The sequence below is a fragment of the Methanocellales archaeon genome, assembly GCA_028715985.1.
GTDB lineage: Archaea > Halobacteriota > UBA148 > UBA148 > UBA148 > UBA148.
Map to the genome: position 1 here is coordinate 1 of JAQUQR010000006.1, position 57,671 is coordinate 57,671.

At 44.8% G+C, this 57,671-nt stretch carries 48 protein-coding genes (1 of these 48 running past the window's edge); 15 read left to right on the plus strand and 33 right to left on the minus strand.

All coding sequences use genetic code 11. The annotated features are described in order from the left end of the window. Nucleotides 1–142: 142 nt before the first annotated feature. The 12 genes from guaB to PHI74_06050 all read right to left on the minus strand — a co-directional run bounded on the left by guaB (nucleotide 143) and on the right by PHI74_06050 (nucleotide 11,456). Nucleotides 143–1,600 (minus strand): IMP dehydrogenase, encoded by a 1,458-nt coding sequence (gene guaB, locus PHI74_05995; GenBank protein ID MDD5485557.1) that lies wholly within the window; start codon nucleotides 1,598–1,600, stop codon nucleotides 143–145. Between the two features lie 178 nt (nucleotides 1,601–1,778). Continuing rightward, nucleotides 1,779–2,798: a hypothetical protein gene (locus tag PHI74_06000; protein MDD5485558.1), complete on the minus strand. Its 1,020-nt coding sequence runs from the start codon at nucleotides 2,796–2,798 to the stop codon at nucleotides 1,779–1,781. A 201-nt stretch (nucleotides 2,799–2,999) separates the two neighbouring features. After that, entirely contained in the window at nucleotides 3,000–4,139 is a 1,140-nt protein-coding gene (gene pscS, locus PHI74_06005; GenBank protein MDD5485559.1) for an O-phospho-L-seryl-tRNA:Cys-tRNA synthase, read from the minus strand. 6 nt (nucleotides 4,140–4,145) lie between these two features. Continuing rightward, a complete protein-coding gene (locus PHI74_06010) occupies nucleotides 4,146–4,718 on the minus strand; it encodes a DUF99 family protein (protein ID MDD5485560.1) in 573 nt (190 codons plus the stop codon). Beyond that, entirely contained in the window at nucleotides 4,669–4,983 is a 315-nt protein-coding gene (locus PHI74_06015) for a DNA-directed RNA polymerase subunit L (protein MDD5485561.1), read from the minus strand. The genes PHI74_06010 and PHI74_06015 overlap by 50 nt, the downstream gene beginning before the upstream one ends. A 13-nt stretch (nucleotides 4,984–4,996) precedes the next feature. Further along, nucleotides 4,997–5,566, minus strand: a complete 570-nt coding sequence (locus PHI74_06020) for an exosome complex RNA-binding protein Csl4 (GenBank protein ID MDD5485562.1) — start codon at nucleotides 5,564–5,566, stop codon at nucleotides 4,997–4,999. Next, a complete protein-coding gene (locus PHI74_06025) occupies nucleotides 5,554–6,183 on the minus strand; it encodes an METTL5 family protein (GenBank protein MDD5485563.1) in 630 nt (209 codons plus the stop codon). The genes PHI74_06020 and PHI74_06025 overlap by 13 nt, the downstream gene beginning before the upstream one ends. Nucleotide 6,184: 1 nt before the next feature. Continuing rightward, on the minus strand, nucleotides 6,185–7,150 hold the full coding sequence (dph2, locus tag PHI74_06030) for a diphthamide biosynthesis enzyme Dph2 (protein ID MDD5485564.1): 966 nt from the start codon (nucleotides 7,148–7,150) through the stop codon (nucleotides 6,185–6,187). Between the two features lie 4 nt (nucleotides 7,151–7,154). After that, nucleotides 7,155–7,706, minus strand: a complete 552-nt coding sequence (gene hpt / locus PHI74_06035) for a hypoxanthine/guanine phosphoribosyltransferase (GenBank protein MDD5485565.1) — start codon at nucleotides 7,704–7,706, stop codon at nucleotides 7,155–7,157. Next, nucleotides 7,696–8,823: a tyrosine decarboxylase MfnA gene (gene mfnA, locus PHI74_06040; protein ID MDD5485566.1), complete on the minus strand. Its 1,128-nt coding sequence runs from the start codon at nucleotides 8,821–8,823 to the stop codon at nucleotides 7,696–7,698. The genes hpt and mfnA overlap by 11 nt, the downstream gene beginning before the upstream one ends. Then, on the minus strand, nucleotides 8,824–11,085 hold the full coding sequence (gene ppsA, locus PHI74_06045; GenBank protein ID MDD5485567.1) for a phosphoenolpyruvate synthase: 2,262 nt from the start codon (nucleotides 11,083–11,085) through the stop codon (nucleotides 8,824–8,826). A gap of 2 nt (nucleotides 11,086–11,087) precedes the next feature. Further along, nucleotides 11,088–11,456 (minus strand): helix-turn-helix transcriptional regulator, encoded by a 369-nt coding sequence (locus PHI74_06050; protein MDD5485568.1) that lies wholly within the window; start codon nucleotides 11,454–11,456, stop codon nucleotides 11,088–11,090. Nucleotides 11,457–11,647: 191 nt separating this feature from the next. On the opposite strand from PHI74_06050, the gene serA reads away from it, so the two are divergent. Further along, nucleotides 11,648–13,210, plus strand: a complete 1,563-nt coding sequence (serA, locus tag PHI74_06055) for a phosphoglycerate dehydrogenase (GenBank protein ID MDD5485569.1) — start codon at nucleotides 11,648–11,650, stop codon at nucleotides 13,208–13,210. On the opposite strand, the gene PHI74_06060 is transcribed toward serA, so the two are convergent. The 3 genes from PHI74_06060 to PHI74_06070 are packed head-to-tail and all read right to left on the minus strand — an operon-like array spanning nucleotide 13,207 to nucleotide 15,332. Then, nucleotides 13,207–13,821, minus strand: coding sequence for a translation initiation factor IF-2 subunit beta (locus PHI74_06060; GenBank protein ID MDD5485570.1), 615 nt, complete (start codon nucleotides 13,819–13,821; stop codon nucleotides 13,207–13,209). The genes serA and PHI74_06060 overlap by 4 nt on opposite strands. Before the next feature lie 8 nt (nucleotides 13,822–13,829). Further along, complete coding sequence (locus tag PHI74_06065; protein MDD5485571.1) at nucleotides 13,830–14,348, minus strand: 50S ribosomal protein L16; 519 nt, start codon at nucleotides 14,346–14,348, stop codon at nucleotides 13,830–13,832. Between the two features lie 51 nt (nucleotides 14,349–14,399). Next, a complete protein-coding gene (locus PHI74_06070; GenBank protein MDD5485572.1) occupies nucleotides 14,400–15,332 on the minus strand; it encodes a beta-ribofuranosylaminobenzene 5'-phosphate synthase in 933 nt (310 codons plus the stop codon). A gap of 177 nt (nucleotides 15,333–15,509) precedes the next feature. Here PHI74_06070 and PHI74_06075 point away from each other — a divergent pair, with 177 nt between their 5' ends. The 10 genes from PHI74_06075 (at nucleotide 15,510) to PHI74_06120 (ending at nucleotide 28,483) form a co-directional block, all read left to right on the plus strand. Further along, on the plus strand, nucleotides 15,510–19,442 hold the full coding sequence (locus tag PHI74_06075) for an N-6 DNA methylase (protein ID MDD5485573.1): 3,933 nt from the start codon (nucleotides 15,510–15,512) through the stop codon (nucleotides 19,440–19,442). Between the two features lie 32 nt (nucleotides 19,443–19,474). After that, nucleotides 19,475–19,882, plus strand: a complete 408-nt coding sequence (locus tag PHI74_06080; protein MDD5485574.1) for a DUF365 domain-containing protein — start codon at nucleotides 19,475–19,477, stop codon at nucleotides 19,880–19,882. 327 nt (nucleotides 19,883–20,209) lie between these two features. Then, entirely contained in the window at nucleotides 20,210–20,650 is a 441-nt protein-coding gene (locus PHI74_06085) for a hypothetical protein (GenBank protein ID MDD5485575.1), read from the plus strand. Nucleotides 20,651–20,892: 242 nt separating this feature from the next. Then, nucleotides 20,893–21,480 carry an NAD(P)H-dependent oxidoreductase gene (locus PHI74_06090; GenBank protein MDD5485576.1) on the plus strand — a complete coding sequence of 196 codons (588 nt, stop codon included), beginning with the start codon at nucleotides 20,893–20,895 and terminating at the stop codon, nucleotides 21,478–21,480. A 120-nt stretch (nucleotides 21,481–21,600) separates the two neighbouring features. Beyond that, on the plus strand, nucleotides 21,601–21,747 hold the full coding sequence (locus PHI74_06095; GenBank protein MDD5485577.1) for an AbrB/MazE/SpoVT family DNA-binding domain-containing protein: 147 nt from the start codon (nucleotides 21,601–21,603) through the stop codon (nucleotides 21,745–21,747). 17 nt (nucleotides 21,748–21,764) lie between these two features. Next, nucleotides 21,765–22,913, plus strand: a complete 1,149-nt coding sequence (locus PHI74_06100; protein MDD5485578.1) for a hypothetical protein — start codon at nucleotides 21,765–21,767, stop codon at nucleotides 22,911–22,913. 265 nt (nucleotides 22,914–23,178) lie between these two features. Continuing rightward, complete coding sequence (locus PHI74_06105) at nucleotides 23,179–24,072, plus strand: dihydroorotate dehydrogenase (protein ID MDD5485579.1); 894 nt, start codon at nucleotides 23,179–23,181, stop codon at nucleotides 24,070–24,072. Nucleotides 24,073–24,077: 5 nt separating this feature from the next. Next, nucleotides 24,078–24,839 (plus strand): dihydroorotate dehydrogenase electron transfer subunit, encoded by a 762-nt coding sequence (locus PHI74_06110; GenBank protein MDD5485580.1) that lies wholly within the window; start codon nucleotides 24,078–24,080, stop codon nucleotides 24,837–24,839. Then, nucleotides 24,836–27,442, plus strand: a complete 2,607-nt coding sequence (locus tag PHI74_06115; GenBank protein ID MDD5485581.1) for a valine--tRNA ligase — start codon at nucleotides 24,836–24,838, stop codon at nucleotides 27,440–27,442. Before PHI74_06110 ends, PHI74_06115 begins: the two co-directional genes overlap by 4 nt. A gap of 96 nt (nucleotides 27,443–27,538) precedes the next feature. After that, the gene (locus PHI74_06120) at nucleotides 27,539–28,483 is read left to right on the plus strand and encodes a hypothetical protein (GenBank protein ID MDD5485582.1); all 945 of its coding nucleotides are present in this window, start codon (nucleotides 27,539–27,541) and stop codon (nucleotides 28,481–28,483) included. 242 nt (nucleotides 28,484–28,725) lie between these two features. On the opposite strand, the gene PHI74_06125 is transcribed toward PHI74_06120, so the two are convergent. The 10 genes from PHI74_06125 to PHI74_06170 form a co-directional block, all read right to left on the minus strand. Beyond that, entirely contained in the window at nucleotides 28,726–29,184 is a 459-nt protein-coding gene (locus PHI74_06125; GenBank protein ID MDD5485583.1) for a hypothetical protein, read from the minus strand. A gap of 219 nt (nucleotides 29,185–29,403) precedes the next feature. Continuing rightward, a complete protein-coding gene (locus PHI74_06130) occupies nucleotides 29,404–31,725 on the minus strand; it encodes a hypothetical protein (protein MDD5485584.1) in 2,322 nt (773 codons plus the stop codon). Between the two features lie 228 nt (nucleotides 31,726–31,953). Continuing rightward, nucleotides 31,954–32,670, minus strand: coding sequence for a hypothetical protein (locus PHI74_06135; protein ID MDD5485585.1), 717 nt, complete (start codon nucleotides 32,668–32,670; stop codon nucleotides 31,954–31,956). Between the two features lie 388 nt (nucleotides 32,671–33,058). Beyond that, on the minus strand, nucleotides 33,059–34,483 hold the full coding sequence (locus tag PHI74_06140) for a glutamate synthase subunit beta (GenBank protein ID MDD5485586.1): 1,425 nt from the start codon (nucleotides 34,481–34,483) through the stop codon (nucleotides 33,059–33,061). Nucleotides 34,484–34,491: 8 nt separating this feature from the next. After that, nucleotides 34,492–39,024, minus strand: a complete 4,533-nt coding sequence (gltB, locus tag PHI74_06145; protein ID MDD5485587.1) for a glutamate synthase large subunit — start codon at nucleotides 39,022–39,024, stop codon at nucleotides 34,492–34,494. A 5-nt stretch (nucleotides 39,025–39,029) separates the two neighbouring features. Next, complete coding sequence (locus tag PHI74_06150; protein ID MDD5485588.1) at nucleotides 39,030–41,024, minus strand: (Fe-S)-binding protein; 1,995 nt, start codon at nucleotides 41,022–41,024, stop codon at nucleotides 39,030–39,032. 3 nt (nucleotides 41,025–41,027) lie between these two features. Beyond that, a complete protein-coding gene (locus PHI74_06155; GenBank protein MDD5485589.1) occupies nucleotides 41,028–42,395 on the minus strand; it encodes an electron transfer flavoprotein subunit alpha in 1,368 nt (455 codons plus the stop codon). Nucleotides 42,396–42,434: 39 nt separating this feature from the next. Then, the gene (locus PHI74_06160) at nucleotides 42,435–43,247 is read right to left on the minus strand and encodes an electron transfer flavoprotein subunit beta/FixA family protein (protein MDD5485590.1); all 813 of its coding nucleotides are present in this window, start codon (nucleotides 43,245–43,247) and stop codon (nucleotides 42,435–42,437) included. A gap of 48 nt (nucleotides 43,248–43,295) precedes the next feature. Then, on the minus strand, nucleotides 43,296–43,550 hold the full coding sequence (locus tag PHI74_06165) for a hypothetical protein (protein ID MDD5485591.1): 255 nt from the start codon (nucleotides 43,548–43,550) through the stop codon (nucleotides 43,296–43,298). After that, complete coding sequence (locus PHI74_06170) at nucleotides 43,517–44,857, minus strand: glutamine synthetase family protein (GenBank protein ID MDD5485592.1); 1,341 nt, start codon at nucleotides 44,855–44,857, stop codon at nucleotides 43,517–43,519. The genes PHI74_06165 and PHI74_06170 overlap by 34 nt, the downstream gene beginning before the upstream one ends. 185 nt (nucleotides 44,858–45,042) lie before the next feature. Here PHI74_06170 and PHI74_06175 point away from each other — a divergent pair, with 185 nt between their 5' ends. Then, on the plus strand, nucleotides 45,043–45,615 hold the full coding sequence (locus tag PHI74_06175) for a ribbon-helix-helix protein, CopG family (protein ID MDD5485593.1): 573 nt from the start codon (nucleotides 45,043–45,045) through the stop codon (nucleotides 45,613–45,615). Beyond that, nucleotides 45,608–47,212, plus strand: coding sequence for a glutamine-hydrolyzing GMP synthase (gene guaA / locus PHI74_06180; GenBank protein MDD5485594.1), 1,605 nt, complete (start codon nucleotides 45,608–45,610; stop codon nucleotides 47,210–47,212). The genes PHI74_06175 and guaA overlap by 8 nt, the downstream gene beginning before the upstream one ends. 78 nt (nucleotides 47,213–47,290) lie before the next feature. Here guaA and PHI74_06185 read toward each other — a convergent pair whose 3' ends face one another. The 8 genes from PHI74_06185 to PHI74_06220 form a co-directional block, all read right to left on the minus strand. Next, nucleotides 47,291–47,686, minus strand: coding sequence for a hypothetical protein (locus PHI74_06185; protein MDD5485595.1), 396 nt, complete (start codon nucleotides 47,684–47,686; stop codon nucleotides 47,291–47,293). Beyond that, nucleotides 47,664–49,163, minus strand: coding sequence for a PIN domain-containing protein (locus PHI74_06190; protein ID MDD5485596.1), 1,500 nt, complete (start codon nucleotides 49,161–49,163; stop codon nucleotides 47,664–47,666). Before PHI74_06190 ends, PHI74_06185 begins: the two co-directional genes overlap by 23 nt. A 50-nt stretch (nucleotides 49,164–49,213) precedes the next feature. Continuing rightward, nucleotides 49,214–50,038 carry an imidazole glycerol phosphate synthase subunit HisF gene (gene hisF / locus PHI74_06195; protein ID MDD5485597.1) on the minus strand — a complete coding sequence of 275 codons (825 nt, stop codon included), beginning with the start codon at nucleotides 50,036–50,038 and terminating at the stop codon, nucleotides 49,214–49,216. Between the two features lies 1 nt (nucleotide 50,039). Further along, entirely contained in the window at nucleotides 50,040–50,648 is a 609-nt protein-coding gene (gene hisH, locus PHI74_06200) for an imidazole glycerol phosphate synthase subunit HisH (GenBank protein MDD5485598.1), read from the minus strand. Between the two features lie 234 nt (nucleotides 50,649–50,882). Next, nucleotides 50,883–51,965: a glutamine-hydrolyzing carbamoyl-phosphate synthase small subunit gene (gene carA / locus PHI74_06205; protein ID MDD5485599.1), complete on the minus strand. Its 1,083-nt coding sequence runs from the start codon at nucleotides 51,963–51,965 to the stop codon at nucleotides 50,883–50,885. Between the two features lies 1 nt (nucleotide 51,966). Beyond that, complete coding sequence (gene carB, locus PHI74_06210) at nucleotides 51,967–55,161, minus strand: carbamoyl-phosphate synthase large subunit (protein ID MDD5485600.1); 3,195 nt, start codon at nucleotides 55,159–55,161, stop codon at nucleotides 51,967–51,969. Nucleotides 55,162–55,236: 75 nt separating this feature from the next. Continuing rightward, entirely contained in the window at nucleotides 55,237–55,575 is a 339-nt protein-coding gene (locus PHI74_06215; GenBank protein ID MDD5485601.1) for a P-II family nitrogen regulator, read from the minus strand. An 18-nt stretch (nucleotides 55,576–55,593) separates the two neighbouring features. Then, entirely contained in the window at nucleotides 55,594–56,796 is a 1,203-nt protein-coding gene (locus PHI74_06220) for an ammonium transporter (protein ID MDD5485602.1), read from the minus strand. Nucleotides 56,797–57,059: 263 nt separating this feature from the next. Between PHI74_06220 and PHI74_06225 the strand changes: the two genes are divergently transcribed. Then, the gene (locus tag PHI74_06225) at nucleotides 57,060–57,449 is read left to right on the plus strand and encodes a hypothetical protein (protein ID MDD5485603.1); all 390 of its coding nucleotides are present in this window, start codon (nucleotides 57,060–57,062) and stop codon (nucleotides 57,447–57,449) included. Nucleotides 57,450–57,591: 142 nt separating this feature from the next. After that, a protein-coding gene (locus PHI74_06230) for a hypothetical protein (GenBank protein ID MDD5485604.1) crosses the window boundary here: on the plus strand, nucleotides 57,592–57,671 show its 5' portion. Its footprint extends 178 nt past the window's final position; only the first 80 of its 258 coding nucleotides appear in the window; it begins with the start codon at nucleotides 57,592–57,594; its stop codon lies beyond the right edge, outside the window.

The window sequence follows — 57,671 nt, forward strand, 5'->3', positions numbered from 1 at the left end:
TGTCCTGGCTTGGGGCGGTAACAATGTTTCATGAACCCCCATTGCCCATCTGATAACTCTTCAAACCTCAATTTTCATCCCCTCAGGCAGAAGAGAGGCCTCAAACTATAACTACTTTTGAAATGAGCTCTAATGTAAAACCCTAATCGCCCAGCGGATAATTCGGCGTCTCGTCTGTAATCAGGACATCATGCGGATGACCCTCATAATATCCGGCTGGCGTGATCCTGACAAATCTCGACTTTTTGTGCATCTCCTCCACGTTCTGTGCGCCAATATAGCCCATGGCTGATCTAAGCCCACCTACCAATTGATAAAGCATCTCTCCGACGGTTCCAGAGTAGGGAATCGCGCCCTCAACACCCTCTGGCACGAACTTCGTCTTGCTGAGATATCTGTCCGTGCTCTCTCCGCTGGACATGGCACCAAGTGAGCCCATACCCCTGTATTGCTTGTACCTTCTTCCTTTGATGGTGACCATTCGCCCAGGAGCTTCATCAGTTCCTGCCAACAAATTACCTAGCATGAGAACATCAGCGCCTATTGCGATGGCTTTAGCTACATCGCCTGAATATCTGATCCCCCCATCGGCGATCAAGGGTATGTCATGCTTATGAGTGATATCTGCAACCTCTGCTATGGCGGTTAGTTGTGGAACTCCGACTCCAGCCACTAATCTTGTTATACAAATAGACCCCGGGCCAACTCCTACCTTCACTCCATCCACGAAGTCAACCAATTCTTCAGCAGCATCTGCGGTTGCAATGTTGCCCACTACCACATCTGCATTAACGTTCTTTTTGATTATTCTAGCAGAGTCTACGACGTTCATGTTGTGCGCATGCGCACAGTCTATCATCAGCACATTCGCACCTGCTTTATCCAGAGCAATAGCTCTCTCGACGTCGAAAGGACCTACTGCTGCTGCCACCATTAGGTGGTCACTTTCATCCCTGCTCGCCAGGGGGTATTGCCTTCGCTGAAGAATGTTCTGCATGGCAATTATGCCCTTGAGATTGCCCTTTTCGTCCACGACAGGAAGCCGCTCCACCTTGTGCTCATACATTTTGTCGAGTGCCCCCTCTAACGATACGCCCTCGTATGCGGTGATCAGGTCTTTTGTCATCACGTCTTTGACCTCTTTCGTGGGATCAGACTCAACGAGAGGAAGAATGTCCCTTCTGCTGACTATTCCCACCAATTTTTTATCGACTATGGGGACGGCACCAACCTCCTCCTCCGTCATTAGACGCCAAACCGCTTTGACAGAATAGTCTGGTGTGGCCGTTAAAACATCTCTCACCAGAAGCTCATCAGCTCTTTTTACCTCATGTACCTCATTTATCTGTTTTTCTTTGCTCATATTTCGGTGGATTACGCCCATGCCCCCTTCCCGTGCCATGGCGATTGCCATGTTTGCCTCCGTTACGGTATCCATCGCAGCGCTTACAAGAGGCAAGTTAATCAAGATGTTCCTCGATACTCGCGATTTAACATCCGCTTTGTCCGGCTCAACTCGTGACTCATTTGGGAGGAGCAAAACGTCATCAAAAGTAATTCCCATGGGGACATCTAATTTCTTCGTGAACACGTCCTTCACCCGCATCTCCTTTTGGGTTAATAAGAGTCTTTTCCCTAATGAACTTTTGGTTGATAAGCTCTTATGAATCTTTGGATGTTGCATCTCTCGTTTTAAGAAATTTTTTTTTAGAATGTGGGAAAGAAGAATAGTTCGTGGGCGTGAGAAGATCGGGTGAATGCTGCAGATTGGCATGCTGTTAGCTACTGGTTTCCATAATCGAGAAATACCTTGATGAAATCACGCTCTTTATGGAATCAAATAGCAATTCCTTGTATTTTGCAGCATTTATGTCCTCAGCTAGGACAGTCTCGAATACCCCTAGTGGGACTTCGACATAGGCATATTCAGGCATCCCGCTCACAGTCCCCCATATGCCAAAAGCTTTATCCAACATATTTCTCATATGGACCTCGATATCCTTGGATTTAGCATATATCCCGATCTTAGCCTTGTCGATCGCAAATACAAGAACAGTTGAAATGCTCTCCAGATCCAATAAATAGTCACAAACCTTTGGTAAAGTGCTCATATCCTTCGTGTAGCCTATGGTGGTCACAAGGTGGGTCTCTTTTATCAGCTTGTTATCGATGGCTTTTGCTAAATCTGAAAAAGTCTCTGATCGAATAGATGGATGTTCCAACTTCATAAGAAGATTCATATCTATCTTTGGAAGAATTTGATAATACGTATCCAAATCAAACTTATGCAAGCCTGTTCTGAGGCCCCTTGTCCTTTCCCGGATGGCATATAGTAATAGAGTTGCTAGCTGTTTGTCCATTGTAATATTCAGTCTTTTGAGATATTCTACCATGATACTGGATGTAGTTCCTGTATCTGCTCTAATGTCCTTTAATTGGGCCTTTATTTCCTTGACGTCACCTACATATTGAGATATGACCATTATGGGGGGACGATCTATGTATTTTAATTGACTTGGCACTGCGTCGATGAAAGCCAGCTCTCCAACAAGGTTGGCAGGACTTTGCAATAAGTTTAGATGGTTTTCCATAATGTTAAGGAGCCTCTTGTTCTGAACTTCGCCCCTGTAAAATATCTTGGCGTCTTTATGAAAATGCTCCGCTATCCGTTTAAGAGCTAAAGCGCTGGCCAATGAATCAGGTATTGGGTCCTCCTTTATTACTATGGATAACGTCTCACACGAGGATACCAGTTTCTTTAGTTGACGGCCAAACAACATTCTTATGTTAGGGTTCATTTCATCACTGCGGGGATATGTGTATTTGATGTAATGTAATAATTGAGACTATTTTAAATAAGCGGTGTTTTGGAAGGATAATATTAGTACTAATGCTATGTTTAGCGTTTGAAGGCTCATATGGTATAATGTAATGACCCAAGAAATTTTGTAAACCATCCCCTGAAAAGCTGTTGGGCAGGGGATTCAATTCATTCTTGCCTAAGCATATTTTTTGATGATATCCCCAAACGCTTCAATTACAACCTTCAAATCACTGCGGGATAAACTAAACGTGCTTAACTTGAACAGTTTGGTTAATCCGGGCTTGATTCCGTGAATATTGCGGTTTTTCAGCTCTTTATACAGGAAGTAGCGTCCGTCCTTTATTTTTTGAGATATCTCATACAGATTTGGTGCTTCAAAGAACATTAGGTCATGTTGGTGCGGTTTATCGCCAAGTTGTTTTAACCCCAGATTTTCCAATTGGGTCGAGAACCACTGAGCTTTTTGAACCTCATCATCCCAGCGATTCACACGCTCTACCACATGGGGAAAGGAGGCCATCAAGGTCATAATCGTAACCCCACGAGCAGTGCATCCGAGCATTTCCAACTCCTTGACCTTGAAAAATTCCGACTTTTCAAATATTTTTTCATGGAGCTCATCACTTACGCCGAGCACGCCTATGGGACCTGATGATGCCATCGACTTATGGCCGCTGCCTACGATGAAGTCTGCCCCTATTTTTTTCGCGCTAACGGGCATCCGTCCTACTGCATATGCCCCATTTAGCAAAAAGGGAATGCCATATTCATGGCAGATATTTGCGACGTGCTCCGCATCAACTATGTTGCCATAATTCCCATCGGGATATGTGAGCAATGCTAAGGCTGGCATCTTACCATCCTCCTTTTTTGTCTCCTCGAAGATTCGGGCATAGTCTTCCGGATCGACCTTATAGCAAGGATGGCCGGAATTTGAAGCGGTCTTGATTTTTAATCCAGCCCTCTCTGCAGCGACGAACGATGTATAATGGGCGTTCCCATCGAGCACGATTGAGTCGCCTTTTTCCGTAATCGCGTGCATGACAATGAACTTTGCTTCTCTAGCACCATTGGTCACGCGTGCATGATCTGTGCCTAAGAATTCGGGCAATGCCTCATGGATGAAGTCATGAATTGGTGGATTCTTGATTTCATCTAAGGAACCAGGGCAGAAGTCACAAACAGAGTAGCCGTCCCCCCACTGTAGGAGCACAGATCGTGCCTCTGGGGTGAGTATGCCTCCTGTTTGGAGAGGATCTATGTTAATCATGCCCACCGTTTTTCTGCTCATATTTTGGAATTTTTCAAGGTCCATCACACATCACCATCCAACGCCAGTTGCTCCAACGCCAGTTGCGATCAAATGGGCAACCCTCAAAGGCTCTGGAATGCGACTATGGATTGAGGTAAGTTGTATCAGGTCTCTTGAACTGGATAGGTCAATGCCGCAGATTTGTATGTAGACCTTATCCTTTCCAGCGACTTCAAAAACCTCTCCTGCACGCTGAATAAAGTTCCATCTCTCTTCCGGATGCTCAAGATTCTGCAACGCACTATGAATCTGCTCAAAGTCTGGCAAGGAATCCATCACCACAATCACTGGCAGATTGGTTTGCTCTTGCAATGTAGGGATGTCTACAACGTTAAAGCCTGCATATGTGATCCCATTAAGCATGATCACGCGTATCTGATCGTAGTGCTTGGTATTCTTGGCAAGCGCAATAATTTTTTCCGTCGCATCGTAGCCATCTCTGGTCATTTCGGTGCGAAGGACGCAGTCCAGCCAATCCGCACCCCTAAAAATCGTCCCTATAACCATTATTTTATCCGATACGAGCGGTCCATCATCGATGGCCAGTATCCTGATTTCTGGTTTTACGTGCATCTTCTGCATTCTTCTTAAATTTTCTCTTGAATTCAGCGCATTGTTTACCCAATCTGTTAGCTGCCTCTGACAACGCTATAATCGGATCCATATCCTTCGTTCGGATATACAGCACCGGATTACTGATATCTGGCTGCTTGATGTCATAGGAAGCGATTGTCACTTTTTCATCCTCCAAGAGGGTGGATTTCAGTGCATTTAAAAGCGTATGGGTTTCGCCGACTATCTCCAACTTCATTTCCAGAGGAGTTTTATTCAAGATCTTGATCTCCATTCTTTTCACTCACCTATATGCTGCCGGATCCATAATCATCAGCGATCTTTCGTGTTTCAATGCGCCCACATTTAGGACATTCCAATTTATCGTCTTTCCTCTTCAATCCTACCCTGCATCGGGAACAAATGGCTTTTATCACCCCTAAACTCTTGTTATCGGTACTCAGCCGCAATGTCTTGTCATCGATGACCTTTGCCCTTACTATGTCCTGAAAGCCAAATTCATAGCCCAATTCCTTGACATATGCATCTTTTATATTTGATATGTGAATCGCTCCCTGTTTTAGGGTGGCTATTTCTCTGTCCTCTTGGCCCTTTATCCGAGCGATATCCACTAGTACGACTGAACTCTTAATATCTGAAACCCGACCTATGACAATATCCCCAACTTTGGGAACAGGTGGCATGCATGTCTGAGGCACTATAGATATGCTTCTATCCTTTGTATCGATTTTTACGACTCCTGTGCAAGCCGCATATATATTGCCCTTGTCTTTATAAGTTCCGTTCATGGAAAGAAACTCTTCAGAAGTTCCCAGAAAGTCGCCGGGTATGGCAAAATTTTCCTTTATTTTTGACATTTCTCTTTCTCCTTCCTTTCAAATCTATATAACTCTACGTTCACCATCTTTATATCTTTCTTGTGAAACTTAAATGTCCATCTTATTGGGAAATCGATCGATTTCTGATGGGTTATGACGCCCTGTGGCTGGATGAATTTACTGATGAACTCCCTACTACCAACGTTATGGAGCGAGTAAACAACTTCTCCGATCTCCAGTGCCTTTCGCAAAAAAGGGCGGTCAAGTCCCTTTCTTTGAGCTCCGAAAGGAGGGTTCATTATCACAGCAGGGCTTAAATCTGCTCGACTGCGTACGGCAAAATCTTTCACGTCACAACATATGGGACAGATGTCAACTCCCAGCCTTTCAGCATTTGCTCTGGCGATGTGCAGTGCATCTAAATCCGAGTCTATGCCTATAACCTTTTCTGCTCCAAGCAGCTTCGCTCCAATGGCGAGGATGCCAGTGCCACAACCCAGGTCAAACACAATGCCGTTGAGGTCTCCTTGCATGTATGCGAAGTGGAGCAGCTCAGCTGCTATTGGCGCAGGAGTCTCATACTGCTCCTTGCGTACATCAGGTGCTGAGAAGCCCTTAACGCTCTCCAGAATCATCTCGAGTTGTTTTTTCTTCATCCTATCCCAACATCTCATCGAACTTGATCTGGCTCCAGTCCCGCTCGCCCAATACGATCTCAAATTCGATAGGCGTGATCATCGGCGTCTTGAATAATGCTGCATCATCTATTGCTATCCTCGGGCAGGCAGTGTTGACGAATGCATCTACTTTGAAAAAGAGCAGCAGCTCTGGAGTAATTTCATTCATTGAAATCAGGTGTGCTTCTAACCCCTTTTCCAAGGCCTTTTCTTGTAATTTCCTAGCTAGCTCTATCCTTGTTTGTGCGCTCTTTGTGCTGACTAGGATTCCAAACGTTTTCGCACTTAGCGCTTTGGCGATGATAGCATAGCGCTGACGAAGAATCGGCTTAGGATCGATCTCCCGCACCTCCTTTGACATCGGATCTGCTATGATTACGCGCTTGGAGGTAGCAAGGGTAACGCCCAATGGATGAAAGTCCCCGCTCCCAATATATATGAATTCGTCCGCATCTATGCGAGCAGCGGAAAAGTTACAACCGAGTATCTGGCCGTCATATTTGATTCTGGAATCCCCTTTTCCTATCAGGCAATCCTTTCCATGTTGCAGGAGGTAATCCCTTGCCTCACCTAACTTGTGAACGTGCTGTACAGTGGTAATCAGTCCAACCCTCTTTCCCTTAATCATCTTGATCGCCTGTTCCAGGACTGGAATGACATCGGCATCGGATCTGACTTCGATAAAAGCCACCTTATCTCTGGGCTTCATCTCGGCATGCCCAAAATGAAACAATAGGTCCACTTCCCTTAGAAGAAACTCGTCCAGATCACATGCACCATAGCAAGGGCTTCCAGAGATTAAAACGATGGCATCCGTTCTCTCCTCAATTTTTTTTGCCAGCTCTAATGCAGATCGCCTTAACCCCTCTGGAAACTGGAGTCCGATCTTTTTGGCGCCTCTTTCCTCTATGGTGTCTAGGATTCGATCTAACTCATATTTGTTCATAGCCTTAACAGAGGACGGCCTTGCCCTCAGAAACTTCCACTCTAGCTAATACTTTAAGAGGGTACCCCCTCTCTTTGATTTTCTGTGCCCCGTCTCCCCTACTGATTACAACAGCTATGTCCTTGATCTCCGCACCCGTCTTTTCTATGGCTTTGATCGTTGCCAGCATCGTGCCTCCGGTACTTATGACATCGTCGACGATCAGCACTTCATCTCCTTTATGAATGCCATTCATGTACAATTGACCTTTGGAATAGCCTGTTGATTGATTGATGACAATTTCCCCCGGCAGGTCGTATTTCTTTTTTCTGATGATCACCAATGGAATATCTGTGGATAACGAAAGGGCTGTTCCGATATGGATGCCCATGGCCTCTATTGTGACTATCTTGTCCACATCCACGTTCGCTATCTTGAGAATGTAAGCGCCCACCTCTCGGATCAGATCAGATCGTAATTCCGGCACGCCATCAGTTATGGGATGGATGAAATAGGGGTATTCTCCGCGTTTGATCACGGATGCATTCAGCAAGGATTCTTTTAGCCTATTTAACATCGTTCATTACCTCCTCTAAATCGTCAAGGAATTCTCCTAAACTTTCTTCAGTTATATGTGGCATTATGATCAATCTAAGCGCTTTCGGTTTAATGGTCTCTGATACATACCACTTTCTTCTCTCCAGTTTTGATAAGACCTCCTTCAAATTTGGGACTTGGAGTGCAAGGACATTGAGCACGGGTTCGATGACGGGAACGGCTCCAAGACTTATGCCCCTCTTCTCTGCAACCCTGGTCAGCCGCATGCACGTATCCACGATGCGTTTGTAGCCCCTGCGTCCGAGATGCTTGAAAACCGCATAGGTCGCTGCTACGGAAGCGCCGGACCTGGTTCCTGTGAGTGAGTGTTGTTTTTCTTCCTGATAAGCTGAAACCATTAACTGGTCCATCTGCTCTCCATATCGAAATAGCAAGCCGCCTGAAGCTATGGTGCTGGCGCCCATCTTATGCGGATCCACTGTGATCGATGATACCCCCTCCAGCCTAAAATCAAATTTATAGTCTTCCTTTAAGAAAGGGATGATAAGGCCACCGAAGGCAGCATCCACATGTAGAAATAGGTCCTCTGACAAGGCGATCTCTGATAATTGCTCGATTGGGTCTATCTGTCCGTACTCAGTGGTGCCAGCTATTCCCACAAGTGCTATGGTGTTTTCATCGATAAGGTTTTCCACGGATGCTAGGTCCACTCGATAGCATTTATCCAACGATGCTTTTCTTAACTCCAGCCCGAGAATTTTCGCTGCCTTCTCAAAGGAAAAATGCGCCGATGCAGGAACTATTACGTTTGGTTTCCTTTTGGAGTTCAGGTCCCTTGCTACCCGAAGAGCCTGGATATTCGATTCAGTCCCCCCCGTAGTGATATATCCGAAGGCTTTTTGCGCACCCAAAAGAGAGGCAAGCATCTCTATTACACGGGTTTCCAGCTCCTTGGTGCCGGAGAAAAGATGTGCATCTCCCAAATTCGTTTCTACGAACTTCTGATGAACGCGGATGGCCAGTGGGTGTGGCCTAGTGCACATCGAACTAAATACTCGATTGAACGGCGCCTCCTTGGCCCTGACCTGGCATAGGAAATCCAGTATTTCCTCTTCGGAAATCCCCCGTTCATCCACTTAAGATCTCCTCGCAACATTGAGAAGTATCGCTTTTTCAGACCTTAGAACAGCTTCCCTGACCGACTCAACGGCATCTACGTTGGCAGATATGCTGGTTATGCCAAGCTCAACCAATTTCTTTGCCATGGAAGGGGAGGAACCAGCTTGTCCGCAAATGGATGTTTTTACACCTGCCCTGTTGCACTCCTTGATAACATCCTCTATTAGCTTTATTACAGCAGGATGAGTCTCCTCATATAGGTCTGCAACATTCTCATTGTTCCTATCAACGGCAAGCGTGTATTGAGTTAGGTCATTTGTGCCAAATGAGATGAAGTCGAGGCCTTCTTCGATGAATTGATCGATAACCAATGCGGATGCGGGTGTTTCAACCATGATTCCTAACTCGATCTTATCCAACTCCAAGCCAGATTCAACCATGATCTGCTTTGCCTTCCTCAACTCCTTCGGATGCTGTACCATTGGGAGCATTATGCCAATGTTATCATACCCTAGCGCATACAATTTCTTGAATGCCTGTAGTTCGAGCTTGAAATGCCCCACATCACTTAGATCGCGCCTGATACCTCGCCACCCCATCATGGGGTTGTGCTCGACTGGCTCATCCTCGCCGCCTTGCATGCTCTTGAATTCATCGGTCGGAGCATCCAGCGTTCTCACCCAGACGGATCTGGGGTAAAACGCATCTGCAACGATGCGGATTCCTTTGACCAGTTCGTCAACGTACTCTTCCGATTTACCTTCTTTGATGTATAATGCGGGGTGTTTGCCCAGCCCTAGAATCATGTGCTCAATCCTCAGCAACCCTACCCCATCTGCCCCGGTGGCCGCTGCTCTCTCTGCAGCCTCTGGAATCGATATGTTCACCTTGACCTCGGTGACCGTGACTTGTCTTGCTCTTGCTACTGGCGCTGCGACTCCCTCTTCTTTGACGATAGCTTGCTCTACTTTCCCTTTATACACATGTCCCTTTTCACCGTCGATCGTCACCACCTTCACATCCTTCAGCACCTTCGTACCTTTTTTGGTGCCAACAATGCACGGGGTTCCAAGTTCTCGGGATACTATGGCGGCGTGACAAGTCAATCCCCCTTCATCGGTTATGACTCCTACGGCCCTCTTCATTGCTGTAACCATGTCGGGCGTTGTCATTTGGGTTACTAAAATGTCTCCCTCTCCCACCTTGTCCAACTCATCAAGTTTTGATATGATCTCAACGTTTCCATAAGCAAGACCAGGTGAAGCGCCAATCCCCTCTAAAATCAGTTCTCCTGTCCCCCCTGATTCTCCCCTCTCAGCCTTTTTTTGGATGGTGGTAATTGGGCGAGATTGCAACATGTAGATTTTTCCATCTGCTATGGCCCATTCCACATCCTGAGGTGCACCGTAATGGTTTTCCACGATCTCCCCGAGTTCGGTCAGCTTCATCACCTCACCATCGGTCAAAACTGGTTTGTCCTTCATATCATCTGGAACCTTCTTTTGGACGGTCTTTCCAGTGTCTTTGTCTTTGACGTGCATGAGGTTCTTGGTTGCGATGTGGCGTTGGACGATTTTTTTCGTCCGCCTATCGACAACATAATTGTCAGGTGACACCGCTCCAGAGACAACCGCTTCACCTAACCCCCAGTCAGCTTCGATAATCGTCGTGGGCTCCCCGGAAGTGGGGTGTGAGGTAAACAATACACCAGCTTTGTCCGCATCCACCATTGTCTGGATGATGACGGCAATATTCACATGCTCATGCTCAAATCCCTGCTTTGCCCTATAGAATATCGCCCTCGCACCATACAATGAACCCCAACACCTCTTCACCGCCTCTAAAACGGCTTTCCCTCCATGAATGTTGAGAAAAGTCTCTTGTTGGCCGGCAAAGGATGCATTTGGTAAATCCTCAGCTGTGGCCGATGAGCGAACGGCAACAAAAACTGCCTCGCCCTCCCTCTCGCATAATTTATCATATGCCTCCAAGATGGCTGCCTTCATCTCAGAAGGCATTTCAGCATTGAGTATCAGGCTTTTAGCCCTTTTCGCTGCATTCTTGAGAGCCTCAGAATCATCCACATCTATTTCCAATGACTCAAACAACCTTTTTGCAATCCCCGTCTCATCTAGGAATTGTCTGAACGCGTGTGCTGTTACTGCAAAACCCCTTGGAACCGGCAGCTCTTCGTTCATCATCTCACCGAGGCTGGCGCCTTTTCCGCCAACCAAGGCAACATCCTTAGACCTTACCTCTTCCAACCATACGATTACCATTTTCAGACCTCCAATTTTTCAAGTGCCATGCCCAAAATCTGATCGAGCTGAGTGGAGGAAATTCCAAACTCCTTTGCGATTCGTTCAAAAAAGGGAAACTCGATCTCATTGCCTTTGCAATACGCCTTGGTGGCTTCAGCTATGGCTAATGCGCCAACAAAATTCTGAATAAAATTCACAGTAGAGTTTACCTTGCCGTTCTCAATGCGGGAAATCGTTTCTCTGCGAAGGTCCAGTAACTGACCAAGTTCTTTTTGAGTTATTCCATACTTTTTTCTGTAGGCTTGAATTGCGCTTCCATGCTCCGTTGACATGACTATGTTGCCAGCAATGTCCTGCGCAAACTTGGCCAACCATTCGGGCGTGTACATGTCATCCCTTCAGTTCAGTGTTACAATATATGTAACATGATTATCCAAAAATATGAATTAAATGTTCTATACTTAAACTTTTCTGAGTATTGTTACAATTTATATCACATATAGCATTCAAGACGGCAACGAAAAGATGAAAAAGGAGTAATTCAATCATGTATCGATAAATTATGGAAGACCAAGGAGTTATGAAAGTTATAGTCACTGACCCCGTCTCTCAAGAGGGTATTGAGATAATCAAGAAAGAGATGGATGTGGACATAGCAACCGATCTAACTGAAAAAGAGTTGATAAAACGAATTAAAGACTATGACGCGCTCATCGTCAGGAGCGGAACAAATGTAACGAGAAACGTCATAACTGCTGGCACCCGCCTGAGAGTTATAGGGCGAGCTGGCGCAGGTGTCGATAACATAGACGTGGAGGCTGCCACTGAAAAAGGCATCATAGTCCTGAATGCCCCGGGTGGAAACACAACATCCGCGGCAGAGCACACCATAGCAATGATGCTGGCTCTATCGAGAAAAATACCCCAAGCTCATGCATCGCTCAAAAAAGGAAAATGGAGTCGAAGCAAGTTCATGGGTACTGAAATTCAAGATAAAACTCTTGGAATAATAGGGCTTGGCAGGGTGGGAGCCGAAGTTGCAAAAAAGGCTCATGCACTGGGTATGCATGTGCTTGCGTGCGATCCCTTCATATCTGTGGACAGGGCCGAGAGTCTTGGGGCCTCACTGGTGGAGATGGATGTGCTCTTGGAAAGAGCGGATTATGTCACAATTCACGCTCCCCGCACAAAAGACACGTATCACCTCATAAGTGATAAGCAATTCGAGAAAATGAAAAATGGAGTGAGGATAATAAATTGCGCCAGAGGTGATATCATCGATGAGGGCGCATTACTCAAAGCCATCAAAAGCGGAAAGGTTGCAGGTGCAGCCTTAGACGTATTTGAGCATGAGCCTCCGGAAGGCAACCCGCTGTTGGAACTGGAGGAAGTTATCGCTACGCCCCATCTGGGAGCATCTACCCAAGAGGCGCAGTTAAACGTTTCCGTTGCAGTTGCAGAGGGCGTATTAGATGCGTTAAAATGCGAACCAGTCAGAAATGCAGTCAACATGCCTTCGATCAAAGCCGAAATAAAGCCGTACTTGACGTTAGCTGAGAAGTTGGGGCGATTATGCATTCAGCTGGTGGATGGCGGTATAAAGCAAATCGACATTACCTATAGCGGCGATATCGCAGAAAAAGAGACAAACACTCTTACCATCGCCGTGTTAAAGGGCATATTGGATACGATGCTGGCAGGATCGGTTAACTTCGTAAATGCGCTTATGTTAGCGAAGAACAGGGGCATCAAGGTCGTAGAAAGCAAAATCGAGCTTAGTGAAGACTTCACAGGACTGGTTACGGTCTCGGTAACGACATCCAGAGAAAGCAAGAGCGTTGCAGGAACGCTATTCGGGAAAAAGGATGCCAGGATCGTGCGAATTAACTCCCACAGGATAAATGCAGCCCCATCGGGTTATATGTTAATTGCGCCCCATGTCGATATGCCTGGAATTATCGGGCAGGTGGGAACCCTCCTGGGGGATAACAAGATCAATATTGCCGGAATGCAGGTTGGGCGAGAATTCATCGGTGGCAATGCTGTGATGGTGCTGAATATAGACAGCGCGGTTTCGGATAAGATATTGAAGCAAATAAAAGCGATAGAAGGGATACAGGATGTCAGGCAAGTGAAGCTCTAACTTTGCTCAACGAGCTCCGCAAATGCAAGGGTGCCAGATATCTTTTTGATCTTCGCTTTGACTATGCTGCCCTTGGAGACATTTGGAATAAATATCGTGTATTTATTCATTTTTGCTATGCCGTCTCCCTTGTTGCCGATGGCATCGATCCTAAACTCGTATATCTCCCCTTCCTCGATCTCTTTTTTCGTCTCCGTGCGAATTCGCCGTTTTTTGACAGGTCGATGTCCTCCGCATGCATCGCATTGTAACATCAAAATGCGCTCGCTCTTTATCAAATGGGTGTCAGGTCTTCTGCATTCTGAACAGATCACATACTCTTCAACATAGTCATCTATATGTGACTTGATGACATCAGATGGGAAATTCCCCTGAAATATTGCTCTGCCCCCATCAATCTTCCCGGCGGTTCCAAGCTCTTGCAACAGGAACTTCAAAAAAGTATCCATATCTCTGTTTAAAACGTCAGCGATATCTCCAAAATTGTCTAAGACCGTCGTTCTGCCCTCTGAAAATACTTTTGGAAGGGGCACCACAAATCTGGATTTCTCGGTCACTATGTCTGGTATTTGGCTTCGTGCCCGATCCAGAAGTGCTTCATAATCTTCCATGCTGCCACCTATGAAACCTGCTCTGCGCCCTTTTCTACAATTATTCGGCAGGGAGTAGGCAATTTATGGCCTGCCCTGACCAGGGCACTTTTGGCATTGAGAAAGTGTTGCGCATTTACTCCCAAAGTCATGATTTTCTGCCCTGCACTAACCCTGGCTGCCGTTCCTACTGCTTTCCCAAAAGCTCTTCGCATTCCATCCGATACACGATCGGCACCAGCACCGGTCGCTTGTTTGTTTTCCCTGAGGACCTGGTGGGGATAGACCCTAAGCTTCAGGTGGAAGTCCAAGCGGCCTACATCTCTAAGCAAAAGCCTGTTTGCAGCAATGCGTGCCGCCTCGAGGGCTCTGTCCATGATTTGGCAGGACTCCTCTGACACCAATGTTAATTGGACCGGAAAATCTTCCGTCAGATTCCCCATGTCAAATTGAACGACCTTGCTACCCGGTACGCCGCCCATGTATTTACGACGTGTGTATGCTCTGTCTCTTATATCCCGGTACATACTCGCTGGTTTTCTAGCCATAAGGATCACTCTAATTGGGTTGTGGGCTTATAAATCTTATCTTGTCTTATCCTATCTTATCGATGCCCCACTATTTCTTGCTCGCGTCGTCAATATTTCTACCCTTCCATCCAGTTGGTCCCTGGCAGCTTTTTCCACCTCTGACGGAGAGTCCGTAATCCCGTAAATGAGGGGGCCAAACGAACTCATTCCTGCCCCTGCTGCACCGCTCCGGAGCAGGACCTCCATGATCTCTCTGGCTTGGGGTTGCAGGCTCACTTCTCTTCTCTTGAAGCCAATTTTTTGAATCCGGTTAATGGAGTCTCCAAAAGCCCTTAAGTCTTTTTCGATTAAAGCTGGCAGCAGCTTCATTAGAATGATGTGCGAGATGGCTTGCACCTCTCCCAAAGGAATGGGGCACTCCTCCTTGAATATGTTCACCTCGCGTATGCCGGATGCTCCTTTAGCAGGGGGAATCACCAGCACGATGCTCCAGTCCGGAAAGTCATGGTGAAAGAGGACAGGAGGCGGTAAAGCATAACTGGCTGATGAGGGCATGAAACCTTTCTCGTCGAATCGATGGCCCCCATCAAGGATGAAACCCCCCCTCTCAAATGCAGTGACGCCTATGCCAGATGTACCCCCTCTTTGGACCCTCTTTGCAATCTCTCTGACGGATAATCCCAGACCATAGAGCACATTGGCAGCCATCCCCCCTGCGAGATAGGCTTGTGTGCCAGAGCCAAATCCCACGTGGGGGGGAATGTCCTCCTCGACTTTGATGTGGATGCCTCCATGATTTCTGGATATCAGCTCTGCGCCCTTTCTTATCTGCTCTGACAATGCGCTCCTGCCCTCTACGGTTACTTCATCAGCTTTTTCAGCTGAGATCACGATGGAGGGGTGATCGAGAGCAATGCCGATGCCGCCGTCCACCCTTCCCAAGGATCCATTCAGGTCGATCAGTGTGATGTGTATTCTGGATGGCGTCACGATTCTAATCATCTGCTTATGATTGATCTGGGGAATCATAAGTTTTCTGTGAGGTCTATTGAATCGGGACAGCCCCAACAAAAAAACCAGAAATCTCTTGTGTGGGACTTTAGCAGCAGGCAATGTTTTGGCGATGTTATTAAGAGGTTTAGGATATAAGATTTAGTGTCGGATAATTGAGGTGTATCAATGGTCCAGTTAAGCCTGAGTTTCATGAGGAACAGCAAGCTTTTTTCTAATCATTACCTGAGCCATCTTGTACAGCGAAATCGTGAGTGGAGAGAGGACGAAGCTTCAGAACGTGCTTTTAATCGAATAAAGGAGATTTATGATGAAAGGGGAGAGAAAGCTCTACAAAGACTTGATGAGGGGTTACTTGAGGATTTTTTCATCAAAAAAATCCTTGAAGAGGGTTTAAGACATCATCCTGGATTTCAGGCAAAGGTCGAGCCAAGTGCAAAGCGTCCGGATTATGCGTTTTTCCCAGATAAGGCATCGTTGTCCGATGCCCTTGATAACTATGGTAAGGAAGATTTCTATGCAGGTGCTATCGCTGTTGGTGATGCGAAGAGATGGAACGTATCCTTAGATAAGAAGTTGAAGGGTGCTAGACCATTGGAGGATCGTATCCCCAGTTTTCAGATTGATACCTATCTCAAGGAGACGTCCAAAAAGTGGGGCATTTTAACAAATGGTAGGTATTGGAGATTATACAATCGAGAAACCAGCTATAAACCGGATAGTTATTATGAAATAGACTTGTTGCAACTGCTTGAGACTAATGATGTGAAGAATTTCAAGTATTTTTACCTCTTTTTCCGGCTAGAGGCTTTTCTACCAGGTCCAGACGGCAAGAATTTTCTCGATAGGGTATACGAGGAAAGCGTATCATACGCCCAAGAGCTAGGAGAGAGTCTAAAGGAAAATGTCTATAAGGCTATGAAAATACTGGCCGAGGGGTTTTTTGACACGCCCAAGAACAACCTTACCAAAACTGAAGAGAACATAAAACTCGTTCATGATAATACGCTGAAGCTACTGTATCGATTGCTTTTCATTTTCTATGCAGAGAGTAGGGGTCTTCTGGATACGTCCAACAAGGCGTATGAATATTTCAGTCTGGATTGGATTAGGAGAGATGTATCCGAAAAAATAGACAAGAAAGAACTTATACTGCCTATAAGCACCGTCTATTGGGATCGGCTGAAGGGCTTGTTTGATCTAATTAATGTGGGCTCAGAATCCAGAAAAATTCCTAAGGACATGCTTTATATTCCACCCTATAATGGTGGTCTTTTTGATCCAGAGAGAAATCCATTTTTGAAGGAAAAGAAGATTGGCGACTCTTTCATCTCTAAAGCTATCGATCTTTTGGCTCGGTCAGAGGTCAAGAACGGGGGCGGTAAAGGGTTTGTAGATTATTCAACCCTTGATATTCGGCATCTAGGCTCGATATATGAAGGATTGCTTGAGTACAAGTTGAAAGTGGCTGAAGAAGAACTTGTTGCTGTAACGGTAAAGGGTAAGGAAACATGGATTCCCAAGGAAACAGCTAGGAACAAAATAGTCGATGAGGTAAAACCCGGAGAACTATATTTGGCAACTGATAAAGGAGAGAGAAAAGCCACCGGCTCTTACTATACTCCCGATTACATCGTGAGATACATCGTGGAAAACACTGTCGGACCACTTGTTAAAGAAAAGTTAAGTGAAAACGGCGGAAACCCAATTGATAAAATACTTTCGATTAAGGTTTTGGATCCAGCCATGGGTTCTGGTCATTTCCTTGTTGAGGCAACCGATTTTCTTGCCAAGGCGCTCATGGGAGCTTTGGGCGAAAGTCCAAGTGGAGAAAATGAAGAAGACATCAAGTGGGCTCGAAGAGAGGTGATACGTCATTGTATCTATGGCGTAGACCTAAATCCCATGGCAGTTGAACTCGCTAAGCTTTCCCTTTGGCTTTCCACCGTTGCGGTAGACAAGCCCCTGACATTTCTCGATCACAGGCTAAAGTGCGGTAACAGTCTGATTGGGACTAATCTGATCGACTTGCCACGGCACCCTGAAGCGACAGAGAGAAAGAAGAAAAGAGAAGAGAAGGCAGAATTAGACGAGAGGCAGAAGAAGTTCAAGGAAGAGGTCCACAAGCCATTTGTAGATAAAATTGTTCAGCAGATGGACACTCTTGTTGAAATAAGCGATGATACTCTAGAGAATATCAAGCGTAAGGAAGGGTTATTCAAGAAGTTAATTGAAACAAAGGAATATCAGCAGATAAAGGCTATCGCTGACGTCTACACAGCGGTCTACTTTGCCGATGGCATAGAAAAAGTTCCAGAAAAAAGATACTATGATCTCTTCTGGGCGATGAAGGGAGACGAGACTGAGTGGAAGCAGAAGACGAATTATAAATGGTTCAGAGATGCGGTGAAGATCGCAGAAGAAAAGCGCTTCTTCCACTGGGAACTTGAGTTCCCAGAAGTTTTCTTTGAGGCAGGAAAAGAGAAAGAGAATCCAGGATTTGATGCGGTGGTGGGGAATCCGCCTTATGCTCCAGCACTAAAAATAGACGTTTCTTTTTTCAAAAAGCAATTCATCTGCGCCATAGGGGAAATAGATCTATACAAACTCTTCGTTGAGGCTGCAGTAAACAAAACTCGAAGTGAAGGGTCTTTTGGGATGATTCTCTCTCACACATTTTTAGCTGGAAAAAACTTTATGGAGCTTCGTAAATTTTTATTGAATTCTTCGTTGATACGAGAGCTTATAGAATATAGGCCAGGGGTTTTTCCTGAAGTGGGGATTAGTGTGTGTATACTCCTCCTCACAAAAAAGCCCACATTGATTTCTCCTCGTTCGAAGGAAATTAAGGTACGTCTTTCTCAGGCAGATCCAGGGGGAGTCGATAGGAAGGTATCGATTACGGAGGTGCCACAGGATATCTTCTGGACGTTTCCAACATTTGAGTTTAATACCCGGTTAGAGAGCTTTTGGGCAAACATGTGGCTTCACATGTCTGCTATTGCTGTGCCACTAGGCGAACTTATGAAGATTTCAAGAGGGATAGAACTTGGCTCCAATTACCCAGGAATCACCGATTCGCTATGCAGTACAAATGTTGAGCGCCTCATCAGCGGAAAAGATATTGAAAGGTACTTGATCACTTGGACTGGGAGAGGTTTAAGATTTGACCACTCACAACCTGTAGCATATAAAAAACATTCGCTCTATGAAGGTTCCCGTATCCTAGTTCAACGATTAAGAACTAGAGCGACGTCACTTTCCGCTCGTTGGATTATAGCTACATATACGGACGAAAGCTATTTATCTCTAAATACAGTGAGAATTCTACAGTCACCAACAGAAACTTCTGACTTCAATTTGCGATATCTCCTTGCCTTACTCAACTCCCGACTACTAAATGAACTTTTCAGACATATATTTTCCACAATTGATGTATATGCTTTTCAACTCGCAGCCTTTCCAATCCGCCGAATCAACTTTACTACCCCTTCCGAAGAACGAATCACCCTTGTTGAATCCTTACAATCAAAATACAACGCCAACCAGTTCGATGAAATTCTTAAGATAGTTGAAGAATACCTCCCAAAAGATGCCGAAGGCAAGTTCATAACCGAACAGGAAAAGTCAGACGTAGTTCATGACATCCTCGCTTTTCTCGCCGAACAAATGATCAAGATGGGCAAGGAAAAACAGAATCTTACCCAGAAATTCTGGACTGATCTTGAAGGTGTCGTTGAAGAAGAAACTTTCGCAAAGTTACAGAAAGGCAAGCAATTAAGTTCGCTATACAAAAAGAGTCTTGCAAAAACCTATGTGGAAGAGAATTCGCATACCACTTACGGTCTGGATGAGGCACTTCAGTGGAGCAGTGATGCATTCAAAAACTTCGTTAAACTACTTGCTGGAAAAGTCTCCAATCTCAGCGACATACTGAGTGTGTACGAGAAGCACTCGGATGAGGTGGGAGGCATCGCACAGAGAATAGAAGCTACCGATGAGCTGATAGATCAAATAGTGTATAAGTTGTATGGGCTTACGGAGGATGAGATAAAAATTGTTGAATCTTCCCTTTCCAAAGTATCACAGGTGGTGGTCTAATACTAGAAAATATAATGGGAGTTATGTATCCATTGCCAGAAGAATATGCAATAAGACTTTTGGATAAGGACATATTTGTTAAATACCAACCACATGACACTACATCAGTAAAATTTAGAGAGGGCTCAAAGCTTTTGATCTATGTCTCAGGAGGCAAAAAGGAAATCCTAGGGGAGGGAGTTATAACCAAGATTGAATTTCTATTCTTAGATGAAATATTAAAGGAATATGAAGATAGGCTATTCATCACAAAGAAAGAATTATTGGATTATTCCAAAGATCGGAAGAATAAACGACTTCTTGTTCTTACAGTTAAAAATTTTGAGAAATATGAGCCCCCTATCAAGTACGATAAACCCATTACAATGACTGGAAAATACATGAACTTTGAGGAACACTCTTCTTTGTTAGGAAGCTGTGGGAGAATGAAATCAAGGTAAAGAGCTAGAGAGACAGATCAAATGGTTTACAAACTATACGGTCTAACCGAAGAAGAAATCCAAATCGTCGAATCCTCAGCTTAAAACGTCCAGTCAAACATCTGCGAAAGGCGCGGGTAGGATTAGATAATTATCTTCATCGGGTTGTGTCTCTTCTCGCCTGTGCCCGCCAACAATGTAAGTGGACGATATCTCTGGAAGAATCTGATGCCAAAAACTATATATGCTCCAGTAGATTACTATATGTAATCCACTTTGCGTAATTAGACTATTTGCCTGTAGTGAGAAAATGAAACTGCCTGCCGTCTGGAAAGGAGTTAAGGGGAGATGAAGGCGCTTTTTTATATAGAGGGTAACCACGTTCAACATATCGGTTGTAGGCTTACAGTCACCACCAAATTGATTCATGATGGTTTTAAAAAAGGAGGCGCTTTTAATTTACCTGATGGTAGGGTAGAAGTTGTTTTAGAAGGGAGTAAGGACGACATCACTCATGCACACAGGGAAATAAAAGAAAACTTAATCAGTTGGTTGGAAGAAAGTGCTAGAGATGTAGAAGCGATTAAGAATATGATCGGCAATCCTCACCCAAATATAAAAGTCACTGACCTAGATTTTGACGATAATTTAGTGGTTTTGGATATAGGTTTATTTAGTCATTCCTTGACCTTTGATCAAATTTACAAAGGCGTTGACGTTTACAAAGAGCTAACTACAGCCATAAGAAATCTTAATAATACTCTGACAAATAAAAGCCCCTCACAATAGACTGTTTTGGGACTCATCATGATGGACGTTTCTTGGAGTTTCTCTTCTCGCCTGTGCCCGCCAAAGATTGGAAATCATTTTTTTTACTTGTTCAACTATTGTGAGGATATGCCCGCTTTAAATTTAAAACCCAAAATTTAGTTGACGATGCCATCAACTTTCGGAGCTACTGACGATAACCGATAAATATAAATCTGGTGGGCATTTTGGTATTTAACAGGAATCGTAAGGGAGGTTTGAAAATGAAAGTTTTGGCGATAATCGCCAGCCCCAAACCAAAATCTTTCAGCCATGCCATACTTGAATCCTTTACAAAAGGACTAAAAGAGGCAGGAAACACCTTTGATGCTCTTGACCTGAGAGAGATAGAATTTGACCCAGTCATGAGGCTTGAAGACGTCGCTCAGTTTAAAGGGGCCAGAATGCCCGAAGATATACTTGCACAGCAAGAGAAGGTGTCACAGGCCGATGCACTAGCTTTCTTCTCACCAATATATTGGGGGAATTTGCCAGCCATTCTTGTAGGATGGTTCCAGCGTGTTCTCTCACTCGGATTTGCATATAGGCCCCCCTCTCCAGGAGAGATGGGGCCACAGGGTCTTCTTCCACAAAAGAAGGCCATAATATTTAATACTGCGATGGCCATGGGAAAACTGTATAAGGATACTGGCTTGGAGGATGCGATTAAAAAGATTTTTGACGAATATATGCTGAAGAGTTGTGGAATACAAAACGTAGAACATATCTTTTTTTACGGAGTTCCTCTAGTTAGCGATAAGGTTCGAAAGGGATATTTGGAGGAAGCCTACAAACTGGGCAAAGAATTTTGATCTCAAATTCCTCTATTAGCTGTTCCTTAGTAATGGAACAAGCGTGTAAGATAGCCAAAGGCAGTTTTACCTTAATCTCAAGAGATTAACTTTAATATATATTTAAACATTTATTTAAACATGAAGGACAGAAAAATCCTGAAGGTTGGATCTTCCTATATGGTAACGTTACCTATGGATATCGTTCGTGGGTTTGGATGGGACGAGAATACCAGGATATCGGTAAAAATTACCGGGAAGAGAACAATCGAGATAGGAGAGGCGTGAAAACTTTATGTCAGGCGTTGGACGATATACCATACTATAGAGATATGAAGATAGGAAGGCGCAGGTTCCTCAAGTCTCTTGCACTTGCAGGAGCCATAGCAACTATGGGTTTTTCAGGATGTATATCGTCTCCTGAGCCAACGCCTGCTCAAACACCAGAGGTAACACCGGAGAAAGTAGAAGAGCACGGGCTAGACAAGGAGCCTCTGATCGAGGGGAGCATCTGGGATCCAGACGAGTTCGTAGGCCTGACAGAGGAGCAGCAGTACCGGATGGAGATGGTCAATGAAATAAAGGCCTTTGCATTGGGGCTTGGCTTCAGCGAGACGGAGAATTTCAAGAGGTATGTAGATGAGCTAGATGCCTACCACTACTATTTTTATACCCCGGTTATCAGCCTGCCTTACGGCCTCGGTGATCCAGAGTTGCGCTTCGGCGTTGGTAAGCCGGAAGACGTGGTCATCGACCTGGATGAGTATGATGTCTTCTTCTTCTCTATAGAGGCCGTGGCCGGCGTCAAGACACCTGTAACGAGAACGCTGATCGAAGCTCCGCTGAGCCGTTTCATTCATGTTGTTTTCCACGAGGAATGGCACGAACAAATAGACCTGCCGCTGGTCATCGAGGAGCCGAATGCTGAGGTTGTCAGTCACATTGCGAGCATGCTCTTTGCCGAAAAGAAGCTTGGCCCTTGCTCGGAGGAGTATAATGCCTTAAACCGACAATGGGAAAACAAACTGAGGGAGAGTGCGGTTTATGTGGACCACTACCACCAGCTTGAGACGTTGTACTGCCAGTTCCATGCCAAGGAGCTTTCCAGATCTGAAACGCTGCGTTTGAAGGATGGGATTCTGGAGTCGCTTGGGGAGGGAATCGAGGATATCTGGGGCGCTCGTCCAGAGCAGTTGAACAATGCCATTATTGCTTTCCAGATGACCTATTACAGGCACCTGAGCCTGATGCACCAAGTATTTCTGGCATTGAATTCGGACCTGAAGAGGACGATAGCCTTGTTCCTCGCGATGCCAAGGCAGGGAGAAGATGCTACCAGCCTCGACGAAATCAATGACATCGAGGCAGATGTCATCGGCTACCTGGAGGACGTATTGGCAGAACGCTCCTCCGAGGCGGTGAGGACAGCATCGGCTCGTTATGGCGCAGATTGATCAGGGCTTCAGGCGGCGTTTGGACAATAATCATCCAAAATGTGCAGCTCGGGCAACATCGTCTATTTAAAAATTAGTTACGAGTGAAAATGAGCATGGAAGTGTAAGATTGATTCCAGACATCTGCGAAAGGCATATGTGAGATTTTCTCTCTATCGTCGATTTCTGAAAAAGAACGTAACATGCGTTAAATATATTTCCCGATAAGCTAAATGCTCCAGATAAGCTAAATGCTCCAGATAAGCTAAATGAGATAGGAGATTAAATGGACCTTACTACTAACGTCACAGGATTGCAACTGAGAAATCCCACCATACTGGCTGCAGGAATCCTCGGCAGTACCGCATCTTCGCTGAAAAGGGTTATGAGTAGCGGTGCAGGTGCGGTTGTAACCAAATCTATAGGAGTCGCGTTAAGAGAGGGCCATCCGGGGCCGGTGATGATTCAAACAGAGCACGGTTTTTTGAATGCGATCGGCTTAGCTAACCCCTCCTACCATGAGTTTACACATGAGTTAAAGGAGGCAAAGGGGGAAGTTCCCGTAATTGTGAGCATATTCGGCAGAAATGCGGAGGAGTTCAAAGAGGTTGCCCTTGGCTTGATTGGGGCAGGTCCGGATGCCTTTGAATTGAACCTGAGTTGCCCTCATGCCGAGGGATATGGGGCCTCCCTCGGGGAAGACCCCAACGAGGTCGAGAAGATCACCAGAGCTGTTAAGGAAGCGGTGAACGTTCCGGTATGGGTCAAGCTCCCGCCCCTGACAAGCATCGTCAAGAGTGGATTGGCCGCTCAAAAAGGGGGAGCTGATGCCGTTGTTGCAATAAACACGCTGCCAGCCATGGCAATCGATATAGAATCCCGCTTTCCGGTATTGGGCAACATCAGTGGCGGGCTTTCGGGAGCGGCGATAAAGCCAGTTGCCTTGAAATGCGTCTATGATCTATATGCTGCGCTAAATATCGACATCATCGGTGTGGGAGGAGTTTCCTCTTGGAGGGATGCCCTTGAGTTCATCCTGGCTGGCGCTTCTGCCATAGAAATCGGGTCCGCAGTCTACGAGGATATGGATGTTTTTAGACATATCTCGGAGGGGATCGCCCGCTACCTACAGGATACTGGCTGTGACTTAGAGGATGTACAGGGAGCTGCAGTGAGGTGATCCCAATGCACGCTGAAATAACCCAGATCGTCAATGAAACGCCATCCACCCAAACCTTCTTTTTCGACTTGTATCTGGGGCACGTCCCCGGGCAATATGTGATGGTCTGGATTCGTGGAGTGGACGAGATTCCGATGTCTCTTTCTTACTCCAATGCCATAACGGTACAAAAAGTGGGAGATGCAACCGCTGCCCTGTTCAAATTGGGCAAAGGCGACTCTTTTGGGATAAGGGGGCCATTCGGAAATGGTTTTTCGCTGGAGGGAAAGTCAATCCTGTTGATTGCCGGCGGGGTCGGAGCTGCACCCTTGGGATCGTTGGCAGAAAAGGCAAAGGGTAATAATATAAGGGTAAAGACGATTCTGGGGGCAAAGAGCGCGGAAGAGCTATTGTTTAAAAAGCGGTTCGATAACGCCGGAGATTTGATGATAGCAACAGAGGACGGCTCTCTTGGATATCCTGGACTAGCCACCGAGTTGGTTGATGAGCTGGACCTGGCAAAATATGATGCGATTTATTCCTGCGGTCCGGAAAAGATGATGTTCAGAGTTTTGAATATCGCAGAGGGCTTTGATGTGTTATCCAGAGTGCAATTCAGCCTTCAGCGCTATGTCAAGTGTGGCCTCGGTCTCTGCGGAATGTGCTGCATCGATCCTTCGGGATTGCGCGTATGCAGGGACGGACCTGTATTCAGGGGAGACCAGTTAGTGGGCACAGAGTTCGGGCAATATACGAGGGATGCAAGTGGAAAGAGGGTGAAGCTGTGAATAAAGAGTATGATCCAAATGCAGTAGAGCCAAAGTGGCAGAAGCGGTGGGATGACGATAATTTATACTACTTTGATCCCAAGGCAAATGGCACGAAATACGTAATAGACACTCCGCCGCCGTTTACCTCCGGCTCCCTACACATGGGCCATATACTAAATCATACCTGGATCGACATTGTAGCTCGATATAAGCGAATGAGGGGCTACAACGTTTTGCTGCCCCAAGGCTTTGACTGCCATGGCTTGCCCACTGAGCTTCAGGTCGAGGGACGAGGCGTATCCAAAGAGGACAGGAAAAAATTCAGAGAGGCGTGTGTTGCCTGGACTGAGGAGAGCATAAAGAAGATGAAGTCCCAGTTCAAGAGATTGGGCTACTCAGCTGATTGGTCCAGGGAATACAGAACGATGTCTGAGGATTATGTAACCAAAGTCCAGTTATCCCTACTCAAATTTAACGAGCTGGGACTAATCTACCGAAGGAGGCATCCGATCCATTATTGTTGGAACTGCATGACAGCACTGGCAAAAGCGGAACTCGGATATTTAGAGCAGAAGGGCGCTCTCAGCTACATAAAGTTAGAGGTTGATGGGGGGGATGAGATGGTAATTGCCACAACCAGGCCAGAGCTGATGTGTGCCTGTGTGGCAGTCATGGTGCATCCGGAAGATGGGAGGTTTCGCAGGTACGTAGGAAGAAAAGTACGATTGCCTCTCTATGACAGAAAAGTCCCCATCATTGCAGATGAAGAGGTTGACATGGGCTTTGGGACTGGGGCGGTATACGTCTGCACATATGGCGATGAGCAGGATCTGGCATGGCAACAAAATTACTCCTTGCCCGTGATAAATGCAATAGACAAAAACGGATTGATGACGGAAGCAGCTGGCAAATACCAGGGTTTGGGCATAGCTGAATGCCAAGTGCAGATAATAGAGGATTTGAAGAATTGCGGGGCCCTAACCAAACAGGAGCAGATGACGCATAGGGTTTTGATCCATGCTGAGCGATCCGGATGTCAGAGGCCTGTTGAGCTTATACCAACGCTCCAATGGTTTATCAGAGTCAAAGATCATACTGAAGAGGTCGTCAAAGCTGCAAAGGAAATGAGTTGGCACCCCTCATATATGCTCCAAAGGCTCATTGATTGGGCAACCTCCTTGGATTGGGATTGGGTTATTTCCAGACAAAGGGTATTTGGAACCCCCATTCCCTTCTGGTATTGCTCCAAATGCGAGACCACGATAGCACCTCCCATAGAAAAGCTTCCAGTAAATCCTGCTACAGATGATCCGCCCGTTAGAACGTGTCCGCATTGCGGTTCGAAAGATATTTTAGGTAGTACGGATGTGTGTGACTGCTGGGTCGACAGCTCCATCTCTCCACTAATGGCAAGCAACTGGATGGGTGACGACTTCGATGAGCTTTATCCCACCTCTCTTAGGCCGCAGGGATATGAAATCATTCGGACATGGTTGTTTTATACTACGTTCCGTTGTCACATTCTAACCGGAGAGGCGCCTTTTGAGGGTGTTTTAATCAACGGAATGGTGCAGGGGCCAGACGGCAGAAAAATGTCCAAGAGCCTGAGAAACGTCATCGAGCCAGAGGAGGTGGTCTCTGAATATGGCATCGATCCTGTCAGACAATGGGCTGCTACCGCCTCGCTGGGAGAGGACTATCCCTTCGAGTTCAAGGAGATCGTGTATGGGAAGAGATTCTTGACCAAGATGTGGAACATCGCTCGATTCAGCATTCCCCATCATTCCACTAAGGTCCCAAAGAAACTGAGCCTCATCGATCAGTGGATGCTCAGCAAGCTCAACAGATTGGTTGGGGAAGTCACGACTGATCTTGATAGATATGAATTCAAGACTCTCCAGGATATTAGAGATTTTGCTTGGAATGATCTGGCAGATAACTATATTGAGATGATAAAGTATAGATTATATGGCAATGATGTAAAGGCAAAAGAAAGCGCACAGTACACGCTGAGCCTTGTTATCGATACGATATTGCTGTTGTTATCCCCGTTCATTCCGCACTTTACAGAAGAGGTTCATTCTTGTTTTGGAGAAAAAAGCATCCACTTGTGCAAATGGCCAGAAGTGGATACTTCGCTGATAGACGACAAGGTTGAGATGGGCGGTGAACAGATCAAGGATGTCATCAGTGCCATAAGAAGGTATAAGTCAGAGAGTGGCATGGCGCTGAACGCTGAAGTGAAGAACATCGAGATATATGCCCCTGATATCAGCTGGCTCACTCATGGCATAAAAGACCTCAAAGGAGCTACATGGGCGAGGAATGTTGAGGTGATGGAAGGCACTCCTCATACGGAGGATCGCATAGTTGACATCAAGCCGAACATGAGCGTTCTTGGGCCACTATTTAAAAGCAAAGCGGATAAGGCGATAGAGGCGTTGAAGAGCACGCCAAACATAGCAGAGAAAATTGAAACTGGCAAGATCGCAATAGAGATAGATGGCGAAACCGTAGAGGTAACTTCCAAAGCCGTAGAAATCCAAAAAGAGATTCTATCGGGGGGGAAGGCTGTAGATCTAATTCAGGTTGGAGATATGGTCATAACAATTTCACGATGAATTCTTTGATATCTTATAAAAGGTGAGATTTAGGTTAGGCATAGACTTATCTCTACATAGTATAGAACATTATGCAAACACCCGGGAGCAACTACAGTGAAGAATAAAATCGGGTCTGGTGCCCCCATCCTTGCGGTGGTTCCTGTCCAGGTTGGGGCTGTAAAGAATTACACGCTTACCGCTTCAGCAGAAAAGAAAGAGGGGCAAATAACAGTTTCTGGAAAAACAAATCTGCCAGATGGTTGCGTTTTGGGAGTGTTTATCGAAAGACCCTATTGGAGAAAGGGATTGCTTGTTCCATTAGATGCACATGAAGCTGAACGGATGCTTATAGACACACCCCTTTGGGAAAGGGGAGATGACACCACTTATACGGGACACATGGCTTTCGGAGAGGCAACGGTTGAAAAGGGAAGCTATGAGGTCAGCTTAACGCCCGATGACGTGGGATGGTACGACAATGCCATAATGCTCATCGAGCTGGGCCTGTGGACGGATTTTGAAAGAATATCTGATGATTTGGCAATATCGGTGATTTTTACGCCCAAAAGGGATCAGCCCGACTCAGTTTACGCCCTTCTGGGCAACAATGCTGAAAATATGGCGGGCGAACAGGTCGAATTCTCCGGTCATTCCAACGTTTTAAAAGCGGAAACGACGTTGAAGGTGCATTTCCTTCCTCCTAGCGCCCATAGGACTACTTCAGCGGAGAAACAAACCCCGACACCAGCACAAGAGACATCTCAGCCAGAACAAATAAAACTCTCAAGAGACACACCCGGATACACATCAACATTTCCACTCGAAAGTGGCACATCAATATTTAGGATGACGTACAACGGTTCCGAAGAGTTTGAAGTTGTGCTCGTAAATTATAAGGAGGTCCACCCATGTGGAGCTTACGACGCCACATATGCTGTTCTCGCGGATGAGATTGGCCCTTTTGATGGAGTTAAAACCGTTGAGATAATTGAGCCTGGGACTTATATCTTATATATATCTGGAAAAGGTCAGTGGTCGATAATCATTGAACAATCTTGATTTACTGCCTCAACTCTGGTGCCAAAGACATTTATGAATAGGTGCAAAAAAAGTATCAGAAAAGATCTATTTAATTAAATGCCTAGTCCGGTATTGTAGAATTTTTCGGGAGCGTTCTATCAGGCGAACACAGTGAGCAATAAAGAACAGGTATCAAAGGCCCACTCAGTAGCTACAAGGAGGTTACCCACCAAAATTAGAATATAGAAAACAATCCACCCTATATCCATAGTCATTCCCCTTCATAATTCTTGGATTCTCTCGACATAATGCCCAAGAGTGCCGCTAATAGGGATTATTAAAACGAGGGAAATAAAAGTCATTCCAACAGCCCCTGCTATCTCCCACCCACTCATAGCATATACGTTGCTCCAGTTCGTTATCCAAGCAAGGGCAGTAATGGGTATCCAGCAGAAACACCCTATGGATTTTGCCATGTGTCCTCTAGGAAAATGGAATCGGAGTTCAGGTTGCGGTATTACAAGTCCAGCAATGAAACCAACAAAGGTTCCCGGAGCTGCACCGAACTTCAGGGCTTTGATAAGAAGAGCCTTCCTGACTTCCAAGGGTACATGCCGGTGGATTCCGGAAACAACCGGTCCGGAAACAAGCATGTATCCCACTAAGGAATAAATCCACATCCCGAGGATAAAACCCATGATAACTCCTGCTAAAATACTAAGTCCTTTATTACCTTTCATTTTGTCCTCATTTCATTTCCCAAACCAACTCTTCTTAATAGATATATTTTCAATATTTAAAGTCATATACCCCGTTTTGAAAAACGGGGCATCAACGTAGATGCCCAAGGGTTTTACGTTTTTGTCGCTTTTACTGATTTTTAGCAATTGAATTCAGGTGTAAGTATTCAAATGAAAAACATTTTCATTAAGCCGCTTACGAATTTAAAAGGCTATTCTTTATCCAGTGTAAAGGAATTCTCCCTCTTCCATCCAAAAATGCCGATAGAAGCCGACAACCCATCCCTTTGTCATTTCAAATAGACTCTTTGGTTTATCGAAGCCAAACGGTGTGCCCCCTATCTCCGCCCAAGCCTCTTTTCTTACCATATAATTATGCCCTACATCAAAAGGAACCCTGATCAGGTCTAAAAGTTCAGTTACGAAATGGTAAGTCTCACGAGGATACTGAATAGTACGGGTAAATCGACTAATTGTATTAAATTCCTTCTGGCGAAAGATTAGAAAGCCAAGTTTAAGATACTTTACAAACAAAGATGCTGCCTTCATCCAGGCATCGTCTAAATCACAGAAGAATGTATATTTTTCCAGCCAGATAAATAGTTCTATATCTAAGAACCAGCTTGTACCTATAGAGGATGCCCCGGCTTTGCCAAGCCTTCTTTCTTCGGAAGACCTATCCACCCAGTAAACCCCCACATTTGTGTGTCTCTTACAAAACTCATACATCCATTTAGCGTTGTAGTAGGCATAAATGAGTTCGTACATTTTCTTGTCTATCTTTTTATTCCTTTCAAGTTCCTTCCAGAATGCCCAGACCTCTCCAGTAAATAATAGAGAAGTCATTTCCTTCTCTTGAGAAAGGATTTGGTTTACATAGCGCTGAATAATAGCTTCTTCTATCCCCAAAATCCCTAGAGTTTCCTTTATAGGCACATTATCTAGAAACCAACTTGGACTCATCTTTTTGTAATACTCAATCATTTTCTCGTAGCCTTCAACCTCCGATTTTTCTAATTTTTCTATTAATGGATCTATTACTTTCACGGTTAGGGAATCGTCTAAAAGGATATATCTAATCTTTCTGTTGGTCATCTCGGTTAATTCTCCGCCAGAGAAGCCTTTAGCCCCTAAAGCTTCTTCCACTGGCCTTCTCATATTCTGGAGATATGACCAGAGATTAGTCCAGATATAGGGGTGATAGAGGGTAATGAATCTGACGAGTTCTATTTTCTGTTCATCGCTCAAATCCAAATTCAACAATTTCTCATCGTAAGGACTTTCTCCTTTATAATCCAATTTCTTATGCTCTAAGAGTTTTTCTCTCGCCTTTCCCTTAATCCCCATCCCATCCAATTTCTTCTCAAAGGACACCCGTAGCCTACCCTTAGGGTCATTCATCTGGCTAATTATGGTCAAACCACTATCTTCAATCCAGCAGACCCTCTTCCAGCCCTCAAGTAAAAATGGTTCTCCTAAAATAATACATACACAGGCAGTAGGCGGGATCCCCAAAATACTTTCATATTCTCCTTCGTCAAGGAATATCTTGGTAAGCCCCTTATCTTTATAAAATCTCTCAAAAATCTTTTTACCAACAAAATCACCTACTATACATCCTATAACTGGAGAAATTATAAACAATGCAAAGCCTGAAAATAAATTGTCAATAAGAAGAAAAACATACGTAATCCCAGGAATAAAACTCACAAGTAATCCAATATTTGCACCTGTAACTTTTTCCTTTTTTGCAAATATACTCATAATAATACCCCAAAAGAGGCATACAAAACTCATCAAAAAGCTTGCAAAAATTACGTCGAAGAAGTCGAAAAAAGTGATACCTATGATGATATCGGTTAAATTTGAAAGAGAAAATAACACGTCAGCAATAAAACCTATGCAAAAAGCCACTAAAAATCCAGCAATCATACCCACAAATCCATCTCTGATAACAATCTTAAACTTGCTTTTTGGAGCTTTTTTCATTCCATGGACAAAATTATCTGTCATAACTCGTCCAATCAACGGAGTAACAAGTTTGCCGACGAATCTCCCTATCAAAGTGCCAACAATTAGGAAGAAAAAGAAAAACATAATCCAAATTAATGTATAAGCTTCTTCAAAAATACTTAAGCCTATGGCGATTGATACAAAAAAACCAACCACAGTCCCAAAACGTCCACCAGCAGATTTCCAATCAGAATTAATTAATTGAAATGGATGTCCTAACATGCTTTCTTTATGTACTAAAAAGATACCAACAAGCGAACCTATAATTACTCCCCCAGAAACCCCGACATTAAGGTCAATTATAACCATAGATAATCCAACAAAGAACCCCACACTGCTTCCTAAAATGAAGCCGAATATTTTATTAGCGCGCTTCACTTTGTCATCAAAGCTTTCATTCTCTCTAAACAAACCTAAAAAATACCCTGCGATGAGAGCTATAAAAATAAACAACAATAACGGCTGATATATTATGATAAGTAAGCTGAGGCCAATAATCAAAACATCTATTAGAAAAGAACGTTTCATAGAGTATCACCTCAAAGAAAGACTATAGATGCAATTGCTACTACAGCTATTGCTATTAAGCCAGCTATGATTTTCTTTTTCATAATTTTTCACCTTCTTTTGTTTTTATTCTCTCTCTAAATATATTTTTACTCTCATTTTATTTAGAACGGTATTTCTAGGGCTCTGTCAAAACATTTTATTGCCTCCTCATATTTCTTTTCTCACCACCAGCATGCTTTTGCTTTTTCAGTTTACACCCACCAATTCAAAAAACGAGTAAACCCTCGTCGGCGGAGGGTGTATGCAATGTTCTCTTTCGTGATTCCCTTTGCCTTGCGTCATGCTGTAACCAGTGCATGCCTCAGTTCTGTCCGTGAAACCCTCCTCTTCGAAGACATACGAAAGTTCGCACAGACAATACCAGTCCTCCTCGCGTGTTGAATCGGCCAGAAGGAACATAGCTTGCCAGTGGATACCTCCAAATCCAAAATGATTACCTTCAACTAACATCGACACAACCCAGGTGCGAACATGATAATCATCTATATCATGTGACTGCTCAATAGAATATAACCTTGCCAATTCTCCCATTCGGCAGATGGCACCCAAAATAGCAAAGCCAAGCATTGTTACAGTCGCGTGTGTGATTACGTCCTTCATTCTCTCCACAAGTGCCTCTGTTATAGCAGGCCCGCCTGGGCCTATCATGTATGCAAGGTTCACCATCTCAAAGAGAAGTCCGTTGTCTGCTTCCGTGCGAATAGCTTGAGCAAGTAGAGGAGGGATATTAATCCGATAGGCGGGCATGATTTCTGGATCTGTAAGAGGCGTATGCTTTGCCCATTCAGGCTCTAAAATCCGTTCTAGCTCCACTACGGCTTCCCGCCGCGTAGGAGAATCCGAGTGTGAAAGCTTCTCCCCTAACTTCACGACATAATCAATCTTTTCTTGCAGACTCATCATTCACCTACAAAGTCACTATATCCCGTACTTAAGTACGGGGGCCTGTAACAGTAAAAAATTTGGTATAAAGCGTTATGTAACCGTTTTTGAACGTTTTTTTCTTTTTCTTCATCTGCAATTAAATTCTCTCATACATTAATTAACCTATGGTTTGTATATCCAAAAAAACAAGCGCTTTGCAACGACAGTTCCACACATAGTCCTCTTGAATTTGGATCCCGAGTACAGAAAATACGACCTGGATGCCACCTTGAATGCTCATATAATCCCTTGAGATCCCTCGCATTCCTCGCCCTTATTCGGTCCCATTGTTCACAAGCCTTTTGATCGGCTGAACCTTTCTAAATAATTCTTCTGGCGTTTTCTTTTCACCATTTAATCTAAGCAGTCATTTGTAAGACAAATATTTATTGATATGATATGCTGCATCCATACCTTCTTTAATTGCCCAAACGATGAGAGACTGCCCTCTATGCATATCTCCGGCGCAAAATATGCCCTTTTTGGACGTCATATAAGCATTATCAGTTTGGACATTACCTCTTTTATCTAATGATATTCGAAGCTTTTCTATAAGCCCATGATGCTCAGGGTTTGTGAATCCAAGTGCAAGCACTATTAAGTCTCCCTCTATCTCAAATTCACTGTTTGGCTCTTCTATGAATATAGGGCATCCCTTGTCATCTTGCGAAAAATTAACCTTAACGCAAGATATTCTTTGCACGTGATTATTTTCTCCTACAAATTTCTTAGTGGATATAGACCATTGCCGCTCGCTCCCTTCTTCGTGAGATGATGAAGTTTTAAGGAGCATTGGATAATAGGGCCATGGCATTCTATCCGTTCGGCATTCGGGCGGCTGCGGCATGATCTCGATTTGAACAACGCAAGTCGCCCCTTGTCTGTTTGCGGTTCCAACACAGTCAGCACCCGTATCACCACCTCCGATGACAATAACCTTTTTTCCCTTAGCATTAATCATATCTTCTTTTGCGATTTTCCCTCCTTCTAGCAGTCTATTGGATTGTATAAGATAATCCATTGCAAAGTGAATGCCACTTAACCCTCTACCCTCGATTTTAAGATCCTTGGGTACCCTTGATCCGCCGGCCAGACAAATGGCCTCAAAGTTTTCCTTGAGTTTAGAAACTTCGTAATCAATGCCAACATCAGTTTTTGTAACGAACTTAATACCTTCCTTTTCCAATATGCCCAGTCTTCTATCGAGAATTTTTTTATCTAGTTTAAAACTTGGAATACCATACCTCAGAATGCCGCCAATCTTCTCATCCTTTTCAAACACGGTTACTTTATGACCCTCCCTGTTAAGTACTGCTGCACACGCTAATCCTGCTGGACCGGATCCTACTACTGCTACAATTTTACCCGTTCTTTTAGTTGGCGGATGCGGTTTGACATAACCCTTTTTGAAAGCTTGTTCCGAAATCGCCAATTCATTTTCTTGTATGGTAACAGGATCATCATTTATTCCTAAAACGCATGAATATTCGCAAAGTGCAGGACACAGTCGCCCGGTGATTTCAGGAAAAGGGTTTGTGACCTCCAATAAATTATAAGCCCTTTTCCACTGCCCTTTAAACATTAGGTCGTTCCATTCAGGGATATAATTCCCGATTGGGCAACCCCAATTACAAAACGGTGTTCCGCAGTCCATGCAGCGGGAAGCCTGCTCTTTAGATTTTTCAATAGGATGGGGTATTGTGACCTCACCATAGTCCATTATACGTTCACATACAGGCCTATAGGGTGCAGTTTCTCTTTTATGTTTTAAGTAACCTTTTGGATCACCCATGGTCTGGATCACCCATCAGTATACTCCTTTAGATCTAATCTATCTTCTACCTTAATGCCTTCAGTAATTCTTTTGTATTCTATGGGTATTACTTTAACGAAATGCCTTATTTCACTTTTAAAATTATCCAAAAAATGTTTAGCGAGACTGCTGCCTGTGTATCTGTGATGATTGCTTAAAAGGGTTTTTATAATATTTTTATCTTCATCACCTGGTGTTTCTAGAATTACCATATCGGTATTGCATCGTAACTTGAATTTTTCATCTTCATCATAAACATAGGCAATACCGCCTGACATGCCAGCGGCAAAATTTCTTCCGGTTTTTCCTAAAACAAGCACTCTGCCACCTGTCATATATTCGCATCCATGGTCTCCCACACCTTCTACAACAGCATAAAGTCCAGAATTTCTTATGCAGAATCGCTCTCCAGCGATACCATTTATGTAGGCCTCCCCGTTTATCGCCCCATAAAATGCAGTATTTCCGATAAGCACATTCTCTTCTGGTTTATAATCAGAATTTTTAGTAGGGTAGACGATTATCTTTCCACCGAATAGCCCTTTTCCGATGTAATCATTGGACATGCCTTCGAGCTCGAAGGTAACGCCTTTTGCAAGAAATGCTCCGAAACTCTGTCCTGCAGTTCCTTCAAATTTACAATGGATTGTATTGGGAGGTAAGCCACTCTCACCATGGATTTTACAGATTTCACCGCTCAACATAGCCCCAGTTGACCTGTTTGCATTATTTATTTTCATGTGTATCTTTGTTTGTTCTTTTTCAGTCAGTGCTTTTTTTGAAAGGTGTATGAGTTTCTTATCTAAGACACTGTCTATCCCGTGATCTTGCCTTGTATTACAGCCAACATTATCGCCCACTTTGGGTTTATGGAGAATTCTTGAATAATCAATCCCCTTGGCTTTCCAGGGAATAATACTTTTATTAACTTTTAATAAATCTGTTCTTCCTACCATCTCCTCTATTTTCCTTACTCCTAAAGTTGCCATAATTTCTCTAAGTTCGGTTGCTACAAAATTAAAATAGTTAACAACATGATCAGGATTTCCCTTAAATCTATTTTCAAGTAACTCCTCCTGTGTTGCAATACCTATCGAACAGTTGTTTAAATGGCAATGTCTTAACATTACACAACCCAAAACTATTAGTGCGGCTGTGCAAAAACCGTATTCTTCAGCCCCGAGCATGGTTGCAATAGCTACGTCTTTTCCGGTTCTCAATTGACCGTCTGTTTGTAGCCGCACTCTGCTTCTTAGGTTATTTAAAACTAATGTCTGATGCGTTTCTGATAGACCAAGTTCCCAAGGTAGCCCTGCATGTCTTATCGAACTTAAGGGCGATGCTCCTGTGCCCCCATCGCCCCCTGAAATGAGAATCATATCAGCATGTCCTTTAGCAACACCAGCTGCAATAGTTCCAACGCCAATTTCTGAGACGAGTTTTACACTTATTCTTGCATTAGGATTAACATTTTTTAAATCGAATATTAATTGTGCTAAATCCTCGATTGAATAGATATCATGATGAGGTGGTGGTGAAATTAAGGTTACCATAGGGGTCGTATATCGGGTTTTTGCAATTATAGCGCTTACCTTATGCCCTGGAAGCTGCCCCCCTTCTCCGGGTTTTGCACCCTGCGCGATTTTAATCTGTAATTCATCAGCATTAATGAGATAATTTGTTGTAACACCAAATCTGCCTGATGCTACCTGCTTTATGGCACTTCTTTCTGAATCACCGTTCGGAAGAGGATTAAATCTGGATGGATCCTCACCCCCCTCTCCCGTATTAGACTTAGCACCTAGCCTGTTCATTGCTATAGCTAAAGACCTGTGAGCGGCCCCACTAATCGATCCAAAGCTCATAGCACCGGTTGCAAACCTTTTTACTATTTCTTCGACAGGTTCAACCTCTTCGATAGGTATAGGAGTAGTTTTCTTGAATTCTAATAAGCTTCTTATAGTTGTGGGATGCTTGGATTGATCGTCTATCAACTTGGAAAAAACTTTATATTTAGCGTAGTCGCCTTTCCTTGTAGCCTCTTGAAGCGTTGCTATGCTTTCCGGATTCCAAAGATGAAATTCTCCATCTCTTTTCCATTGATATATCCCTCCTGTAGGGAGGATAGATGAACCCTTTTCTGTATCTGAAAATGCTTTTATATGCCTTTTAATCGTTTCTTCTTGAATTACTTCAAAATCGGCACCACCTATGCGCGATGCAGTACCAGCAAAACATTTATCTATTATGTGATTATCCAGTCCTAATGCCTCAAATATCTGGGCACCCCGGTAACTTCTTATGGTGGAAATGCCCATTTTTGACAGTATTTTGAGTATGCCTTTATTAATAGCTTTTCTATAATTTCTTACAGCCTCATTAATTGATATATTTAGTTCCCCTAGATGGATAAGATGCCGCAGGGCTTCATATGCTAGATAAGGATTTACGCAGTCTGCCCCATATCCGAATAAAAGAGCAAAATGGTGAACTTCTCTTGGCTCTGCGCTCTCTATAATTATGCTGATCTGCGTACGCATGGCTTTTTGAACCAGATGATGTTGCACGCATCCCATTGCCATAAGCGAAGGCAATGCAGCATAATTTTCATTCACTCCTTTATCGCTTAGTATGATGAAAGAGTATTTCTCTTTGATTGCATGTTCTGCCTGCTTGCATATACGATCGAGAGCTTTCATAAAAGAGCCCTTTTTGCGTATATCAAAAAGTAAAGATACGGTCTTGGTTTTGAAGCCTTTCCCGTTTATATGCCTTATCTTATCTAGCTCGCTGTTTGTCAAAATAGGTTCTCTGACATCAAGCTTCATCGCGTGGTCAGGTATCTCTTCTAAAATATTTTTTTGCGGCCCTATGAAGCTTCTTATGCTCATGACAAAGTCTTCGCGTATAGGATCTATCGCAGGATTCGTTACTTGAGCAAACAGTTGCTTAAAGTAGTTAAAAAGGAGTTGCGGTTTACTTGACAAAATAGCATGGGGGGTATCATTACCCATAGACCCAATCGGCTCTTTTCCCGTCTCACCCATAGGTTTTAATAAATACGTTAAATCTTCGCGCGTATAACCAAAAATCTTCATCTCGAGAAGAACGTTGTTAATATGGTTTTCAATCTTCTTTTTTCTTTTCAGCTTCGGCAATTCATCTAATTCGATTATATGTTTCTTGGTCCATTCACAATAAGGTCTTTCGTGTAATAGGCTTTCTTTGATCTCTTCATCCTTGACTATTTTTTTAAGCTCCGTATCTATAAAAAACATTTTTCCTGGCTCAAGCCTTCCCGAATAAAGGATTTCATTTGGATTAAGGTCAAGAACACCGACCTCAGATGCCATTACGACCAAATCGTTCTTTGTTACGATATATCTTGCTGGTCTTAATCCGTTTCTATCAAGCACTGCACCGATCTGTTTTCCGTTAGTAAATGCGATTGTAGCAGGTCCATCCCATGGCTCCATAAGGCACGCATGATATCTAAAAAATTCTTTTAACTTCTCATCTACGAGAGTATATTTGCCCCAAGCCGAAGGTATCAACATTGTCATTGCATGTTGCATCGATCTGCCTGACAATGTAAGCAATTCAAATACGTTATCAATAGTTGCTGAATCACTGCCACCAGGGGCGATGACTGGTTTTATCTTCTCTATGTCTTTTCCGAAATATTTATTTTTAAGAAGCCCCTCTCGTGCCCTCATCCAATTGATATTACCTCTTAATGTGTTTATCTCTCCATTATGGGCGAGAAATCTAAACGGTTGAGCCAAATCCCAGGTTGGAAACGTATTTGTGCTATAGCGAGAATGCACTAAACAAATAGCACTTTTTATTGCTTCATCTTTAAGATCAAGGAAGAAATCTTCCAATTGATGAGGCATTAAAAGTCCTTTATACGACATAGTTCGGCTTGAGATATTCGTAATATAAAAGAAAGATTTTTGTTTAAGTTTGGAGGAATGGATTTCATTTTCTATTTGCTTTCGTATAATATACAGTTTTCTCTCAAACGACAGTTGGCCGCTGATATTTTCACTCTTTCTTATAAATATTTGCTCAATTATAGGCTCGGTTTCTCGTGCCATCTTGCCTATAAGAGAATCGTCTACAGGAACCTTTCGCCAACCTAAGAGCTCTTGGCCTTCGGCAGAAATAACTTTTGAAAATATATTTTTACAATAATCACATTCTTTTCTATCCTGTGGTAAGAATATCAATCCCGTTCCATACTCTCCCACATGAGGCAAATTAATCTCATTCTCTTTACACTCTTTAAGAAGAAATTCATGAGGAACCTGAATCAAAATGCCGGCGCCATCACCTGTTTTAGGATCTGCGCCAACAGCCCCCCTGTGCGCAAGATGCTTTAATATCATTAAGCCTTGATCGATAATATTATGGCTTTTTTGGCCATTGATATTACATACGAATCCTACGCCACAGGAATCTCGTTCAAACTGCGGGTCATAAAGACCTTGTTTTGCAGGAAAATGTTTATGATTCATACCAGTCAGTCCTTTTTCAGCGCTCTGGCTACAATTTCGGCCAGATCTAACACCTGCACTCTATCGACAGCGTCTTTATCTTTTAGCCCGTCTTCAAACATGGTCATGCAGTACGGACAGCATACGCAAATCGTCTCCAGGTCTTCATTCAAGGCTTCTTCTACACGCGCCACATTGATATGTTTGCCAATGGCCTCTTCCATCCACATGCGCCCGCCGCCGGCACCGCAGCAAAAAGACTTATCGTGATGACGTTCCATCTCGGTTGGTATCTGACCGGTAGCCGAGGCAAAAACTTTGCGCGGGGCTTCGTAGATATTATTATAACGTCCCAGATAGCAGGAATCGTGAAACACCGCTTTACCCAGGTCATTGGTCCGGTTCAACTCTAGTTTACCCTCTTTGAGTAGATTATTGATTAACTCGGTGTGATGACTGACTTCCAGTTCGGCACCGTACTGAAGGTAGTCGTTCTTCAAGGTACTGTAGCAGTGCGGACACTGGGTAATAATTTTCTTAACACCTCTTTCAGCAAACATCTTGATATTCTCTCTAGCTATACGGTCGAAAACGAATTCATTACCCAATCGGCGCAAGCTGTCACCACAACACATTTCATCCTTACCAAGGATGCCCCAGGAAATGCCCGCTGCATCCAGAATTTTAGCCACTGCTAAGGTCGTCCGTCGGTTGCGGGCATCAAAAGCACCGGCACAGCCTACGTAAAATAAATATTCGGTCGTGCCAGCCTCAAACGGCTTGGCATCAATGTCCGTCGCCCATTTGATACGCTCCCCGGGAGCAATGCCCCAGGGATTACTTCGCTGCTCCATATTCTCAAAAAAGGCTAGCAGCTCTTCCGGGAACTCGGCTTTCATCTCCACTAGATGGCGACGCATATCAACGATCTTGGGCACATGTTCAATAGCTAGCGGGCATACTTCCATACAAGCGCCACAGGTGGTACATTCCCAGATGACCTCTTCAGATATGCTACCGTCCTGCTCTTGACCGTCGCTTATTAAGGGTAGTATCGGGTCTTTATTCCTGAGCATTAACGGGCCATTTTTCAGCAGGTTGACCTTAATATCGTGGATGACCCGTTGCGGGTTTAACGGCTTGCTGGTGAAATTAGCCGGGCAGCAATCAGTACAGCGACCACACTCACTACAGGAATAAGAGTCAAATAAATCCTTCCAGGTAAATTGGTCTACCCGCCCAACGCCGAAGATATTACTCTCTTTGAACTCTTCCCGAGATTGGGTATTAACCTTGGTGAGACTCTTGAAAAAACAGTTGGGAATGGCGGTAAGAACATGCATGTGGTCGCTGTAAGGCAGGTAGTTCAGAAGGGAGAGCATCGCTATAGCTTGAATCCACCAGAAAAAGTTGGCATAGCCAACTAGGCTTCCTGCTGAAACGTCCATGAAGAAAATAGAGGCCACCAAACTGGATATTGGCATGTACCGGGCGGCTTCTACACCCCCCTGAGCAATTTCGCTGGCGTTCATACCGAAAAAGGTAATCATCAGAATGGCGATTACTCCCAGAATAACAAAGGCCTCAAGGCTCCGCGCGACTATGTAAGACGGAGGAAAAGCCAGACGACGGATTACTGCAGCACACACTGCCAGGAGAGCAAACAACGATACCCAGTCAAAAATAAAGGACAGGGCATGGTACAAACCAGCCGGCAGTAGCGATAGGTCAATGTGATCTGGGAACACCCCGTTAAACAGGAACTCGGTAGTTTCAATCAACAAGATCATAAAGCACCAGAAGAGGACAAGGTGGTTTAAACCAAAACGATATCCGTGGGAAACCGTGCATCGCTGAGCAAAAGCTTGATACAGCATGTTCCCGATACGCTTGCCGATATTACTGAAACGATTGTCTGCCTTGCCCAGGGTCACCAAGCGAAAACGTCGGAAACAACTCCAGCCAAAAAGCGCTACAGAGGCCACAAAAATGACGGCAAATATCGCGATATTAGGCGGCATAGTTTACTCCCTTTCTGTTGTCAGTAATCCTGCACTACGCAATAACTTGCTCTTTTTGGCTTGCAATTCTCTAATACGATTGGTAATGGCTGGAACTATCTTGAAGAGGTCACCCACAATTCCATAAGTAGCTACCTCAAAGATGGGTGCATGCTGGTCGGTATTGATGGCGATGATCACATCCGAAGTCTGCATGCCCACCAGGTGCTGAATAGCGCCGCTGATGCCACAGGCAATATAAATCTTGGGTCTAACCGTCTTGCCAGTTTGGCCGACCTGACGTTCCACCGGCATCCAGCCTGCCTCAACCGCAGCCCGGGAACAACCGACAACACCACCTAGTTCGTCAGCCAGTTCTTGCAGGATGTGAAAATTCTCTGGAGCGCACATGCCTCGCCCGCCTGAGACAATTACATCTGCAGCAGCCACATCCACACCCTGTTTGTCAACTTCAGTTATCTCCAGAACCTTGACCCCAACATCCTCTTCCTTCACCGGTATGGACTCACGGACAATCTTACCCTTGCGGGAACTGTCCTTCTCTGGCATGGGCATCACATGCGGTCGAACCGTGGCCATCTGCGGACGGTTGCGTTCGGTCAAAATGGTAGCCATGATATTGCCACCAAAGGCAGGACGTGTCTGCAGCAAAAAACCTCTGTCGTCAATTGCCAGATCGGTGCAATCTGCAGTCAATCCGGTCTTGAGTTGTGTTGCTACGGCCCCGGCTAAATCCCTCCCCAAGCCGGTGGCACCCACTAGCACAATCTCTGGTTTATACTTTTCAATCAGGTAACAAATGGCTTTGTAATATGGCTCGGTGCGGTAATAGTGAAATACCGGGTCGTCAATCAGGTATATCTTGGCAGCGCCATAGGCAAATGACTCCTGACAAAGAGCCTCCATCTTGTCGCCAATGACCACAGTGCAAAGCTCAACGCCCCGGATTTTAGCCAGGTCAGCACCTACACTCAGCAGTTCCCAGGAAACTCCAGCCGGTTTGCCTTCAGCCTGCTCCACAAAGACCCAGACGCCCTTGTACTCTTTAATCCTGGCCAGCACCGCCGCTTTCTCGGCACCCACCTCTTCGACTTCGGGGGCATCTACTGCCTCGGCTTGAGCAGCTATCTCAGCGAGAATCTTCAGCTCCTTTGGAGTATAGTATATTTCAAGAGCGTCAGCCGGGCAAATCTCGAGGCACTTGCGGCAGCCGATACAATTCTCTACAATTATGATTGGCTCGCCTTTGTCATTCATTTCTATGGCGTCTTTGGGGCAATCAGCCTGGCAACGGGCACCACAGGCGATGCACTTGCCAGGAATGAGTCGAGCTACCCCATGGGGTTTCTTTATTTTATTCTTCTTTTTCATCTATAGACCCTTTATTTATTTAACTTGACTTGATATCAATTATAGATTAAGAAGGTCTTTTTCTATCAGCCTGTCCAATAATAAATGGGCAGCCTCCTCTGGTTTACTGGTGCCATCGCCTAGTATCTCACCCTTGGCTCTCTCTGGCGAAAAGATTTTGCGTACCTGTGTAGGCGAACCCTTGAGTCCGATGGTTTCCTCGCTTAGTTCCATCTCTTTGTTGTCCCACAATGTCACCGTGGCACTCTCAGCCATCAGCCGCATTGGCACCGTAGGATAGCGCGGTTTGTTAATCTCTTGAACCACGGCAATCATCACCGGTAAGGGTGCCTCCACTAGTTCATGTCGACCCTCGAGTTTACGTCTGACCCTCACCTTTTTAGCTTGCAGGTCTAAATTCTCGATACGGTCTACCAGGGTCAGCTGTGAGTATCCCAGACGGGTGGCGATGCCCGGCCCAACTTGAGCCGTATCGCCATCAATGGTTTGCCGACCGCAAAGCACCACCGCCACTTCCTCCTTCTGGTCGAGCCGATTGATGGCCTCAGCCAAAACCATGCTGGTTGCCAAGGTATCAGCTCCGCCAAAAACGCGGTCGCTCAAAAGTACGGCTTCGCTCGCTCCCAGGGCTAGAGCCTTTCTCAGCGTAACTTCAGTATTGGGAGGACCCATCGAAATTACCGCTACCCGAAGCCCGTATTCGTCTTTAAGCCTGAGGCTTTCTTCTAGGGCGTGGGTATCAAACGGATTCATAATAAAAGGCACACCTTCTCTAATTAGAGTGCCTTTGACTGGGTCAATCTTGACCTGAGTGGTATCTGGTACCTGTTTGACACATGTAACCACTAACATCTACTGCATCTCCTCAAAGGCACAAATAATCCCCTGCTTAACCAATCCCTACCACGAAAAATCCAAGATACTGCCATCTATTGACGCTAATCCCAAATTTTCCTTATTTTCGACATCAGGGTATTTCGATTTATCCCCCAGAATCTTTGCGGCCTTAATTTGGTTGCCAAAAATCCTTTCCAATGTTTTTTCAATAAGAGCCTTGCTCATACTCTCCATCTCCTCATACCTTTTCTCACAGAATCTCAGGGCACACAATATTTTGCTGATTAGAGCACGCCTAAATATTTCTGCAACTCCCATTCGCTAACGTTTATGCGGTACCTGTCCCACTCAACCTTCTTCGAGGTTATGAAGTTCCTGAAGATATGGTCGCCTAATGCTTCTCTTACCAGTTCGCTCCGCTCGCTCAGTGCAATCGCTTCGATCAGACTTCCTGGAAGCGATTTTATTCCTTCCTTTGCCTTTTCCTCCTCACTCATCCCATATACATCCTTTTCGATGGGTTTTGGTAGCTCATACTTGTTTTTTGCGCCATCTAATCCAGCAGCGAGCATTACCGAAAATGCCAGGTAAGGATTGCATGCAGGATCGGGGCTGCGGAATTCTATCCTTGTGGCCTTTTCTTTCCCGGGCTTGTACATCGGAACTCGAACGAGTGTTGATCGGTTGCGTCGTGCCCATGAAATGTACACTGGGGCTTCGTACCCAGCCACCAAACGCTTATAGGAATTTACCCATTGATTGGTGATTGCCGTAATCTCTGATGAGTTTCTTAGCAATCCTGCTATGTATCCCTTACAGAACTCTGAAAGATAATATTCGTCGTTCGGGTCAAAGAATGCGTTCTTATCTCCTTTGAATAACGACTGGTGGGTGTGCATGCCTGAGCCGTTCACCCCAAAAATCGGTTTCGGCATGAAGGTGGCATAATACCCATATTGCTGTGCAACCTCCTTCACCACGATCCGATATGTCATCACTTGATCTGCCATGGTCAGTGCATCCTTGTACCTGAGGTCGATCTCGTGTTGCGAGGGTGCGACTTCATGGTGACTGTATTCTACCTCGATTCCCATGGCTTCCAGCGTTAAGATGGTGTCTCGCCGCAGATCGCTTCCAGCATCCAGTGTAGTCAGGTCGAAGTAGCCTCCCTGATCCAGCACTTCGGGCTTATTGTTCTGCTTGAAGTAGAAATATTCCAGCTCAGGGCCTATGTAGAACGTAAAACCCTCCCGCTTCAACTTTTCCAGATTCTTCTTCAGGATGTACCTTGGGTCCCCCTCATAGGGGCTACCGTCTGGCTTTAAGATGTCGCAGAACATCCGCGCAACGGTACTCTCTTTACTGCGCCATGGAACAATCTGGAACGTCGATGGGTCTGGTTTCGCTACCATATCACTCTCATCAATCCGTGCAAATCCCTGTATAGATGAGCCATCAAATCCCATGCCTTCATCGAAAGCACCTTCCAATTCGCGCGGTGTAACGGCAAAACTCTTCAACTGTCCGAGAATATCTGTGAACCAGAGCCGCACGAACTTTACTTCTACATTATCGACTGCTCCCAATACATCCTCTTTTGTATTCATTTTTGTATTTTTTTTCATCTGATACTTCACCACCTCTACTCCATAATTTAAGATATAATATCCTTATTCTATTTAAGAAAAAAACACAAAAATTATGAATAGGTATACAATCGACTAAATACAATAAATAAATGTTGATTATTAATTGATTGAAGGATTAATATTTATTCAGATACAGAGCTAATTATGCTGATGGTAATAAAATGAAAGCACCAGAACGAATCACGGTAGCAATGGATGAAGACGTCTTCAAGCTGTTCAAAACAATGAGGGACGAATTGGGCGTATCCCAGAGTGAACTCATGCGGGATGCATTGAGATTTTATAGCAAGCATAGGGCACTCTTTGAATCCATTGAAGATCAGAAGGTTTATGCTCATGCTGAGATGCTTGGGCTTGGCGAGCACGTCATCATGGATATCGATCACTGGCTGCTCTTTCTGAAGTTCATCGAAACGCATCCTGATCAGGAGAAGTTCTGGGAGTTGAATAAGGCGATATGCGAGGCGCACGCAGATCAATTCAAGCACAAATATTTCCATGTTGAGGAGATTCTGAGACGTCTGGAGGCCTGCAATTTTTTCACCGTGACACAGACCTCCAAGAACGAGTTCACTCTGGTATTGAGTTCGGAGGTGCTGAAGAAGTTCGTCAAGATGCTTCTTCAAGGGATTTTGAGCGGGATGGGCTTCAGTGTGGAAATAAGGGAGGACTTGGCGAAGTTGCGGTTAAAGGTTTTGAATGGGGATAGCGGAAAGAGCAGGGTAAATGAGTAAAGCGATGGCTATGGGAAACCAAGGAGTGGTTTCTGGACAAGAAAAAGACAGGGTAGTGGTTTTAGATTTCGGGGGACAGTACAGCCACCTGATCGTTAGGCGATGTAGGGAGCTTGGCGTCTATACCGAGCTTTTACCGTATGATGTACCGATCGAAGAGCTTAGGCGAGGAATAGAGCGAGCGGAGGGTAAAATCAGAGGCATTATCCTTTCAGGAAGTCCATTTTGTGTACACGAGCCTTCTAGCCCACGCTGTGCTTCTGAAATCGTGGCTTTAGATGTGCCAATCCTCGGCATCTGCTACGGTGCACAGCTCCTTGCGGATATGCTGGGTGGTGTCGTGACGACAGGAGGGATGGGCGAGTTTGGGAAGACAGAGCTATCCTTTTCCTCTACTGATCTTTTCGAGGGAGTCAGTGAAACAGGAAAGACCACCGTGTGGATGTCTCACAGTGATGTGATCGAGAGATTTGACGGTGCGGATGTGATAGGCACCGCTGCCAATTCACCTGTTGCCGCATTTCGGGTCAGAGATAACATCTATGGCCTTCAATTCCATCCAGAGGTGCATCATACCGAGATGGGCGACCATATCCTTTGGAATTTCTTGTATAAAATCTGCAAATGTGAGCGCAATTGGGAAATAGCCTCTTTCATTGAGGACGCAATAGCCAAGATAAGGAAAGAGGTTGGTGCCGAGGGAAAGGTGATCTGTGGGCTCAGTGGCGGTATTGATTCATCTACCACAGCATTGCTTGTAAACAAGGCCATCGGTAACCGGCTGACATGCATATTCGTTGATACCGGCCTGCTCCGCGAGGGTGAGAGGGAGAGGGTTATCAAGATATTCGAGAAGAGCTTCCAGATTAAACTGGTGGTTGTTGACGCGAGGAAACGGTTTTTAGCGGCATTAAAAGGCGTAAGAGATGCCGAAGCGAAGCGGAGGTTGATAGGAGAATTGTTCATAAAGGTCTTCGAGAAGGAGGCGAAAAGGATCGGTAGAGTTGATTTCCTCGCGCAAGGCACGATATATCCAGATAGGATAGAGAGCGCCAAGGCAACTTCTGAGAGGTCATCACGTATAAAATCACATCACAATGTGGGTGCATTACCTGAGAGATTGGGTTTCAAGTTGATCGAGCCTATCAAGGATTTGTACAAGGATGAGGTTCGGGAGGTTGCAAAAGGTCTCGGGATTCCAAACAAGATAATCAAACAACATCCGTTTCCCGGGCCTGGACTTGCTGCCCGGATACTGGGCGAAGTTACAGAAGAGAAATTGCGCATTTGTCGTGAGTCTTCCCACATTGTCGAGGAGGAGTTGATAATTAGCGGCTGGTATGACCGAGTCTGGCAAGCGTTTGCTGTTGTTGGTGATGATGTGGCTACCGGAGTCCTGGGCGATGCCCGACAAGTGGGCAGAATCGTGACCATACGCGTGGTGGAATCGAAGGATGCGATGACCGCGGATTTCGTGAAGCTTCCCTATGAGGTGTTGGAGCGCATGAGCAACCGAATAACCAATGAAGTAAAGGGCGTGACCTGGGTGGCATACGCGATCTCGTCGAAGCCGCCGGCGACCATAGAGCCGTGTTGAAAGAAGTAATCAAGCTGAAGACTCTCAGACAGAGGCCAAAGTTCGGTCATCTTGAAGCCGTCTTGGAGTTCATTCATCTCATTGCCCTCCGATTGATAGGGTATCGAAATAGCAGAAAGATTGAGGGGGGACGAAATCCGAAGAAAGACTTCTTGGATCTATTGGGTCTTCGATTGTTTCCAGATCATCTATTTTGATGGCGTATCCCTTTTCACTGCCGTTGAAATAGTTGAAAAAGTCCTCTTTGTTTATTCCAGATTTCTTTTGGCATCTTTCCCAGATTCGTTCTGGATGGCCCTCGATGATATCGCCGACAATAAATACCCCGACAATTCTTTTAACTGGGGAGGAGGAATAGATATAGACCCTTTCCACGTTCCTATCCTTGAATATGACCTTTCGGAATTCATATTCCTTTTCACCGCTTAAAATGGCGTTAGCATACTTTGGTTTAATGGATAGTAAAACGTTCATCTATACCACTTCTCCTGATTATTTCGTGATACTTGTCTTCATCAATCCCACAAATGGATTGAGGTGGACCAAATAAGGCTCCAATCTCTTTCAGGTCGTGAAATGGAATCGGATTGGGTAGGTGGCTTATGTGATAGAAAAGCAAAACCGTTGTTGGTTTCTTGGTCAATTCTTCGATTTCAATCCTTGAATATACCGTTCTTTTCCCAACGATCTTAATTATCTTATCTGGATCGGTTAACCTCCTGTGGATCGATTCCAATACTCCAAGCGATGTTATTTCGGATTTGTCTTTTGACCTGTAGAAGAGAAGGATGTCTCCCTTGTGTGTCTTCGTTATTTTAGAATTTGTGAGATATGCTTTCTTTATCGTATTGCCTTCGATAATGAATTCTCCGCTGTGCTCAGTAATTTTTGTTTGACGTCCTGTATAATCAGTGAACAATCGGGTGTGATAATTTGGTTGAATTGGAATGATAAATTTTTTTACATTAACGCCATCATAGAAACTTGGATAATATTCTTTTACTATCCCGAGGGGTGGTTTATCTTTGATATTCGTAACATCAGCGATTAATTCTTTGAGGAAAATATCCTCTCCTCGTCGATTTACTGACACTTTTTTAAAACCATATTCGGTTATTAAATGGACTAATCGGTCATCTGGCTCTGTAAAGTGAGTTAAATACATCTCGAAGATGTTGTTCTTGACAGAATAATCAATGGAGAGCTTGATGAATAATTCGCCAATCTTTTGTCCGACAGTTGTAACGATAAAAAGTGAGATTTTCAATCTCTTTTTTGTAGGTAGTGGAGGAGTTCCATCTATAGGCTCGTCTTCGATTTTATATATAAGCAGTGCGCCAATTCTATTGTCTTGTCTATAATGTACCCAACACCTACGACCCTCTCGCGATATCTTTTCAAACCATTTGGGGAATTCCTGGTAGTCCTTTTTCAATGTATCAAAGATCGGATCAGTCAAATCTAAATTATAGACATAATCTTCTTTCAAGGCTGGAGGAGATATAGGCTTGGACATTTTCACATCATTTTGAAATATTTGAAGTGCATCATCAATTAAGAGAATACGATCGCTAATTCCTATGTCTATTGCCTTTCTATGAATTCCCTTATCTTCTGTAATAAGGAAATCGACGGCGTTTTTATACACTGCAAATAGGATACTATTATCAATTCTATCATGATTACTGATTTGTTTCACTTTTTGAAGATAGATACTGTCAGTAATTGGGTCTGGTGGGGAATCCAATTGAGAGTATGAGCCTACTTTCGAAAGTATTATCGCTTTCCTTTTTTCATCGTTATCTTTGTGTAATTCATGGGCCGATAGGGGATGGATTAATATTTCCGTCCTTATCTTCCCCAATATCTGCAGTAGGGTTTGGAGATTTTTAGGGATGATCTTATCATCTTCTCGATAAATGAAAATGTTTGTATCTAATAAGATCCTCATATCCCTAGTCCCACCCCATTAAAATCCTTTCAATTTTTTGGCTCACCCATTTACAACCGAACCGAAATCCCATTCTCCTCCAAATACTGCTTGACTTCACCGATCGTATATTCTTTATAATGGAAAATGGAGGCTGCGAGCGCAGCAGACACATCAGTGCTTTCAAAAACCTCTTTCATGTGCTTGGGCTCCCCGCATCCACCCGATGCTATCACGGGAATGTTCACGCGGTCGCAAACTGCTTTGGTTAACTCTATGTCGAATCCGTCTTTTGTCCCGTCGCGGTCCATGCTCGTGAGCAGTATTTCACCTGCACCCCTTTCCTCTACCTCTTGCGCCCATTTCAGCGCATCAACGCCAGTGAACTTCTTGCCGCCGTAGAAGGAGCATTCAAACCAGCATTCTCCATCTTCAGTGTCAATGATTTCTCTCTCTTCATCTGCTGCTTCATCCGGAAGATAGCGCCTTTTAGCATCTATTGCCACAACGCAGGCCTGACTCCCGAACATTCCTGCAATCTCGTTTACCAGCCTTGGATTCTTGATTGCTGCTGTGTTCACCGAGATTTTATCCGCGCCCGCATTGAAAATTCGTTTTGCATCTTCCACGCTGCGAATCCCACCGCCCACTGTGAGCGGTATGAAAACATTACTCGCCGTTCTCTCGATCACATTCGCCATTGTCTCACGTCGTTCATTCGATGCCGTGATATCGAGGAAAACGAGCTCATCCGCCCCCTGCCCCCCATATTCCGCCGCTAGCTTCCATGGAATACCCGCATACGTAATCTGTTGAAACTCGATACCTTTAACCACTCTGCCCTCAGGAACGCCCAAGTCGCAGTCCAAGCATGGAATGATACGCTTTGTTAACATTTTATCTTCCTCCACAAATCTCTGCAAAGTTCTCTAAGATGTGCAAACCTCTTTTTGAAGATTTCTCAGGATGAAATTGTACGCCGTAGATGTTATTTTTTTGCACAATAGCTGCTAAATATGAGCCATATTCCACTGATGCTACAATATGCTCTTCCTCCTGAGGTACGCAATAATACGAATGCACGAAGTAAAAATAATCCCCCCCGATAACCCCGTCGAGCAGTTTGGACTGCTTTAGGATATGCAGATTGTTCCAGCCCATGTGTGGCACTCTCACAGTCTTTGGTAACCGAACCACTTTGCCGGGTATCAGCCCCAATCCCTTCTCTTCACCTTCTTCACTCTCGTCAAAAAATAATTGCATTCCTATACATATACCCAGAACAGGCACGCCAGATTCTACAATCTCAATTAATATAGGGGAAAACGGTTTGAAATTTCGTGCACAATCGTCAAATGCGCCAACACCAGGCACGATAATTCCATCTGCTCCTTCCAGCTTTCCTGTATTATCGGACGAAACGATCATAGGCTTATCGTACACGCGTTTCAACCCATTGTAAATGCTGAACAGATTCCCTATCCCATAATCAATTATTGCGATCATTTCTGTTTTCCTTATCTTTCTCCAAAACTGAATGATGTTTTCATTAAAGTAATTGGACTCTTTGCTATAACACAGTTTATTTTCGATCTATTAAAGCAAGCTATCACTCACTTCACCAATGATCCCTTCACCAATGATTCCTGAATCCATTTTAAGACTACTGGGAAAGTTAAGGAATCTAAATTTTAAGCCAAAACTCTTCGCAAATTTTTCGGATCGATTGGTCTGAATTGGTTAACATTTGTTGATTTTTGTCGCGAGTTCATCAAAGAACCACTTTTCCGTGTCCAACGGTCCTGGGCTCGCTTCCGGGTGGTATTGCACACATTTGACACCAAGATAGGGATTCTCGAACCCTTCTACCGTGTGATCGTTTGCATTTATCTGCGTTAGCTCTGCTTCCCCTTCCAACGAGTCTTTATCAACTGCAAACCCATGATTCTGGGAGGTTATGTACACCCGTCCGCTTTTGAGGTCTTTCACCGGCTGGTTAGCACCCCGATGCCCGAATTTCAGTTTGTATGTATCGCAGCCAAGGGCAAGTGCGATTATCTGCAACCCGAGACAAATACCGAAAATTGGAATTTCCCCCACCATTTCCTTGACTATTTTTATCGCATTGCTCCCCTGCTTGGGGTCACCGGGTCCATTGGATAGTAGCAACGCATCAGGCTCTACCGCTCTTATCTCTGATTCTGTTGCGTTAGATGGGAACACGAAGATGCTCCAATTTCGCTTTTCCAAGTTATTCAATATGTTTCTCTTAATACCCAGATCGAGTACTGCAATTCGTTTTGATCCCTCTTTCCCCTTGATATTGTAAGCTTGTTTACAAGTAACTTGTCCAATCAGGTCGAGTTCTGAGATATCTGGCTGGGTTTTCGCGAGTTCTAAGGCTCTGCTTCCATCTACGTCGTCCCCATTGCATAAACATGCTTTCATTGTGCCATATTCTCGTATCTTTCGCGTCAGCATCCTCGTATCGACTTCGCTGATTCCTGGCACCCCCTCCTCTCTCAGGAACGCATCTAAGCTCTGCCTGCTCTTGTAGTGCGAGTGCAAGTCGCATTTTTCCCGTATCACAAACCCCTCTGCTTTTATTCCGTTGGATTGGAATTTGGCTCCGCTTACTCCGTAATTCCCAACTAGAGGATAGGTGAACATCAAGATTTGTCCCTTATATGAAGGGTCAGTTAGCGCTTCTTCGTAGCCAGTAAATGGAGTTGCAAAGACCAGTTCGCCTATTGCTGTCCCCTCAGCTCCGAATCCCTCGCCTTCCGCTAACGACCCGTCCTCCAGAGCAAGAATTGATTTCATTTCAACCTGCAAAATACTCGTTTATGGATTTTACTTCAATCTCCCCTTGGCTCTCGTTCATTTTTGCAATTGCCGATGCAGCAGCTTTCGCAGCCTGAACCGTTGTTAGATACGGAACACCAAGGTCGATACAACCCCTTCGTATTTGATAGCTGTCCTTGGAAGATTGTTTACCCGTCAGTGTATTTATCACTAGGTTCACTGCTTGCGCATGCATCATCTCTAGGACGTTCGGCGAGCCTTCCTGAATCTTCTTCAATTTTCTCGCCTCAATCCCCCTCTGCCTGAGATAATCCACCGTGCCCTCGGTGCCAACGATGGAGATCCCAACTTTCTGCAATGTTCGCGCCACTTCCACAATCTTCTCTTTATCCTCATCACACACCGAAATGAACACCGTGCTGTTGCTATCTATTGGCAGTGGGTTATCAGCTGCTAGCTCAGCTTTGTAAAAGGCCTTATCAAATCTCCCGTTGATGCCCATCACCTCCCCTGTGCTCTTCATCTCTGGTCCGAGGATGGTGTCAACTCCCTTTAGCTTGGAGAAGGGCAAAACAACTTCCTTTACTGCTACATGTTTCACTTCTCTTTCCATGAAACTCAAATCTCTTAACCGATGCCCCAACATCACCTTAGCGGCGATCTTTGCGAGAGGTATCCCCTTTGCTTTAGCGACATAGGGTATCGTCCTGCTGGATCGCGGATTCGCTTCTAAGATATAAATCACATCCCCTTTAATCGCCATCTGGATGTTCAATAACCCTTTTATTTTCAGAGAGAGGGCTACTCTCCTTACATAGTCCTTTATTCTCTCAATCACCTCCTTGGGTAGGGATTGGGGTGGAATGACACAGCTGGAATCGCCGGAATGAACCCCCGCCTCCTCAATATGCTCCATAATAGCACCGACCAGGGTATCCTCGCCATCAGAGACCGCATCGATGTCGACTTCGATAGCTTTTTCCAAGAATTTGTCGATGAGTACTGGTTTCTCCTTAGATACACGAACCGCTTCTTGCGTGTATCTTATCAAATCGTGAATGTCGTACACGATCTGCATCGCTCTGCCACCTAACACGTATGAGGGGCGAACGAGCACAGGGAAGCCTATGCGCGATGCGACCTCCTTCGCTTTCTCTAGGGAGGTTGCATAGCCACTTTCTGCTTGTGGGATGTTCAACTGCAGGAGTAATTTACTGAATCGTTCCCGATCTTCGGCTGCATCGATACGTTCCGGATCAGTTCCCAAGATGACCGTTTTTGATCCTGTACGTTCCAGTTCCTTCTTTAGTGGAACTGCCAAGTTAACCGATGTTTGCCCACCGAATTGCACCATCACGCCCTCATAGTGCTCTTTCTCGATCACGTTCATCACGTCTTCGAGTGTCAAGGGCTCAAAGAAGAGCTTGTCTGAGGTGTCATAGTCGGTGGATACCGTTTCTGGATTGTTGTTGATAATGTGAGCCTCAACCCCCTCCTCTTTCAACGCTTTTACGGCATGCACAGTACAGTAATCAAACTCAATCCCCTGCCCTATCCTGATAGGTCCAGCTCCGATTATTAGCACCTTTTTTCTGGCAGACGACTTTAATTCACACTCATCCTCGTAGGTCGAATAGAAGTAAGGCGTCTTTGCTTCGAATTCTGCCGCACATGTATCAACTATTTTGTACGTAGGGAAGATATCCTTCTCTTTTCTGAGATCGGCTATCTCTTCTCTGCTTTTGCCTGTTAGCTGTGCAATCCGTTCATCAGAGAAGCCCAATCTTTTTGCCTCTCGCAAATTGCCCTCGAGGTCTTTTTGTAACTTCGTCTCAAAGCGCACTATTTTATCGATCTTCCTAATGAAGAAAGGGTCGATACAGCTTAGATCCGCTATTTCAGTTAAGCTGAACCCCCTCTTCAATGCTTCATAGATGGCAAATATGCGCTCATCAGTTGGCGTTTTTAGGAGGGACTTCAACTCGTCATCGGACCAGTTGTCGAAGCTTTTGTCAATGTCCAGTGACCGTAGCGCTTTTTGCAATGCCTCTTCAAATGTCCGTCCGATCGCCATCACCTCACCGGTGCTCTTCATTGAGGTTGTCAGGGTTCTATCAGCGCTGGGGAACTTATCAAATGGCCATCGAGGTATCTTGATCACTACGTAGTCTATGGCTGGCTCGAAGGAAGCAGGCGTCTCCTTCGTTACATCATTTCTTATCTCATCGAGCTGTAGTCCGATTGCTATCTTTGCTGCCACTCTGGCGATGGGATATCCCGTTGCCTTTGATGCGAGTGCAGAGGACCTCGAAACACGGGGATTGACCTCTATCACTCTGTAAGAGCCCTCTTTCAATGCGAATTGTATGTTGCAGCCGCCTTCGAGTTTTAACTCGCGTATGATCTTTATGGCAGCGGATCGCAACATTTGGTGCTCCTCATCGGTCAATGTCTGGGATGGTGTGACAACGATTGACTCCCCGGTATGTATGCCGGTTGGATCCACGTTCTCCATATTACAAATCGTAATGCAGGTATCCTTCGCATCGCGCATCACTTCGTATTCGATCTCCTTCCAGCCCAGCACGCTCTCTTCGAGTAGAACCTGACGAATCCTCGATACATGGAGCCCGTAGGAAACGATCTCTCTTAACTCCTCTGTCGTCCTTGCTATACCGCCTCCAGTGCCCCCAAGGGTGTACGATGGCCTGACAATGAGTGGTAACCCGAGTTCGGTGGCTACGGCTTCAGCCTCCTCGATAGAGGTAACGGTGAATCCGCGCGGAACAGGCTCTTCTATGCGTTCCATTGTTTGCTTGAATCGCTCGCGGTCTTCTGCATTGTAAATTGCTTCCAAGGGTGTGCCCAGCACTTGTACGTTATATTTGGATAGAATGCCTGCTTCTGCCAGCTCTGCTGTTATGTTTAACCCTGTTTGACCACCGAAACCCGCTAAAATGCCATCGGGCAGCTCTTTTTCGATAATCTTCGCCACGACATCGGTTATCAATGGCTCGATGTATATCACATCAGCCATCTCGAAATCAGTCATGATGGTTGCAGGATTAGAATTGACTAGGACTACTCGAACGCCTTCCTCTCTTAACGCTCTGCAGGCTTGAGAGCCAGAGAAATCAAATTCGGCAGCTTGGCCTATTTGGATTGGGCCTGATCCGATTAGCAGCACTTTCTTGATACTCTCTGATTTAGGCATTAGCTCTCCCTTTATTTTGGCTTCCAGTCGGGAATTGTCATGTCATATATAAAAGTTTAAAGGAAAAGAAAAAACTCACAAAGCCCCGTCTCCTCTTTCACCTGTTCTCACTCGTATCACCTCCTCCAGAGATGACACAAATATCTTGCCATCACCGAATTTGCCTGTTTTTGCTGCACTCGATATCACGTTGATTAATGGTTCAACTAAATCGTCCCTCACCACTGTTTCAATTTTGACTTTTGGTAGCGTATCGACCTCCATGCTCCTTCCCCTGAACTGTAATGTGATTCCTTTTTGCTCTCCTCTTCCCTTTACCTCGGTTATTGTCATGGCCACCTGTCCGCACTCTTCCAAAGCCTTTGTAACATGTTTGAGTTTTTCAGGTCGGACTATTGCTTCGATCTTCTTCATGCTTTCTTCCACCACATCTTAACTATTATACGCCCCCTCTCCATGCTGTGAGAGATCTAAACCTACGTATTCTTCCTCTTCTGTAACCCGTAACCCAATCGTTATGTCTACGATTTTAGCGAGTAAAAACGTCAGAACGAAAGCGTAGATAATTGCCGCTCCAGCACCAATTATCTGGACAGTGAATTGGCCTATATTCCCGTCAAGTAAACCCGAACATCCACATATCAATTCAGTTGCAAATATTCCCGTAGCTAGTGCACCCCATAGCCCGCCAACTCCATGTATCGCCCATGCATCAAGGCTTTCATCAAGCCCTATCTTTATTCTGAAAAGCATTGCCTTGTAGCAGATGACCCCTGCGACCAGTCCGATCGCTATGGCGGACATTGGTGTAACAAATCCTGCTGCCGGTGTAATCGCAACGAGTCCAGCAATAGCGCCACTCACCATGCCCAATGAGCTTGGCTTTCCTTGCATCCAGTTTGCAGCCATCCCGCCAAGTGCTCCTGCAGCAGCAGAAGTGTTTGTGACTACCAATGCATTGGCTGCGAGTCCATTTGCAGCTAAGGCACTACCTCCGTTAAAGCCGAACCAACCGAACCAGAGCAAGGCTGCACCTAGGAGTGTTAGGGGTATGCTATGGGGTTCCATTGCCCCCTCTCCAAACCCGCGTCTTTTGCCGATGACAAGTGCTAAGGCCAAAGCAGAGAAACCCGAGCTTATGTGTACGACCGTACCTCCAGCAAAATCCAATGCACCAATTTGAGCAAGCCATCCACCCCCCCAGACCCAATGAGCAAGCGGGTCGTAAACGAGCGTTGTCCAGAGTAAACCAAAGATCATGAATGCACTCATCCTCACTCGTTCAGCCATTGTACTGGTTAGGATTGCCAGCGTTACTGCAGCAAAAGCGAGTTGGAATGCCATGAACGCTAAGTGTGGAATCGTCAAATTTCCGCAGTCCATGCCTACATTCATCAATCCAAGAAATCCAAGGCCGCCTATAACTCCTGCTATGTCAGAGCCGAAGGATAGGCTGTAGCCTACGAGAACCCACTGAATACTGATTAGCGCAAGAGCCGCAAAAGAAAGGGAAAGCATTGACACCACATTTTTCTTGCGAACCATCCCACCATAGAACAACCCAACACCGGGTGTCATCAAAACGACTAAGGCTGTCGAGACGAGTATCCACGCCGTATCTCCACTGTCCAGCATTTTTTACGGGTCACCTCTGTTTCATTTTTATCATATTCCTTACAATTTGATTATGAAGAGCTCTTAAAATGCTATTTGAGAAATCAACCTAACAATTAAGAAAAAATATGATATTTACTGCATCATTCTATTTGTACTTCTTATGTTAACTCTGTCTATACATTAGGACATGGTCTTTTTGGGTTTCATCGATAATGGGAGAAGCCTTCAATCTTGTAATACGATGATAAAGCTTATTAGCAAGAACTAAATGAATAGTTTAAATGGAGGTGCTTATGTCATACGATTGGGGGCCACACTATATTGTTCCTTCAAGGGGTTTGAAAATCTATTCTGGAAATGTTTTACTGCGAGAATATTTTGATGAGGACTTGCTACAAAAGGAGTTAAAATCTTTGGATATCCCTGGACCAGTCGTGAAGGTAACCAATCCCTGGTACTATCGCAAGAAGAACACGAATACTTGGATTAAGATTGGTGAGTCAGACGATAAGGAACAGAATTTCCCCACCAACTGGGATACAACCGATTTAGAAAACGGTCAATATGAGGTAATGGGACTAATGCACGTCTTTGCCAGAAAGGGTATTGATGATATAGTAGCAATTGCCGGTCAGAATATAGTGGAAGTTACTGTTGAAAATTTTAAATAACTGTGATTCTAATGTAGTCCATCGTTTCTGGGTGGATTAGCATATGCCAGTTGTGGTTGGTCAGGCTTTTGTAACGATGTGATGTGTCCTGTCCAGTTGGCTTTGAACGCCCAAAAGGGATCAGCCTGGTTCCGTTTATGCAATGCTGGGCAGCAATGCTGAGAGCATGATGGGTGAACAGGTCGAATCCTCAGGTCATTTCAACGTTTTAAAAGTGGAAAC

Excerpts from the sequence above, each read along its gene's own strand:
- PHI74_06000 (MDD5485558.1), bottom strand. The coding sequence starts at position 2,798 with ATGAACCCTAACATAAGAATGTTGTTTGGCCGTCAACTAAAGAAACTG.
- pscS (MDD5485559.1), bottom strand. The coding sequence starts at position 4,139 with ATGGACCTTGAAAAATTCCAAAATATGAGCAGAAAAACGGTGGGCATG.
- PHI74_06010 (MDD5485560.1), bottom strand. The coding sequence starts at position 4,718 with ATGCAGAAGATGCACGTAAAACCAGAAATCAGGATACTGGCCATCGAT.
- PHI74_06015 (MDD5485561.1), bottom strand. The coding sequence starts at position 4,983 with ATGGAGATCAAGATCTTGAATAAAACTCCTCTGGAAATGAAGTTGGAG.
- PHI74_06020 (MDD5485562.1), bottom strand. The coding sequence starts at position 5,566 with ATGTCAAAAATAAAGGAAAATTTTGCCATACCCGGCGACTTTCTGGGA.
- PHI74_06025 (MDD5485563.1), bottom strand. The coding sequence starts at position 6,183 with ATGAAGAAAAAACAACTCGAGATGATTCTGGAGAGCGTTAAGGGCTTC.
- dph2 (MDD5485564.1), bottom strand. The coding sequence starts at position 7,150 with ATGAACAAATATGAGTTAGATCGAATCCTAGACACCATAGAGGAAAGA.
- hpt (MDD5485565.1), bottom strand. The coding sequence starts at position 7,706 with ATGTTAAATAGGCTAAAAGAATCCTTGCTGAATGCATCCGTGATCAAA.
- ppsA (MDD5485567.1), bottom strand. The coding sequence starts at position 11,085 with ATGGTAATCGTATGGTTGGAAGAGGTAAGGTCTAAGGATGTTGCCTTG.
- PHI74_06050 (MDD5485568.1), bottom strand. The coding sequence starts at position 11,456 with ATGTACACGCCCGAATGGTTGGCCAAGTTTGCGCAGGACATTGCTGGC.
- serA (MDD5485569.1), top strand. The coding sequence starts at position 11,648 with ATGAAAGTTATAGTCACTGACCCCGTCTCTCAAGAGGGTATTGAGATA.
- PHI74_06060 (MDD5485570.1), bottom strand. The coding sequence starts at position 13,821 with ATGGAAGATTATGAAGCACTTCTGGATCGGGCACGAAGCCAAATACCA.
- PHI74_06065 (MDD5485571.1), bottom strand. The coding sequence starts at position 14,348 with ATGGCTAGAAAACCAGCGAGTATGTACCGGGATATAAGAGACAGAGCA.
- PHI74_06070 (MDD5485572.1), bottom strand. The coding sequence starts at position 15,332 with ATGATTAGAATCGTGACGCCATCCAGAATACACATCACACTGATCGAC.
- PHI74_06075 (MDD5485573.1), top strand. The coding sequence starts at position 15,510 with ATGGTCCAGTTAAGCCTGAGTTTCATGAGGAACAGCAAGCTTTTTTCT.
- PHI74_06085 (MDD5485575.1), top strand. The coding sequence starts at position 20,210 with ATGAAGGCGCTTTTTTATATAGAGGGTAACCACGTTCAACATATCGGT.
- PHI74_06090 (MDD5485576.1), top strand. The coding sequence starts at position 20,893 with ATGAAAGTTTTGGCGATAATCGCCAGCCCCAAACCAAAATCTTTCAGC.
- PHI74_06095 (MDD5485577.1), top strand. The coding sequence starts at position 21,601 with ATGAAGGACAGAAAAATCCTGAAGGTTGGATCTTCCTATATGGTAACG.
- PHI74_06105 (MDD5485579.1), top strand. The coding sequence starts at position 23,179 with ATGGACCTTACTACTAACGTCACAGGATTGCAACTGAGAAATCCCACC.
- PHI74_06110 (MDD5485580.1), top strand. The coding sequence starts at position 24,078 with ATGCACGCTGAAATAACCCAGATCGTCAATGAAACGCCATCCACCCAA.
- PHI74_06125 (MDD5485583.1), bottom strand. The coding sequence starts at position 29,184 with ATGAAAGGTAATAAAGGACTTAGTATTTTAGCAGGAGTTATCATGGGT.
- PHI74_06130 (MDD5485584.1), bottom strand. The coding sequence starts at position 31,725 with ATGAAACGTTCTTTTCTAATAGATGTTTTGATTATTGGCCTCAGCTTA.
- PHI74_06135 (MDD5485585.1), bottom strand. The coding sequence starts at position 32,670 with ATGATGAGTCTGCAAGAAAAGATTGATTATGTCGTGAAGTTAGGGGAG.
- PHI74_06140 (MDD5485586.1), bottom strand. The coding sequence starts at position 34,483 with ATGGGTGATCCAAAAGGTTACTTAAAACATAAAAGAGAAACTGCACCC.
- gltB (MDD5485587.1), bottom strand. The coding sequence starts at position 39,024 with ATGAATCATAAACATTTTCCTGCAAAACAAGGTCTTTATGACCCGCAG.
- PHI74_06150 (MDD5485588.1), bottom strand. The coding sequence starts at position 41,024 with ATGCCGCCTAATATCGCGATATTTGCCGTCATTTTTGTGGCCTCTGTA.
- PHI74_06155 (MDD5485589.1), bottom strand. The coding sequence starts at position 42,395 with ATGAAAAAGAAGAATAAAATAAAGAAACCCCATGGGGTAGCTCGACTC.
- PHI74_06160 (MDD5485590.1), bottom strand. The coding sequence starts at position 43,247 with ATGTTAGTGGTTACATGTGTCAAACAGGTACCAGATACCACTCAGGTC.
- PHI74_06165 (MDD5485591.1), bottom strand. The coding sequence starts at position 43,550 with ATGGGAGTTGCAGAAATATTTAGGCGTGCTCTAATCAGCAAAATATTG.
- PHI74_06170 (MDD5485592.1), bottom strand. The coding sequence starts at position 44,857 with ATGAAAAAAAATACAAAAATGAATACAAAAGAGGATGTATTGGGAGCA.
- PHI74_06175 (MDD5485593.1), top strand. The coding sequence starts at position 45,043 with ATGAAAGCACCAGAACGAATCACGGTAGCAATGGATGAAGACGTCTTC.
- guaA (MDD5485594.1), top strand. The coding sequence starts at position 45,608 with ATGAGTAAAGCGATGGCTATGGGAAACCAAGGAGTGGTTTCTGGACAA.
- PHI74_06185 (MDD5485595.1), bottom strand. The coding sequence starts at position 47,686 with ATGAACGTTTTACTATCCATTAAACCAAAGTATGCTAACGCCATTTTA.
- PHI74_06190 (MDD5485596.1), bottom strand. The coding sequence starts at position 49,163 with ATGAGGATCTTATTAGATACAAACATTTTCATTTATCGAGAAGATGAT.
- hisF (MDD5485597.1), bottom strand. The coding sequence starts at position 50,038 with ATGTTAACAAAGCGTATCATTCCATGCTTGGACTGCGACTTGGGCGTT.
- hisH (MDD5485598.1), bottom strand. The coding sequence starts at position 50,648 with ATGATCGCAATAATTGATTATGGGATAGGGAATCTGTTCAGCATTTAC.
- carA (MDD5485599.1), bottom strand. The coding sequence starts at position 51,965 with ATGAAATCAATTCTTGCTCTGGAGGACGGGTCGTTAGCGGAAGGCGAG.
- carB (MDD5485600.1), bottom strand. The coding sequence starts at position 55,161 with ATGCCTAAATCAGAGAGTATCAAGAAAGTGCTGCTAATCGGATCAGGC.
- PHI74_06215 (MDD5485601.1), bottom strand. The coding sequence starts at position 55,575 with ATGAAGAAGATCGAAGCAATAGTCCGACCTGAAAAACTCAAACATGTT.
- PHI74_06220 (MDD5485602.1), bottom strand. The coding sequence starts at position 56,796 with ATGCTGGACAGTGGAGATACGGCGTGGATACTCGTCTCGACAGCCTTA.
- PHI74_06225 (MDD5485603.1), top strand. The coding sequence starts at position 57,060 with ATGGAGGTGCTTATGTCATACGATTGGGGGCCACACTATATTGTTCCT.